This window comes from Conexibacter stalactiti (assembly GCF_033542075.1).
Taxonomy (GTDB): Bacteria; Actinomycetota; Thermoleophilia; order Solirubrobacterales; family Solirubrobacteraceae; genus Conexibacter; species Conexibacter stalactiti.
Window position 1 is genome coordinate 1 of record NZ_JAWSTH010000011.1, and the last position, 56,682, is coordinate 56,682.

49 protein-coding genes (1 of these 49 only partly in view) are annotated in these 56,682 nt (G+C 73.0%); 28 read left to right on the plus strand and 21 right to left on the minus strand.

Annotated features, from left to right (window positions below; all coding sequences use genetic code 11):
• On the minus strand, nucleotides 1-2,142 hold a 2,142-nt coding region (locus tag R7226_RS06505), incomplete at its 3' end, for an ATP-binding protein (protein ID WP_318596232.1).
• A gap of 110 nt (nucleotides 2,143-2,252) precedes the next feature.
• Here R7226_RS06505 and R7226_RS06510 point away from each other — a divergent pair.
• Genes R7226_RS06510 through R7226_RS06520 form a run of 3 tightly spaced genes read left to right on the plus strand, consistent with a single transcriptional unit; the run spans nucleotide 2,253 to nucleotide 4,903 of the window.
• Entirely contained in the window at nucleotides 2,253-3,428 is a 1,176-nt protein-coding gene (locus tag R7226_RS06510) for a class I SAM-dependent methyltransferase (RefSeq protein WP_318596233.1), read from the plus strand.
• Nucleotides 3,425-4,273 (plus strand): hypothetical protein, encoded by an 849-nt coding sequence (locus R7226_RS06515; RefSeq protein ID WP_318596234.1) that lies wholly within the window; start codon nucleotides 3,425-3,427, stop codon nucleotides 4,271-4,273. Before R7226_RS06510 ends, R7226_RS06515 begins: the two co-directional genes overlap by 4 nt.
• A gap of 9 nt (nucleotides 4,274-4,282) precedes the next feature.
• On the plus strand, nucleotides 4,283-4,903 hold the full coding sequence (locus R7226_RS06520) for a DedA family protein (RefSeq protein ID WP_318596235.1): 621 nt from the start codon (nucleotides 4,283-4,285) through the stop codon (nucleotides 4,901-4,903).
• Between the two features lie 4 nt (nucleotides 4,904-4,907).
• Here the strand turns inward: R7226_RS06520 and R7226_RS06525 are convergent, their stop codons facing one another.
• Genes R7226_RS06525 through R7226_RS06535 form a run of 3 tightly spaced genes read right to left on the minus strand, consistent with a single transcriptional unit; the run spans nucleotide 4,908 to nucleotide 7,393 of the window.
• A complete protein-coding gene (locus R7226_RS06525; RefSeq protein WP_318596236.1) occupies nucleotides 4,908-5,579 on the minus strand; it encodes a response regulator transcription factor in 672 nt (223 codons plus the stop codon).
• Between the two features lie 31 nt (nucleotides 5,580-5,610).
• Entirely contained in the window at nucleotides 5,611-6,795 is a 1,185-nt protein-coding gene (locus R7226_RS06530) for an ATP-binding protein (protein WP_318596237.1), read from the minus strand.
• Nucleotides 6,788-7,393, minus strand: a complete 606-nt coding sequence (locus tag R7226_RS06535) for a PspC domain-containing protein (RefSeq protein WP_318596238.1) — start codon at nucleotides 7,391-7,393, stop codon at nucleotides 6,788-6,790. Before R7226_RS06535 ends, R7226_RS06530 begins: the two co-directional genes overlap by 8 nt.
• Nucleotides 7,394-7,511: 118 nt before the next feature.
• On the opposite strand from R7226_RS06535, the gene R7226_RS06540 reads away from it, so the two are divergent.
• From R7226_RS06540 to R7226_RS06555, 4 genes are all read left to right on the plus strand, one after another.
• Complete coding sequence (locus R7226_RS06540) at nucleotides 7,512-7,985, plus strand: DUF6328 family protein (RefSeq protein WP_318596239.1); 474 nt, start codon at nucleotides 7,512-7,514, stop codon at nucleotides 7,983-7,985.
• Nucleotides 7,986-8,039: 54 nt separating this feature from the next.
• Nucleotides 8,040-8,576, plus strand: a complete 537-nt coding sequence (locus R7226_RS06545) for a hypothetical protein (protein WP_318596240.1) — start codon at nucleotides 8,040-8,042, stop codon at nucleotides 8,574-8,576.
• Between the two features lie 154 nt (nucleotides 8,577-8,730).
• Entirely contained in the window at nucleotides 8,731-10,968 is a 2,238-nt protein-coding gene (locus R7226_RS06550; RefSeq protein ID WP_318596241.1) for a metallophosphoesterase, read from the plus strand.
• Between the two features lie 241 nt (nucleotides 10,969-11,209).
• Nucleotides 11,210-15,196 (plus strand): glycosyl hydrolase, encoded by a 3,987-nt coding sequence (locus R7226_RS06555; protein WP_318596242.1) that lies wholly within the window; start codon nucleotides 11,210-11,212, stop codon nucleotides 15,194-15,196.
• A 1-nt stretch (nucleotide 15,197) separates the two neighbouring features.
• Here R7226_RS06555 and R7226_RS06560 read toward each other — a convergent pair whose 3' ends face one another.
• From R7226_RS06560 to R7226_RS06570, 3 genes are read right to left on the minus strand one after another with little or no spacing between them, the layout of a single operon-like run.
• Nucleotides 15,198-16,076, minus strand: coding sequence for a transglutaminase family protein (locus R7226_RS06560; protein WP_318596243.1), 879 nt, complete (start codon nucleotides 16,074-16,076; stop codon nucleotides 15,198-15,200).
• 4 nt (nucleotides 16,077-16,080) lie between these two features.
• Nucleotides 16,081-17,037: an alpha-E domain-containing protein gene (locus R7226_RS06565; protein WP_318596244.1), complete on the minus strand. Its 957-nt coding sequence runs from the start codon at nucleotides 17,035-17,037 to the stop codon at nucleotides 16,081-16,083.
• Nucleotides 17,038-18,621, minus strand: coding sequence for a circularly permuted type 2 ATP-grasp protein (locus R7226_RS06570; protein WP_318596245.1), 1,584 nt, complete (start codon nucleotides 18,619-18,621; stop codon nucleotides 17,038-17,040). It abuts the gene before it with no gap.
• Between the two features lie 215 nt (nucleotides 18,622-18,836).
• On the opposite strand from R7226_RS06570, the gene R7226_RS06575 reads away from it, so the two are divergent.
• Nucleotides 18,837-22,580 (plus strand): alpha-L-rhamnosidase-related protein, encoded by a 3,744-nt coding sequence (locus tag R7226_RS06575; protein ID WP_318596246.1) that lies wholly within the window; start codon nucleotides 18,837-18,839, stop codon nucleotides 22,578-22,580.
• A gap of 36 nt (nucleotides 22,581-22,616) precedes the next feature.
• On the opposite strand, the gene R7226_RS06580 is transcribed toward R7226_RS06575, so the two are convergent.
• Nucleotides 22,617-23,408 carry an ABC transporter permease gene (locus R7226_RS06580; protein ID WP_318596247.1) on the minus strand — a complete coding sequence of 264 codons (792 nt, stop codon included), beginning with the start codon at nucleotides 23,406-23,408 and terminating at the stop codon, nucleotides 22,617-22,619.
• Nucleotides 23,405-24,394, minus strand: coding sequence for an ATP-binding cassette domain-containing protein (locus R7226_RS06585; protein WP_318596248.1), 990 nt, complete (start codon nucleotides 24,392-24,394; stop codon nucleotides 23,405-23,407). Before R7226_RS06585 ends, R7226_RS06580 begins: the two co-directional genes overlap by 4 nt.
• A gap of 77 nt (nucleotides 24,395-24,471) precedes the next feature.
• On the opposite strand from R7226_RS06585, the gene R7226_RS06590 reads away from it, so the two are divergent.
• Nucleotides 24,472-25,221 carry a TetR/AcrR family transcriptional regulator gene (locus R7226_RS06590; RefSeq protein ID WP_318596249.1) on the plus strand — a complete coding sequence of 250 codons (750 nt, stop codon included), beginning with the start codon at nucleotides 24,472-24,474 and terminating at the stop codon, nucleotides 25,219-25,221.
• A gap of 11 nt (nucleotides 25,222-25,232) precedes the next feature.
• Here the strand turns inward: R7226_RS06590 and R7226_RS06595 are convergent, their stop codons facing one another.
• Together R7226_RS06595 and R7226_RS06600 are read right to left on the minus strand one after the other, a co-directional pair.
• On the minus strand, nucleotides 25,233-26,849 hold the full coding sequence (locus R7226_RS06595) for an ABC-F family ATP-binding cassette domain-containing protein (RefSeq protein WP_318596250.1): 1,617 nt from the start codon (nucleotides 26,847-26,849) through the stop codon (nucleotides 25,233-25,235).
• Nucleotides 26,850-26,981: 132 nt separating this feature from the next.
• Nucleotides 26,982-27,824, minus strand: coding sequence for an alpha/beta fold hydrolase (locus tag R7226_RS06600; protein ID WP_318596251.1), 843 nt, complete (start codon nucleotides 27,822-27,824; stop codon nucleotides 26,982-26,984).
• Between the two features lie 60 nt (nucleotides 27,825-27,884).
• Between R7226_RS06600 and R7226_RS06605 the strand changes: the two genes are divergently transcribed.
• Together R7226_RS06605 and R7226_RS06610 are read left to right on the plus strand one after the other, a co-directional pair.
• A complete protein-coding gene (locus R7226_RS06605) occupies nucleotides 27,885-28,484 on the plus strand; it encodes a TetR/AcrR family transcriptional regulator (RefSeq protein ID WP_318596252.1) in 600 nt (199 codons plus the stop codon).
• Nucleotides 28,481-29,341 (plus strand): AraC family transcriptional regulator, encoded by an 861-nt coding sequence (locus R7226_RS06610; protein ID WP_318596253.1) that lies wholly within the window; start codon nucleotides 28,481-28,483, stop codon nucleotides 29,339-29,341. Before R7226_RS06605 ends, R7226_RS06610 begins: the two co-directional genes overlap by 4 nt.
• Nucleotides 29,342-29,373: 32 nt before the next feature.
• Here R7226_RS06610 and R7226_RS06615 read toward each other — a convergent pair whose 3' ends face one another.
• Complete coding sequence (locus tag R7226_RS06615; RefSeq protein ID WP_318596254.1) at nucleotides 29,374-31,020, minus strand: alkaline phosphatase D family protein; 1,647 nt, start codon at nucleotides 31,018-31,020, stop codon at nucleotides 29,374-29,376.
• A gap of 30 nt (nucleotides 31,021-31,050) precedes the next feature.
• Between R7226_RS06615 and R7226_RS06620 the strand changes: the two genes are divergently transcribed.
• Nucleotides 31,051-31,248, plus strand: coding sequence for a hypothetical protein (locus tag R7226_RS06620; protein ID WP_318596255.1), 198 nt, complete (start codon nucleotides 31,051-31,053; stop codon nucleotides 31,246-31,248).
• 17 nt (nucleotides 31,249-31,265) lie between these two features.
• On the opposite strand, the gene R7226_RS06625 is transcribed toward R7226_RS06620, so the two are convergent.
• Nucleotides 31,266-33,533, minus strand: coding sequence for a molybdopterin-dependent oxidoreductase (locus R7226_RS06625; RefSeq protein ID WP_318596256.1), 2,268 nt, complete (start codon nucleotides 33,531-33,533; stop codon nucleotides 31,266-31,268).
• Between the two features lie 132 nt (nucleotides 33,534-33,665).
• On the opposite strand from R7226_RS06625, the gene R7226_RS06630 reads away from it, so the two are divergent.
• From R7226_RS06630 to R7226_RS06660, 8 genes are all read left to right on the plus strand, one after another.
• Nucleotides 33,666-34,214 carry a TetR/AcrR family transcriptional regulator gene (locus R7226_RS06630; RefSeq protein ID WP_318596257.1) on the plus strand — a complete coding sequence of 183 codons (549 nt, stop codon included), beginning with the start codon at nucleotides 33,666-33,668 and terminating at the stop codon, nucleotides 34,212-34,214.
• A 49-nt stretch (nucleotides 34,215-34,263) separates the two neighbouring features.
• Nucleotides 34,264-34,524, plus strand: coding sequence for a DUF4160 domain-containing protein (locus R7226_RS31695; protein WP_404827788.1), 261 nt, complete (start codon nucleotides 34,264-34,266; stop codon nucleotides 34,522-34,524).
• On the plus strand, nucleotides 34,521-34,829 hold the full coding sequence (locus R7226_RS06635; RefSeq protein WP_318596258.1) for a DUF2442 domain-containing protein: 309 nt from the start codon (nucleotides 34,521-34,523) through the stop codon (nucleotides 34,827-34,829). Before R7226_RS31695 ends, R7226_RS06635 begins: the two co-directional genes overlap by 4 nt.
• Before the next feature lie 84 nt (nucleotides 34,830-34,913).
• Complete coding sequence (locus R7226_RS06640) at nucleotides 34,914-35,282, plus strand: nuclear transport factor 2 family protein (protein ID WP_318596259.1); 369 nt, start codon at nucleotides 34,914-34,916, stop codon at nucleotides 35,280-35,282.
• A gap of 66 nt (nucleotides 35,283-35,348) precedes the next feature.
• The gene (locus R7226_RS06645; RefSeq protein WP_318596260.1) at nucleotides 35,349-37,487 is read left to right on the plus strand and encodes a PI-PLC domain-containing protein; all 2,139 of its coding nucleotides are present in this window, start codon (nucleotides 35,349-35,351) and stop codon (nucleotides 37,485-37,487) included.
• A gap of 37 nt (nucleotides 37,488-37,524) precedes the next feature.
• Nucleotides 37,525-38,478 (plus strand): alpha/beta fold hydrolase, encoded by a 954-nt coding sequence (locus tag R7226_RS06650; RefSeq protein ID WP_318596261.1) that lies wholly within the window; start codon nucleotides 37,525-37,527, stop codon nucleotides 38,476-38,478.
• Between the two features lie 87 nt (nucleotides 38,479-38,565).
• Nucleotides 38,566-39,915, plus strand: a complete 1,350-nt coding sequence (locus tag R7226_RS06655; protein WP_318596262.1) for a hemolysin family protein — start codon at nucleotides 38,566-38,568, stop codon at nucleotides 39,913-39,915.
• The gene (locus R7226_RS06660; protein ID WP_318596263.1) at nucleotides 39,915-40,958 is read left to right on the plus strand and encodes a hemolysin family protein; all 1,044 of its coding nucleotides are present in this window, start codon (nucleotides 39,915-39,917) and stop codon (nucleotides 40,956-40,958) included. Before R7226_RS06655 ends, R7226_RS06660 begins: the two co-directional genes overlap by 1 nt.
• Here R7226_RS06660 and nhaA read toward each other — a convergent pair.
• Nucleotides 40,955-42,169: a Na+/H+ antiporter NhaA gene (nhaA, locus tag R7226_RS06665; protein ID WP_318596264.1), complete on the minus strand. Its 1,215-nt coding sequence runs from the start codon at nucleotides 42,167-42,169 to the stop codon at nucleotides 40,955-40,957. The genes R7226_RS06660 and nhaA overlap by 4 nt on opposite strands.
• Nucleotides 42,170-42,179: 10 nt before the next feature.
• Entirely contained in the window at nucleotides 42,180-43,334 is a 1,155-nt protein-coding gene (gene chrA / locus R7226_RS06670; protein ID WP_318596265.1) for a chromate efflux transporter, read from the minus strand.
• A gap of 64 nt (nucleotides 43,335-43,398) precedes the next feature.
• On the opposite strand from chrA, the gene R7226_RS06675 reads away from it, so the two are divergent.
• Nucleotides 43,399-44,235, plus strand: coding sequence for an undecaprenyl-diphosphate phosphatase (locus tag R7226_RS06675; RefSeq protein WP_318596266.1), 837 nt, complete (start codon nucleotides 43,399-43,401; stop codon nucleotides 44,233-44,235).
• A gap of 9 nt (nucleotides 44,236-44,244) precedes the next feature.
• Nucleotides 44,245-44,874 (plus strand): DJ-1/PfpI family protein, encoded by a 630-nt coding sequence (locus R7226_RS06680; protein ID WP_318596267.1) that lies wholly within the window; start codon nucleotides 44,245-44,247, stop codon nucleotides 44,872-44,874.
• Here the strand turns inward: R7226_RS06680 and R7226_RS06685 are convergent.
• On the minus strand, nucleotides 44,858-45,337 hold the full coding sequence (locus R7226_RS06685) for a nuclear transport factor 2 family protein (protein WP_318596268.1): 480 nt from the start codon (nucleotides 45,335-45,337) through the stop codon (nucleotides 44,858-44,860). The two genes, R7226_RS06680 and R7226_RS06685, sit on opposite strands and share 17 nt — an antisense overlap.
• Nucleotides 45,321-46,235 carry an alpha/beta fold hydrolase gene (locus R7226_RS06690; RefSeq protein WP_318596269.1) on the minus strand — a complete coding sequence of 305 codons (915 nt, stop codon included), beginning with the start codon at nucleotides 46,233-46,235 and terminating at the stop codon, nucleotides 45,321-45,323. Before R7226_RS06690 ends, R7226_RS06685 begins: the two co-directional genes overlap by 17 nt.
• 99 nt (nucleotides 46,236-46,334) lie before the next feature.
• Between R7226_RS06690 and R7226_RS06695 the strand changes: the two genes are divergently transcribed.
• The 4 genes from R7226_RS06695 to soxR are packed head-to-tail and all read left to right on the plus strand — an operon-like array spanning nucleotide 46,335 to nucleotide 48,666.
• On the plus strand, nucleotides 46,335-46,919 hold the full coding sequence (locus R7226_RS06695) for a TetR/AcrR family transcriptional regulator (RefSeq protein WP_318596270.1): 585 nt from the start codon (nucleotides 46,335-46,337) through the stop codon (nucleotides 46,917-46,919).
• Between the two features lie 56 nt (nucleotides 46,920-46,975).
• Nucleotides 46,976-47,479, plus strand: coding sequence for a MarR family transcriptional regulator (locus R7226_RS06700; RefSeq protein ID WP_318596271.1), 504 nt, complete (start codon nucleotides 46,976-46,978; stop codon nucleotides 47,477-47,479).
• The gene (locus R7226_RS06705; RefSeq protein WP_318596272.1) at nucleotides 47,476-48,171 is read left to right on the plus strand and encodes a nucleotidyl transferase AbiEii/AbiGii toxin family protein; all 696 of its coding nucleotides are present in this window, start codon (nucleotides 47,476-47,478) and stop codon (nucleotides 48,169-48,171) included. Before R7226_RS06700 ends, R7226_RS06705 begins: the two co-directional genes overlap by 4 nt.
• Nucleotides 48,172-48,219: 48 nt before the next feature.
• The gene (gene soxR / locus R7226_RS06710) at nucleotides 48,220-48,666 is read left to right on the plus strand and encodes a redox-sensitive transcriptional activator SoxR (protein WP_318596273.1); all 447 of its coding nucleotides are present in this window, start codon (nucleotides 48,220-48,222) and stop codon (nucleotides 48,664-48,666) included.
• Between the two features lie 3 nt (nucleotides 48,667-48,669).
• On the opposite strand, the gene R7226_RS06715 is transcribed toward soxR, so the two are convergent.
• Genes R7226_RS06715 through R7226_RS06725 form a run of 3 tightly spaced genes read right to left on the minus strand, consistent with a single transcriptional unit; the run spans nucleotide 48,670 to nucleotide 51,226 of the window.
• Complete coding sequence (locus tag R7226_RS06715) at nucleotides 48,670-49,617, minus strand: cation diffusion facilitator family transporter (RefSeq protein ID WP_318596274.1); 948 nt, start codon at nucleotides 49,615-49,617, stop codon at nucleotides 48,670-48,672.
• Between the two features lie 39 nt (nucleotides 49,618-49,656).
• Nucleotides 49,657-50,505 carry an SDR family NAD(P)-dependent oxidoreductase gene (locus tag R7226_RS06720; RefSeq protein WP_318596275.1) on the minus strand — a complete coding sequence of 283 codons (849 nt, stop codon included), beginning with the start codon at nucleotides 50,503-50,505 and terminating at the stop codon, nucleotides 49,657-49,659.
• A gap of 58 nt (nucleotides 50,506-50,563) precedes the next feature.
• Nucleotides 50,564-51,226, minus strand: a complete 663-nt coding sequence (locus R7226_RS06725) for a TetR family transcriptional regulator (protein WP_318596276.1) — start codon at nucleotides 51,224-51,226, stop codon at nucleotides 50,564-50,566.
• Nucleotides 51,227-51,287: 61 nt separating this feature from the next.
• Between R7226_RS06725 and R7226_RS06730 the strand changes: the two genes are divergently transcribed.
• Both R7226_RS06730 and R7226_RS06735 read left to right on the plus strand, forming a co-directional pair.
• Nucleotides 51,288-52,418 carry a ferredoxin reductase gene (locus R7226_RS06730; protein WP_318596277.1) on the plus strand — a complete coding sequence of 377 codons (1,131 nt, stop codon included), beginning with the start codon at nucleotides 51,288-51,290 and terminating at the stop codon, nucleotides 52,416-52,418.
• 12 nt (nucleotides 52,419-52,430) lie between these two features.
• Entirely contained in the window at nucleotides 52,431-53,567 is a 1,137-nt protein-coding gene (locus R7226_RS06735) for a fatty acid desaturase family protein (protein ID WP_318596278.1), read from the plus strand.
• Here R7226_RS06735 and R7226_RS06740 read toward each other — a convergent pair.
• Nucleotides 53,564-56,682 carry the 3' portion of a molybdopterin-dependent oxidoreductase gene (locus tag R7226_RS06740; protein ID WP_318596279.1) on the minus strand. The gene runs 535 nt beyond the window's last position, so the window shows 3,119 of its 3,654 coding nt (coding positions 536-3,654); the start codon falls outside the window, past its right edge; its stop codon occupies nucleotides 53,564-53,566. The two genes, R7226_RS06735 and R7226_RS06740, sit on opposite strands and share 4 nt — an antisense overlap.

A 56,682-nucleotide genomic window follows, 5' to 3' on the forward strand; every position in this document is an offset into this window, starting at 1 on the left:
CGGGGCGGCGGCCAGCAGCCGCCGCGCGACGGCGCCGGCGGGCGCGCCGCGCTGGGCGAGCGAGTGGCCGAGGGCGAGCTGCAGCCGCGTCCGCCGCGCGGCGCTGATGCCCTGCGCGAGCGCGTCGCAGACGAGCGCGTGGGCGAAGGCGTAGGCTGGGCCGGAGGCGTAGGAGCGCTCGTCCAGCTCGCGCAGCAGCCGCGCGGCGAGCGCGGTCTCCAGCGCAGTCAGCAGGCGGCCCTCGTCGAGGTCGCAGAGCGCCTCGACGTCGGCGAGCGAGAAGCGCTGGCCGGCGACCGCCGCGGCTCGCAGCAGCTCGCCGGCGTCGTCGCCGAGTCGCGCGACGCGCTGGAGGATCACGTCATGGACGGCGAGCGGCACAGCATCGCTCGCGTGGCCCGCACCGTCGCCGTCGCGCTCGGCGAGGTCGCGCAGCAGCTCGATCGCGAAGAGCGCGTTGCCACCGCTGCGGCGGTGCACGGTGCGCGCGATCTCGGCATCCGGCGTGAGCGCGCCGAGCGCCTCGGCGCTGAGCGGTCCCAGCGGCAGCTCCAACGCGTCGTCGCGGCGGCGCAGCTCGGCTCGGAGCGGCGCGAGCGGATGGTCGGCGTCGGTGAGCGCGGTGTCGCGATAGGCGAGCACGATCAGCAACGGCGTCCCTTCCAGCGCGCGGGCGAGGTGGAGCGCCAGCGCGGCGGTCGGTCGATCGGCCCAGTGCAGGTCGTCGAGCACGAGCAGCGCGGGGCTGACGGAGGCCGCGGCGCGCAGCCCGGCGGCGAACGCCTCGAACAGGTGCAGCCGGTCCTCGCCGTCAGCCGGCGCACGCCGCGTCTCGCCGTCGGCGGAGAACGCGCTCGGTCCGCCCGTCGCCGTCGCGCCGGTGCTGCTCGCGACGATGCCGCCTGAGCTGCTGCCGGCTGCGACGAAGCCACTCGAGCTGGCGGCAGCGGCGGCCCCCGCGACAGGCGCGGCGACGATGCTCGGCAGCACCCGCGCCAGCTGCTCGCGTCGCGCCGACGGCAGCAGGTCGGCCGTGAGCGCGCCGGTCGCGAGCGCGCGGTCGAGCGCCTCGACGAGCGGCTGGTAGGCGCCGATCCGCTCCTCATCGCAGCGGCCGTAGAGGACGAGCCCGCCGTCAGCATGGGGCGTGCGCGCCAGCTCGGCCGTCAGCCGCGTCTTGCCGATCCCGGCCTCGCCTGGCAGCAGCACGATCCGCGGCGCGCCGCCGTCGCTCGCGCTCGCCCACGCATGGCGCAGCGCGGCGAGCTGCCCGTCGCGCCCCACCAGCGCCGCCCCGCCGCTGCGTCCCAGCGCCAGCGGCGGCGGCAGCGGCAGCGCCGGCCGCGCGATCGGCGGCGGGTCATCCGCGGGCGCGGCTTGCGCAGAGTGCGGTTCGTCTGACGCAGAGTGCGGCGCGCTTTGCGCACCGTCCGGTCCGGCTTGCGCGGCGTGCGGCGCCTCGTCGGCGAGCACCTGGTCGACGAGCGCGCGGGTGGCGGCTGACGGGGTGACGCCGAGCTGCTCGCTCAGGCGGGCGCGCAGCTCGCCGGCCAGCGCCAGCGCGGCGGCCCGGTCGCCGCCGGCCGCGAGCAGCCGGATCAGCTGCGCCTGCGCGCTCTCCGACAGCGGCTCCAACGCCGCTCGCGTGCGGCACCACGGCAGCGCGCCGGCGCGGTCGCCGGCCGCCTCCGCGGCATCGGCGCGACGGCCGCACAGCTGTGCCAGCTCGTCCGCGGCGCTCGCGCGCAGCGCGACCAGCCATTCGTCGTCGAGCCCGGGCGCCAACGTCGAGGTCGCCAGCCGTGCGGCCGCCTGAGCGTCGCCACCTTCAGCCTGGCCGCGCAGCAGGATCGCGTCGACGGAGGCCCCCTCGAGCCCGACCTCCTCGCGCCGTGCGATCAGCGCCTCCGCCGCCGGGCCGAGCGAGCGGCGCAGCGTCCACAGATCCTGACGCAGCCCCTGGCGCGCCGCCTCCTCGCCCCGCTCGGGTCGCAGCGTCCCGGCCACGCGGGAGCGGCTGTGGACGCCGGGATGCAGCGCCAGCCACACCAGCAGCGCCCGCGCCGGGCGGTTCGCGGGCAATGGCAGCTCATGCCCCCTGGCACGCAGCCGCAGCCCGTCGAGCAGAGCGATCTCGAGCACCGTAAAGCGGATCGTAGAGCGGTCGCAGACGAACGCAAGACGGTTCGCAGACGGAGCTCGCCGACGCTGTGCCGAACCGCAGCGCCCCGACGACCAGGAGGAAGGCCGAGATGACCGCCGTCGCACCACTCGCCAGCGCCGCCGCGCCGAGCCCCGCCGCACCCAGCGCGTCAGCGCCCACCCCCGCCGCGCCCACCCCCGCCGCGCCCCACAGCCTCATCCCCACCGCACCCGCCTTCGCCGAGCGCGTCACCGCGCTCGCGCTCGCCGGCATGGAGGCGACGACGATCCACCTCGGCCGCGCGCTCGGCCTCTACGCCGCGCTGCACGACAACGGCCCGCAGACCGCGGCCGACCTGGCTGGCCGCACCGAGACCGACGCCCGCTACGTGCGCGAGTGGCTGGAGCAGCAGGCGAGCGCGGCGATCGTCACGGTCGTGCAGAACTCCGCTGACCCGCACGAGCGCCGCTTCGCACTGCCGCCGGCCCACGCCGAGGTGCTGCTCGACCCGACCAGCCTCGCGGCCGCGGGCGCGCTGACGCAGATGCTCGTCGCCGTCGTGCAGCCGCTCGACCGCCTGATCGAGGCGTTCCGCACCGGCGCCGGCATCCCCTACGACGTCTATCCGCTCTTCCGTGAGGCGCAGGCGGAGGCCAACCGCCCGCTGTTCGAGCATCAGCTCGCCGCCTGGATCGCGGCGCTCCCCGACCTGCACAAGGCGCTCTCCGAGCGCGGCGGCCGGATCGCCGACGTCGCCTGCGGCGGCGGCTGGTCGACGATCGCGCTCGCGCGCGCCTACCCGCGTGCGACCGTTGACGGCTATGACGCCGACGCGCCCTCGATCGCGCTCGCGCGCGCGAACCTGCGCGGCAGCGGCGTCGAGCCGCAGGTCCGCTTCCGCGCCCGCGCCGGCGAGCAGCTCGACGCGCCCGAGCCGTATGACCTCGTGACGATCTTCGAAGCCGTCCACGACATGGCCGACCCGGTCGACGTGCTCGCCGCGGCGCGGCGGCTGCTCGCGCCCGGCGGCGTGCTGCTGGTCGCCGACGAGAAGACCGCGCACGAGTTCGCCGCGCCGGGCGACGAGCTGGAGCGGCTCTTCTACGCCTACAGCGTGCTGTTCTGCCTCCCGACCGGCCGCGAGCACGAGCACGCGGCCGCGACCGGGACGGTGATGCGGCCGGCGACGATGGCGCGCTACGCGACCGACGCCGGCTTCACCAGCGTGCAGGTGCTCGATGGGATCGAGCACGACCTGTGGCGCTTCTACCTGCTCGTCCCATGAGCGCGCTCGCGGATGCGATCGTCGCCGGCGGCCTCTCGCCGGCGCTGCCGATGCGCGAGCTGGAGGCGGTCGAGATCGCCGGCTACCGCGACCAGTGGTCGGCGGTTCCGCCGGTCGTCGCCGAGCGCTACGGCGTCGCCGACGCGACGCTGCCCGGCGGGATCCACTGCCTGACCGTCGCCGACCAGCCGGGCCGCCGCGTCGTCAACCACGCGCTCGGGATCGACCCGGTCAGGCCGCTCGCACCGCGGACGCTCGACGCGATCGAGCGCTTCTTCGCCGTGCGCGGCCTGCCGGCGCTGGCGGCGGTCGCGGAGGGCGCGCCGGCCGAGCGGCAGCTGCACGCGCGCGGCTGGCGGCGCGACGTCGCGTGGATGAAGTTCGCGCGCGCCGTCGACGCGCCGCTGCCGCTGCGCGGCGACTGCCCGTTCGAGATCCAGCGCGTGCCGCTGCACGACCGGCTGCGGCTCGGCGAGCTGCTCGCCCGCGCCTTCGAGCTGCCGGCCGGGCTGGCGCCATGGCTGGGCGCGATCGCCTGCCGTCCGGGCTGGGAGTGCCTCGGCGCCTACGCCGGCGAGCGGCTCGTCGCGACCGGCTCGCTGTACGTCGCCGGCGGCGCCGGCTGGGTCACGTGGGGCGCGACCGATCCGGCCGCGCGCGGCCAGGGCGCGCAGGCGGCGCTGCTGGCGGCGCGGATCGAGATGGCGCGCCGGCGCCGGCTGCGGCTGCTCGTCGCGGAGACCGGCGAGCGCGGCAGCGGCCAGCGCGACGTCTCCTACCGCAACCTGCTCGGCGCCGGCTTCCACGAGGTCTGCGTGCGACCTTTCTGGTGCAGGGATCGATAGCCTCGGGGAGTGCTCGACAAAGTCACCGAGGTCGCACGGGATGCCGTCACGACCGCCGGATATCCCGGCATCTTCGCCGCGATGGTCGCGGAGAACGTCTTCCCGCCGATCCCCTCCGAGGTCGTCCTCCCGCTCGCCGGATTCGAGGTCGACGCCGGGGAGCTGAACTTCCTGCTGGTCGTGTTGGCGGCGACCCTCGGCTCGCTCGCGGGTGCGCTGATCCTGTACGCGATCGGCCTCTACGGCGGCCGGCCGCTGACGCTGCGGTGGGGGAAGGTGCTGCGCGTCAGCGCCGCCGACCTCGACAGAGCCGAGGACTGGTTCGACCGCTGGGGCGACTGGGTCGTGCTGGTCGCGCGCGTGATCCCGATCGCTCGCTCGCTCGTCTCGATCCCGGCTGGCATGATGCGGATGGGCCTCGTCCGCTTCATCGTGCTGACGACGATCGGCTCGCTGATCTGGAACTGCATCCTCGTCTTCGCCGGCAAGCAGCTCGGCGCCAACTGGGAGGACGTCACCAGAGTCGTCGAGGACTACGGGCTGCCGCTGAGAATCGCCGTCGTGCTGCTGATCGTCGGCGGCGCCGCGTGGCTGCTGCTGCGCCGCCGCAAGCGCGCCGCCTCGGCGTAGCCGCTCAGATCATCCGCCGCTGAGCTGCCCAACGGGTCAGCTCGGCGCGGTTGGACAGCTGCAGCTTGCGCAGCACGTTGGAGACGTGCGACTCGACCGTCTTGACGGAGATGTGGAGTCTGACCCCGATCTCCTTGTAGAGATAGCCGCGGGCGATCAGCAGCAGCACGTCCTGCTCGCGCGCCGTCAGCTGGTCGAGCTCCGGGTCGGCGGCGGGACCGGTCGTCGCGACGCCGTCGCCGGCCGCGCCACCGCCGCCGAACGCGTCGAGCACGAAGCCGGCGAGCCACGGCGAGAAGACGGCGTCGCCGTCCGCGATGCGGTGGATCGCGTCGAGCAGCTCCTCCGGCGAGATCGACTTCGTCACATAGCCGCGCGCGCCGGCACGGATCACCGCGACGACGTCCTCGGCCGCGTCGGAGACCGACAGCGCCAGGAAGCGCACGCCGGGCCGCTCGGCGTGGACGGCCGGGATCACGGCTTGGCCGCCGCCGTCGGGCAGGTGCACGTCGAGCAGCACGACGTCGGGGTCGAGCGCGCGGATCAGGCCGACCGCCTGCTCGACCGTCCCGGCCTCGCCGGCGACCTCGACGGTCGCATCGAGTCCCGCCTTCAGACCGGCGCGGAAGATCGCGTGGTCGTCGACGAGCACGACGCGGCGCAGCGGGCGGTTCACCGGCGACCGCTCGGTCGTGTGCGCGGCGCGTTCACGAGCGACCGCCCTCGCGTGTGCGCGGCAGCGTCAGCTCGACCTCGGTGCCCTCGCCGATCACGCTGTGGATCGTCGCATGCCCGCGATGGCGGGCCATGCGCGCCTCGACCGACTCGCGCAGGCCGCGCCGGTCGGGCGCCACGAGCGTCCGCTCGAAGCCGCTGCCACGGTCGCGCACGAAGACCGACGCCTCCTGCTCGGAGACGCGCGCGAGCACCGAGATCTCGCTCACGCCGGCATGCTTGGCGGCGTTGGTGATCGCCTCGCGCGCGGCCGCGACGAGCGCCGCGAGATCCTCGTCGAGCGGCGCGTCGCGTGGCTGCACGAGCGCGACGCCGACGCCGTAGTTGACCTCGACCTCGTCGGCCGCGTGACGGAGGGCGGCGGCGAAGGTCTCCGGCGCGTCGGCGTCCTCGCCGCCGTACAGCCAGGCGCGCAGCTCGCGCTCCTGCTGACGCGCGAGCAGCTGGGCGCGGCGCGCGTCCGGCTCGCGCTGGATCAGCGCCAGCGTCTGCAGGACCGAGTCGTGCAGCCGCTCGGCGACGCGCTCGCGCTCCTCGGTGCGGACACGCTCGCGCCGCTCGGCCTCCGCGAGCACACGCGCGCGGCGCAGCCGCGGGCCGACCAGCAGCCCGATCCCGGCGGCCGCGGCGGAGGCGGCGAGGCCGGCGGCGAGCACGGTCGCGTCGGCGCCGACGCGCAGCAGCAGCAGCGCGCCGCCGCCGAGCAGCATCAGCCCCAGCAGCGTGCGCGCCGCGTCGGCTCCCTGCGGCGCGGTCGGCAGCGTGTCGGGCGAGGCCTGGCGCCAGATCAGCGCGAGGCCGCCGAGCAGCAGCACGCCGGGGCCGAGCAGGTCGAGCGGCAGCAGGAAGCCGGTCCCCGACAGCACCGCGGCACCGACCAGGATCAGCATCAGCAGCCCGGCCGCCTCCTGCGCGCGGGCACGGTACGGGCGCCGCGGGCTGTCGGCGGGCGGGCCGGGCAGCAGCAGCGCGGCGGCGAGGTAGACGGCGATGCCGATGCCGCCGGCGGCGGTCGCGAGCGCGAAGGCGAGCCGCACGACGATCGGGTCGACGCCGAGCGCCTGCCCGAGGCCGCCGCAGACGCCGAGCAGCACCCGCTGCTCGCCCGCGCGGGCGAGCGTGCGCGGCGCGGCCGGCGGCGCGACCGCGTCAGTCACCGCGTCTGAGGCGGGCGATGAGTCGCGCGGGGCCACGTCTCGACGGTACCGGGACCTCGTGCACGACGGTCGTCGCGGTGCTCTCGACGTCGGCATGGGTGGAGGCGGTGGGGGTGGGCGCGGGCGGCGCCGGCGCGGCGGGCGGCGCCCCCGGGGCGCTCGCCCCGGGGACGGCCGGCGCCGCCGCTGCAGCACGCCCTTCGCGGATCACCAGCGCGGCGATCCCGAACGCCGCCAGCACGAGCCCGCCGCGGTCGAGCGCGGGCCACACGAGCTGCTCGGGCTCCAGGCCCGACGCCATCAGCAGGACGCCGGCGAACAGCACCGTGCTCCAGCCGAGCAGCTGCTCGCGGCCGTCGTGCGGCTCGCCGCCGAGCAGGACCCGCCCGTCGTCGCGCGGCACGATCAGCGCGACCGCTGCATAGGCGATCACCAGCAGCGGGAAGGCGAGCGCGCCGAACAGGATGGCGCCGATCCGCACCAGCAGAGGCCGCAGCTCGAGCGTCTGCGCCAGGCCGGCGCAGACGCCGAGCAGGACGCGGTCCTGGGAGCTGCGGCGCAGCGCGGTCGGGGTGGCGGTGGGGGCGTCGGAGTTCATCGGCGGGTCCTCGTTCGGAAGCTGTCAGCACTTTCGCCCGATCGGCCGCCGTCGGCAATCCGGCATGACCCGGAGCTGACCCTGAGAGGGGTCGCGGGGATCGGGGTAGGGTGGGGCGGTGGACGAAGAACGCCGCGAGACGGAGAAGGAGCGGCTCGACCGCAACCTGCTGGAACTGCTCAACGAGCTGCGCGTCGCGCTGCCGGGCGTGCAGGTCCTGTTCGCCTTCCTGCTGGCGGTCCCGTTCCAGTCGCGCTGGGAGCAGGTGACGGCGTTTCAGCGCGACGTCTACTTCGCGACGCTCTGCTGCGCGCTGATCGCGATCGCGCTGATGATCGCGCCGACCGCCTACCACCGCCTCAACTTCCGCGCCAGACGCAAGCGCGAGCTCGTGATGATCTCCAACAGGCTGGCGATCGGCGGGATCGTCTTCCTCGCGATCGCGCTCGTCGGCGTGATGGTGCTGATCGCCGACATCCTCTTCGGCACCGTCGCGACGGCGATCTTCGGCGGGCTCGCGGCGCTGCTGTTCGTGCTGCTGTGGTTCGTGCTGCCCAAGCACAAGGACCTCGGCGTCGAAGACGACGACTGAGGTTCACAACTCCGTCAAATCTGCGCGCGGCGGCGTGCATAGGGTGCGGCGCTGATGGCCACCGCACTCTCACCCCGCCGCCGCTTCGCGCTCCTGCTCGCCGCCGTGATCGTCACCGTGACGGTCGTGTTGGCGGCGACGTTGATCGCAACCGGCGAAGACACCACCCCGGCAGCCGCAGCGAACGTCGTCAAGGACGCCCACTTCATCGACGCCGACGAGCCCGGCGTGCTGACGTTCGAGAACGGCGACTGCTTCCACGATCCGGCGATCAACGAGGCGATGGGCGAGCCGCAGCTCAACACCGTCGGCTGCGTCGGCGCCGAGAACGAGGTCTTCACCTTCATGACGCTGGAGGAGCAGCGCTGGGACAGAGCGACGATCGCCGACGAGGCGGCTGCCGGCTGCGAGCGCGCTTTCCGCGACCTGTGGGGTGAGCCAGGCGCTGGGACGCACAGGCTCGACGTCTACCCGGTGCTCCCGACTGAGCGCTCGTGGACCCAGGACGGTGACCGTAGCGCGATGTGCGTCGTCTATTCGCGATTGGGTGAATTCAAGATCGACCCGATCGCGTACGGCAGAGACAGCTAGGACTTCACCGACTCGTAACGAGATCGGTCCGGCGGTCGGCGACCATCCTGCCCGGCGCCGGTGTGGGACCGGTGCCACATCCCTCACCTCACTGAATGAATAAGGAGAGCGAGTGACGTCTTCACGTCCCGCTTCATCGCTTGCCGCGAGCAGGATGCTCCGGCGGGCGCTCTCGGCATGCGCGCTTGCCACCGCGCTGCCGGCCGCAGCACTCGTGCCCGGTGGCATCGCCTCGGCCGTCGCCGCTGACGTCCCGCGTCCCGCGATCGAGCGCTACGCGCCGTCGGCGAACCCCGATCGCGTCGCGCTGATCCCGACCGACGACGCGGCGCACAGCCAGCGCGTCAGCTGGCGCTCCAACGCGGAGACGCCGAAGGCGCAGATCATCGAGGCGCCGGCCGCCTTCGGCGACACGATGATGGACAGACTGACGCCGATCGACGACACCGACTACTCCAGAATCGTCACCGTCGACGCGACGACGAGCACGGTCGACCCGAGAACGGGTTACCTCAACCGCTACCACGTGGTCGAGTTCAGAGACCTCAAGCCGGGCACGCGCTACGCCTACCGCGTCGGCGACGGCACCGATCCCAACGGCTGGCCGGTCACCAACTGGACCGCGTGGGAAGACTTCACGACCGCCGAGGCGGGGCTGAAGCCCTACTCGTTCGTCTACTTCGGCGACGCGCAGAACTACATCGACTCGGCCGTGCCGCGCGTCTTCCACCAGGCGATCCTCGATCGCCCGAAGGCGAAGCTGATGATCCACGCCGGCGACCTCGTCAACCAGACCGGCGTCAGCGACGCCAATCTCCAGATCCAGGAGAAGGAATGGGGCGAGTGGTACGGCGCGGCCGGCTACAACAACCAGACGCGCAACGTGCTGGCGACGCCGGGCAACCACGAGTACAACAGCTCGACGGCGATCACTTCCTTCTGGAAGCCGCAGTTCCCGTTCCCCGCCAACGGCCCGAGAGCTGCTGACGGGAATGTGCTGGAAGCGGTCAAGCAGAGCGCGTACTACGTCGACTACCAGGGCGTCCGCTACATCTCGCTCGACTCCAACCCGCTCCAGAACGGCCCCGTCCAGAACGACGTGCTGGCCGCGCAGACGCAGTGGTTCGAGGCGATCCTGAGCGATCCCAACCGCCCGAAGTGGACGGTCGTCACCTTCCACCACCCGGTCTACGCCGGCACCAGCTCGCGCAACAACCAGGTCGTGCGCGACAACTGGAACCCGCTGATCGACAGATACAAGGTCGACCTCGTCCTGCAGGGCCATGACCACGTCTACAACCGTGGCAACCAGATCAAGGATGACGACACGACCGACCCGACCAAGTCGCACGGCGCGGTCTACTCGATCTCCGTCTCCGGCGGCAAGATGTACGACCTCAACGCCGGGCTGAACTGGAGCGACAACGGCGCGAGACGGCGCATCGCGGCGCAGTACATCCAGCTCTACCAGCTGATCGACGTCAAGCAGAACTCGCTGACCTACCAGGCGCGCCTGGCCAACGGCAAGTTCTTCGACGGCTACCGCGTCGACAAGCCCGGCGACGGCTGGGACGTCTCCAAGACGGTCACCGACCTCGACAGAGATCCCGAGACGGACCCGCTCGACCAGGCCGAGGCCCGCGGCACGAGAACGTCGCTCGGCGCCAACAAGACGTCGATCGGCAGCGGCGAGCAGGTCGTGCTCGAGGCGCGCGTCTCGCACAGAGCGGTCGGCAGCGTGCAGTTCCTCGATGGCGGCAGCGCGCTCGGCGAGCCGGTCGAGCTGGAGGACGGCATCGCCAGCTTCCGCACCTCGGTCCTCGGCGTCGGCGGCCACGCGCTGACGGCGGCCTTCCAGCCGCTCGACCCGACGAGATTCGCCGCGTCCAGTTCGGCCGGCATCCTCGTCAACGTCGCTGACGGCGGCACGGGCACGCCCGGCCAGGGTCCCAAGGGCGACAAGGGCGACCCGGGTGAGAAGGGCGACAAGGGTGATGCCGGCGCCGCCGGTCCCGCCGGCACGAACGGCACGAACGGCACCAACGGCGTCGACGGCAGAGACGGCGCCATCGGGCCGGTCGGTCCGGTCGGCGCCGCCGGCGCGACCGGCGCCAAGGGCGACAAGGGCGAGAGAGGCCTCAACGGCCGCGACGCCCTCGTCACGTGCAAGATCACGGGCTCCAGCTCGTCGCAGAGAATCACCTGCTCGGTGACCTACGGCGCCCGCGCCACCTCGGCGAAGGCGAGAGCGCGGCTGGTCAGAAGCGGTCGCACCTACGCGAAGGGCCGCCTCGGCGGCCTCAGAGCGACCCGCAAGGTCGCACGCGGCAGCTACCAGCTGCGCTTCGCGCAGGGCGGCAAGACGGTCGCCGCGAAGGTCGCGGTCCGCTGATCCGCAGCTGATCGCGCACGATCCGGCGCGCGCGGCTCACACAGCGCGCGCGCCGGCGTGCGTGAGCTGGATCTGAGGCGTCGTCGAGACGCGACGGCACCACATTGTCCACCAGGCGCGTGGGCGTTCATGTAGGTTCATGGTTGCTTTCGTTGTTCTTTGGAGGGAGACAACCATGAAACAGCGCTTCTTGGCGCTCTGTTTCGCCGTGCTCGGGCTTGGGCTCATCAGCGCGGCGAGCGTGCACGCATTCGACCGCGCGCAGTTCGCGCAGCCGCGGAGCGACAGCCGACCGGCGGTCCTGTGGTTCTGGAACGGGACCGTGACCCCGGCGCTGATCGACAGCCAGCTCGCGGAGCTGCGCGCGCAGGGCGTCGACGAGGTGCTGGTCTTCCCCTACGACACGCCGAACCTGCGGCCGGGCTTCTTCACCGAGGAGTGGTTCGCGCTGATCGAGCACACGCTCAGAGAGGCCCAGCGCACGGGCATGCACGTGTGGCTGTTCAACGACGACATCTTCCCCAGCGGACGCGGCGCCGGCATCGTCGTCAATGGCGGCAGACTCGGTGGCAGAACGTACGAGCCACGTCCCGACCTGCGGATGCAGGGGGCCGCGGCCGCCGGCACGACGGTCGTCGAGGGCGGCCGCCAGGTCGACGTCAGACAGCTGCTCGCGACCGGACTGTCGGTCTCCGGCGGCCGGCTCGTCGTCGACGCCGCGTCCCGCGCCGGCGTCACGCTGCTGCGCGACGGCGCCGACTGGCAGGACTACACCGTCACGACGACGGTGCGGATGCAGAGCGGCGCCACCGGCACGGTGGTGCGCTCGCCCGACGCCAGAAACGGCTACCTCGTCGACCTCGGCGAGGACGGCGGCGTCGACGTCTGGCGCCAGCGCGACGGCAGCTTCTCACTGCTGCACGACGGCGGCACGCTCCCCGGCTTCGACACCGGCGCCGAGCACAGAGTGCGCATCCAGGTCGACGGTGACGAACTGACCGCGAGCCTCGACGGCACCGTCGTCGCGACGGTCCGCGACGCGACCTTCCCGCGCGGCCGGGTCGGCGTGCGCGCCGTCGCGACGCAGCGCTCGCTGCGCGACGACCTGCACATCGTCGCCGCCGACGGCAGCACGCTGCTCGACGAGACCTTCGACGACGAGGTCGCGCTCGGCCGCTTCGAGCTCGACGCGCCGATCGACAGACTCGCCGCGCTCGCCGCGCGCCCGGCCGACGGCCCGCGCGCGAACGACGCGAACGCCGTCGTCGACCTCACCAGCCTCGCCCGCGAGGGCCGCAGCTGGGAGGCACCCGCCGGCAGATGGCGGATCGACACGTTCCTCGTGCAGCGACTGATCGACGACTCCAACTTCCGCCGCTACTACCTCGACACGCTCGACGAGGAGGCCGTCGGCCGCTTCCTCGACGTCGTCGTCGGCGAGTACCACCGCCGCTTCCCGTGGGCCTTCGGAACCGTTCTGCGCGGCTTCGCCGACGACGAGCCGTTCCTCCCCTCCGCGGACGCGCACTTCAACGCGACGCCGTGGTCCCCGACGCTGGAACGCGCGCTGCGCAGGCACGGCACCAACCCGGCGCAGGCGCTCAGCGCGCTGCAGCAGGGCAGCGGCTTCGGCCGCAACGGCCAGCGCGTGCAGGGCCGCTTCTGGCGCACGGTCTCCGACCGCTTCACGGAGGCGTACTACAAGCAGCAGCACAGATATATGGAGGACCTCGGCGTCCAGTACATCTCCAACCCGCTGTGGGACGAGTACGGGCCGGCGGAGCAGATCAGAAGCAGCGGCAACCTCAACGCGCTCAACCAGTGGGCGCAGATCCCGGGCACCGACGTCATCTACGACCACTTCCAGCGGGGCGATCAGCGGTTGCTGCCGCGCTGGCCGGCGAGCGCCGCGCACCAGCTCGGCCTGCCGCAGGTCTACAACGAGGCGATGGGCGCCTTCGGCTGGCACGTCACGCCCGGAGACACCCGCGACGTGACGGGCGCGTTCGCGGCGCGCGGCGTCAACTTCACGCTCCTGCACGCGGCCTTCTCCGAGCAGACGACCGTCCCGTACCCGCCGCCGTACAACGGCGCCAACCCGTGGTGGAGGCTGGCGCGGCCGTTGAACGACTGGATCGGCCGAGTGATGGAGCTGGGCCGCAACGAGGCGATCGCGCAGACCGCGCTGCTGCAGCCCCAGCGGGCCGCCGAGGCCGGCCAGGGCACACCCGACGCGGACGCGATCGACGGCGCGTTCAAGCTCGCCGTGCACGCGCTCGAGGACGAGCAGGTCGATTTCGACCTGCTCGACGAGGGCGCGCTCACCCGCGACCCGGTCCTGCGCGCCCATGCCGTCGTGCGGCGCGGCGCGCTGGAGGTCGGTCGCATGCGCTACGAGGCGGTCGTGCTGCCCGAGACGCCGCAGCTGTCGCTCGCCGCGGCGCTGACGCTCGAGCGGTTCGCCCGCGGTGGCGGCACGCTGATCGCGGCCGGCCCGCTGCCGCTGCAGGAGGTCGACGGCCGCGACGCCGAGCTGCGCCAGGTGTGGGCCCGCCTGGCCGGCCGCCTCGTGACCGTGGCCGACGGGTCGCGCGCCGGTCGCGCGGCCGCCGACCGCGGCTACGCCGCCGCGACGCTGACGCCCGCGTCCGACAGCGTGCGCGTGCTGCGGCTGCGCGACGGCCGCCGCAGCGGCTTCATGGTCGTCAACGAGGGCAGCACGACGATCGCGACGAGCGCTCGCTTCCCGCTGCGGGGCGCGCCCACGCTGTGGGACCCCGCGACGGGAGCGGTTGCGCCCGCGACGACCTACCGCGACGACGCCGACGGCACGGAGATCCCGCTGTCGCTGGAGCCGCACGAGGTCGTCGGCGTGACGTTCGGCGGGCACGCCGGTCGCGACGAGGATCCGCACGCCGTCGCCGTCTCCCCGGGCGCGACCGTCGAGCGGCTCGACGCCGACCGGCGCGGGCTGCGCGCGACCGTGCTCGCGACGCGCCCCGGACCGCTCGCCGTCGTCGCACGCGATCGCGCCCGCGCGTACCGCGGCGGCACGACGCTCACCGATCCGCTGACGCCGGTCGCGCTCGACGGCGACTGGCGGCTCCGGATCGAGACGAGCGCCGGCATCGACGCCGAGCGCCCGCTCGGCAGCTGGACCGACCTCGCGCCGCGGCATTCCGGCAGCGCCGTCTACACGCGCACGCTGGAGCTGACGAGAGCCCAGCTCGCCGGGCGCGAGTGGACGCTCGACCTCGGCGACGTGCGTGCGGCGGCGGAGGTGACGATCAACGGCAGGCCGCTCCCGCAGCCGCTGCTGTGGGCGCCGTACGTCGCCGACGTCGGCGACCTGCTGCGCGCCGGCTCCAATGAGATCGCGGTGCGGGTCACGAACACCGGCGCCAACAGCCACGGCGACGTGCGCGACTCCGGCCTGCTCGGCCCGGTGCGGCTGCTGCCGCAGCGGCGCCTGACGGTCGCGCTCGAGCGCGCGGACCGCAGCGCCCTGCTGGAGCTGCGACCGGCCGTCGACGCGCTCGGCGTCGCACCCGGCCAGCAGCGGACGCTGCGTGTCGCGGTGCGAGACCTGACGGGCGACTCCGGCCGTGTGCGGCTGACCGCCGAGGCGTCCGGCCCGGTGCAGCTGCGCGATCGCTCGGTCGACGTGCGGCTCGGGCGCGACGGCACCGGCACCGCCGAGCTGACGGTGTCGGCGGCGCTCGGCGCAGGCATCCCCGGCACGGGCGAGCTGCGCCTGCGCGCGGGCGCGGCGAGTGCGACCGTGCCGGTGCGGATCGACCTCGCGTCGCGCTTCGGGCGAGCCCGCGCCTCCTCGACGCTGTCGCCCTGGCACGCCAGGTTCCTGATCGACGGCGTCACGAGCGTCGACCACGCCGCGTGGAGCCGCGGCGAGGCGTGGAACGACGGCACGGCCGCCGCCTTCCCGGACACCGTCACCGTCGCGTTCGACGCCCCCGCCCCGGTCTCGCGCGTGCGTGTCTGGACGCTCGACACGCCGCAGGATCCCGCCGCGGTCTTCGGCGTGCGCGACTTCGACGTCCAGCTCGAGGTCGACGGCCGCTGGAGAACGGTCGGGCAGGTGCGCGGCAACAGAGCGGCGCTCGCGGAGCTGACCGTCCCGCGCGTGAGCGCCGAGGGCCTGCGCGTGGTCGTCAGCTCCGCGCCGGAGAGCTATTCGCGCCTCGTCGAGTTGGAGGCGCTGCCGTGAGCTACGCCCGCGCGCCGGCCTGTGGGTCCAGGCGCGACATCTGCACGTTGGCGTCGAGCGTCGAGCTGCCGCCGCCGCGGTAGACGCCCTTGACCGGCGGGATGTCGGCGTAGAAGCGGCCGTGGCCGATCTTCACGTGCGTCTCGCCCGCGAAGCGGCGGTTGGTCGGGTCGACGCCGACCCAGACCGGCTCGCCGCGGCCGTCGACGCCGGGCAGCAGCGCCTCCAGCCAGGCGTGCGTGTCGACCTCGAGCGAGTCGGAGCCCTCGTCCTCGGGCGCCGCCCACAGGTAGCCGGAGACGTAGCGCGCGGCGATCCCGTGACGCCGCAGCAGCACGAGCGAGAGGTGGACGAAGTCCTGGCAGACGCCGGCGCCGGCCTCCAGCAGGTCGGTCACGGTCGAGCCGACGTAGGTCGCGCCGCGGCGGTACTCGAACGTGTCCGGGACCAGCTCGATCAGCAGCCGCAGCGCCGCGAGCGGGTCGCTGGCGGCGCCGAGCGATCCCTCCAGCGAATCGACGCCGGGGATCGCCGGCTGGTCCTGCCACGGCAGCAGGAACTCGCCCGCCGCCTCGACGTAGGCGTCACTGCGCAACGCCGCCCACGGACCGTGCGGCGGCTCCGGCGGCGCGCTCGTGACGACGCGCGCGCGCACGTCGATCGTGAGGTGGTCGTGGCCGGTCGGGATGCCGAACTCCAGCACCTCGGTGCCGAAGTAGTCGAGGTGGCGGGTGACGCGCGCCTCGGGGTCGATGCGGGTGTGGAACTCGTCGCAGCGCTGCGTCGAGGTCGTCGCCGGGCGCACACGCAGCGCGTTGAGGTTGTCGCTGACGTTGGCGCCGTATCTGTACGCGGTCAGGTAGCGGATCGAGAAGTGCATGCGGTCACACCACCATCGCGATTCCGCGCTCGCCGGCGGCCATGCCGGCGAAGTAGCGGTCGGCGACGTCCTGGTCGACGGCGGCCAGCTCCTGCTGCGCCCGCTCGCAGATGCCGATCAGCTCGGCGCCGGCCGGCAGCACGCGGCGCTGGAAGTCGAGGTCGGCGGCGAGGCGGCTGACGCGCAGCACCGGCTGCGAGTCGCGCGGGCTGGCGTCGGCGGCGGTGAAGGCGTCGTGGAGCGAGTCGACGCAGGCGGCGACGCTGTCGGGGTAGGCCCGCTCGAAGATCAGGAAGCGCGCGACCGGCTGCGCGTTCGGCGGCGCGGTGACCGCGCGCAGGTAGGCGTGAAAGCCGCCGACCGCCTGCAGCAGCGCGAGCGCGTTGCCGTCGCGGCGGGGATCCTCCTCGCCGCTCGGCAGCGCGATCCGCAGCAGCCGCAGCATCATGTCGGCGACCTCGATGAAGGAGCCGGCGTCGAGGAACGACTTCGCCTCGTCGCGCAGCATCGCGCGGTCGGCGATCCCCCAGATCAGCGCCATCCGCTGCTTGACGTACTGCGAGGCGAGGTAGGGGCCGGCCGGCGCCGACCATCTCGCGCTGCCGTCGCCGCGCAGCGTCAGCGTCGTCGTGTTGATCGCCTCCCACATCTCCGCGGAGATCACGTCGCGCACGGTGCGCGCGCCCTCGCGCGCCCGCTCGACGGAGGCGAGCATCGAGTCGGGCCGATCGGCGTCGAGCGTCAGCCGCGCGAGCGCCGCGCCGCGGCCGAGCCGCTCGTCGGCGGAGCTGCCGCCGAGCATCGCGACGAGGCCGGTCCAGCCGAGCGTGACGCCGGGGCCGGAGTCCGACGGCCCCTGCAGCTCGGTGCGGAAGACGCCGTCGACCGAGCGCGCGGTGAACTCCGCGCGGGCGAGGTTGCGGCCGAGCCAGTACAGCTCGTGGGCGATGCGGGCCAGCATCTACTGCGGCTCCTGCTGCTGCTGTTGCTGCTGGTTGGTCCAGGCGTCGCCGTAGCGCATCTCCGGCAGCGCGGGCGGGCTGGCGACGTCGGCCATCTGCGGGCCGGCGCGGTCGGCGTCGTCGCCGTCCTCCAGCACCCAGGTGTCCTTCGAGCCGCCACCGCGGGAGGAGTTGACGATCATCGAGCCCTCCGTCAGCGCGACGCGCGTGAGGCCGCCGGGGACGATGTCGATCCGTTCGCCGAAGACGGCGAACGGGCGCAGGTCGACGTGGCGCGGGGCGAGCATGCCGTCGGCGCCGACGGTCGGCACGGTCGACAGCCGCACGACCTCCTGCGCGATCCACGCCTCGGGCTTGGCGCGGACCGCGGCGGCGACGCCGGCCAGCTCCTCCTCGCTGGCGTGCGGGCCGATCGTGACGCCCTTGCCGCCGGACTCGTCGGTCGGCTTGACGACGAGCTGGTCGATCCGCGACAGGACGTGCTCGCGCACCTCCTCGTCGGCGAGCAGGTAGGTCTTGACGTTCTCGAGGATCGGCTCCTCGCCGAGGTAGAACCTGATCATCTCGGGCACGAAGTGGTAGACGGCCTTGTTGTCGGCGACGCCGGTGCCGAAGGCGTTGGCGATCGCGACCGAGCCGGCGCGATAGGCGCGCACGAGGCCGGGCACGCCGAGCAGCGAGTCGGGGCGGAACTCGAGCGGGTCGACGAAGTCGTCGTCGAGCCGCCGGTAGACGGCGTGGACGCGCACGAGGCCGCGCGTCGTGCGCATGTAGAGGACGTCGTCGCGCACGACGAGGTCGGAGGCCTCGACCAGCTCGACTCCCATCTGGCGCGCGAGGAAGGCGTGCTCGAAGTAGGCCGAGTTGAGCGAGCCGGGCGTCCACACGACGACGGTCGCCTCGCTGTCGGCCGACGGCGCGACCGAGCGCAGCGCCTTCAGCAGCAGCTGCGGGTAGTGGTCGACCGGGCGCACGCGGTAGTTCTGGAACAGCTGCGGCAGCAGCTGCGTCATCGCGGCGCGGTTCTCCAGCACGTAGGAGATCCCGGAGGGCGTGCGGACGTTGTCCTCGATCACCTTCCAGGAGCCGTTGGAGTGGCGCACGAGATCGCAGCCGGCGACGTGCGTGTAGACGCCGCCCGGCGGGCGGATCCCGTGCACGGCGCGGGCGAAGTTGGGCGAGCTGACGACGAGCCGCCACGGCACGATCCCCTCGCGGACGATCTCGCGCGCGTGGTAGATGTCGTCGACGAAGGCGTTGAGCGCGCGGATCCGCTGCGCCAGTCCGCGCTTGATCGAGCGCCACTCCTCGCCGCCGATCACGCGCGGGACGAGGTCGAGCGGGAACGGCCGCTCGCGGCTCGGCCCGTCGTCGCCGGAGGTCTCGAACGTGATCCCCTGGCGCAGGAAGGTCGCGTCGCGGCGGCGGCCGGCCTCGACGAGCCCGTCGGCGCCGAGTCGCTCCAGCTCCGCGATCAGCGCGGCGGCGTGGTGGCGCGGCCGCCCGTCCGGCTCGAACAGCTCGTCGAGGAAGGGGGCGCGCGGGTGGTAGCCGTCGAGCTGAGGGGCGGTCGCTTCGGACATCGTGGCAGCGATTCTCTACCCCGGCGCGGGGTATCGGCATTCGCCGCATGGAGTGTGATCGGACAGGCGGGGTGGCCCGAATGGCATTGTCGTGCGCCGAGCTGGCATGTGCGAACTCGTTTGAATCTGATTGATCTTGGACAGAACTGCTCTGTTTCGCGCAGGAAAGAGCGAGGAGAGCAATGCGAAGTCTTGGGAGAACCACCCTGGCACGGGTGGCGGTGTCGGCTGGCTGCGTGCTGGCCGCGGGCGGGGCGAGTGCCGCGACGGCCGCGGCCGACGTGCCGGCGCCGAGTCAGCTGACCGTCCGCGACCAGGAGCGGCCGCTGAACGTCGAGGGTCCGCCGCAGTTCGGCTGGATGCCGGGCAGCGAGCGCGGCGACGACGTTCAGAGCGCCTACCAGCTGCGTGTGCAGCGGCCGGGCGACGACGATCCCGTCTGGGACAGCGGCAAGGTCGACTCCGACGCGCAGGCGTACGTCGGCTACGAAGGGCCGAGACTGGCGGTCGGCGCCAGCTACGAGTGGACCGTCCGCACCTGGGACGGCGACGGCGACGCCTCGCCGTGGGCGCCGGCGGCGCGCTTCGACACAGGCCTGCGCGACGGCGACTGGTCGGGGGCCAAGTGGATCCGCCGGATCACGACCGGCAACGACTCCGCGATCGACTTCACGCTCGCGCGCAAGCAGGTCCAGGTCGGCGGCAGCCCCGTCGTGCGCGCCCGCGCCTACGTCTCGGCGATGGGGCAGTACGAGCTGCACGTGAACGGCACGCGCGTCGTGCGCGACTCGAGCTTCTACTACCCCAACGAGGCGCAGTACACGGCGACCGACGTGACCGCGCAGGTCACCGCCGGCCAGCCGCTCGCGCTCGCCGCCAGATACCACTACTGGACGTGCACCTGCCAGGGGCGCGCGAACGGCCCCGCGTCGAACACGACGCTCGCCGCCGCGGCCGCGCCCGGCGACACCGCGCTGAAGGTCAACTCGGTCGGCGTCTTCGACGTCGGCGACCAGGTCGACGTCGGCAGCGGCGCCGACAGAGAGCGCGTCACCGTGACGGCGATCGGCACCGCCGGAGCCGCCGGCAGCGGCGTCACCGTGACGCCCGCGCTCACCAGAGCGCAGGTCGAGAGAGCGGCCGTCGTCGACCTCGCCGGCCCCTCGGGCCTGATCGCGAAGGTCGTCGTCGACCACGCCGACGGCTCGCGCCAGACCTTCGTCACCGACGAGAGCTGGAGCGTCTCGAAGGACAGAGCGCTCACGAACGAGACGCTCACCTACCGCAACGGCGACGCCGGCGACCGCGTCGAGCGTTACGACGCGCGCCTGGAGCAGCCCGGCTGGGACACCGCCGGCTTCGACGACTCCGGCTGGGAGCAGGCGTACGCGATCGGCGCCCATCCGCGCCCGGTCAACCCGCTGCGCACGACCTTCACGCACCTGGAGCCGTCGATCGCCGGCGTCACGCGCAAGCTGCACAGACCGGTCTCCGTCAGAGAGCTGGCCGACGGCACCGTGATCGCCGACATGGGCCGCGTCGTCGCCGGCGTTCCGCGCGTGCGCTTCCGCGAGGGCGTCGCCGGACGGCAGATCACGCTGCTGACGAGCTTCCGCCTCAACAACACGCTGCTCGCCGCGCCGGCCGCCGCGGGCGACGCGACGGTGAAGGTGAGAGCGGTCGGCAACTTCGTCGCGGGCGACCGCATCACGGTCGACGCGCCCGGCATCAACAAGGGCGAGGGCGATCCCGAGGTCCGCCGCATCGTCGCGGTCGGCACGGCCGGCGCCGACGGCACGGGCATCGTGCTCGACCGGCCGCTGGAGCGCGCGCACGCGAACCTCGCCTATGTCGAGGGCTCGCGCGCCGGCACCGACAACCAGGACACGCAGTCGAGCAACCTCGCCAACTACTACACGCAGAAGGACGGCGCGCAGACGGCCGAGCCGTACCAGTACTGGGGCTGGCGCTATCTGCAGGTCAGCGCCCCCGGCGCCGGCGAGCCGCTGAACGCGAGCGACCTCGTCGCCGTCGAGCAGCACACCGACGACCGCGACGAGCGGCTGGCGCGGTTCGAGTCCGACGACGCGACGCTGAACGCCGTCTTCGAGCTGATGCGGCGCTCCGGCCGCGACTCGGTCCAGGACACCTACCTCGACACGCCGACGCGTGAGAAGGCCGGCTTCCTCGGCGACGGCGTCGACATCTCGTGGGCGAACATGCTCGCGCTCGGCGAGCGCAACGCGACCGTGCGCGGCATCCGCGACGCGATCCACTCGCAGACGCACAGCTGGACGGCGGCGAGCAACGGCTACTGCACGGCACTGGAGGTGCCGTGCTCGTATCCGAGCCTCGGGACGCCCGGCCGCATGAACTCGGTCTATCCCAACGGCGACAACATGCGCGACATCCCCGACTACACGGAGATGTTCCCCGACTGGGTCTGGCGCTACTACCTGACGACCGGCGACAGAGCGCTGCTGGAAGAGGCCTACCCGGCGATGCAGGCGGTCTCCGCCTACGTCAACGGCGCGGTCGCCGGCAGCGGCGACGCGGCCGGGCTCGTCTTCGACCTGCCGGGCGGCACCAGCTCCTACAGAAACGGCATCATCGACTGGCCGGCGCCGATGCGCTACGGCTACACCTTCGACGACAACGCCGCCCGCACCGTCCACAACGCCTCCGGCGTCGGGGCGATCCGCGCGACCGCGGAGGCGGCGAGAGTGCTCGGTCGCGGTGGCGAGGCGGCGCAGTACGGCCAGTGGGCCGACGCGCTCACCGGCGCGATCAACGGCAAGCTGGTGCGGCCGAGCGGCCTCTACACCGACGGCCTCTCGCGCCAGCCCGGCAACGCGCAGATCGACAACAGCGCGCAGCACGCGCAGAGCTACCCGATCTACTACGGCGTCGCGCCGAGAGCGCAGTGGCCGGTCCTCGCCGACGAGATCGAGCGGCTCGGCATGAACCAGGGGCCGATGACGCTCCACATCCTGCTCGACGCGCTCGCCAGAGCCGGCCGCGACGACGCGGTGCTGCGCCTGCTCACCGATCGCGCGGGCGATGGGCCTGCCCGCACGATCGCCGAGGGCGGCACCTTCATGTGGGAGCAGTGGAGCCCCGGCTGCACGACCCCGCGCTGCGCCGAGCCGAACGTCAGAAGCAGCGACAGCCACTCGCACGGCTGGGGCTCGTGGGCGATCGTCGACGTCGTCGAGACGCTGCTCGGCGTGAAGGTGACCAGCCCGGGCGCGGCGACCGTCGCGATCGAGCCGCCGACGCTGCGCGGCGACCGCCTGCGGACCGCGAGCGGGTCGGTCTGGACCCAGCGCGGCACGGTCGCGGTCAGATGGGCGCGCGGTGAGCGCGGCATCACGCTCGACGTGAGCGTGCCGACCAACCAGCGTGCCGAGGTGCGGATCCCGGGCGTGACCGACGCCGCGGGCGTCACCGCCAGCGGCGCGGGCGCACCGCGCTTCGAGCGGATCGAGGATGGCGCCGCCGTCTTCACCGTCGGCTCGGGCGACGCGCGCTTCGAGCCGGCCGCGGCGACGCCGCCTCCGGGCCCGCCGACGCCGGGCGGCGGTGGCGGCACCCCGCCGACGCCGCCCGCGCCGCCGGCCAGAAGAGCGCCGGCGAGAAGAGATCGCGTGGAGCCGAAGCTGACGGCGGTCAAGCTCGTCGGCGATCAGCGGATCCGCGTGCGAGGAACGCTCGCGCTGCGGCTGCGGCTGTCGGAGCGCGCGACCGTGAAGGTCACGCTCCAGCGCGCCGTCAGAGGCCGCTGGCGCGCCGCCGGCAACGTCTCCAAGACGCTCGCCGCCGGCAACCGCACGCTGAAGGTGAAGCTCGGCAAGCGCCCGGCGGGGAGGTACCGCCTGACGCTCGTCGCACGCGACAGAGCGGGCAATCGCTCGGTCGCGAGAACGGTGCGGTTCAGCGTGGTGAGAGCAAGAAGATGAGCTGATCGGGAGGGCGGCTGTGCCGCCCTCCCGCTTTCAGCGCGACATCTGTTGGTACCGCCGGATTGCCAACGGCGCGAAGATCGCGATCAGCACCAGCGGCCAGACGACCGCCATCAGGATCGCGTGCTGCTCGATCCAGCTCGTCCCCGCCGGATCGCCGTTGCCGAACAGCTCGCGCGCGGCGCCGACGGTCGAGGAGAGCGGGTTCCAGGCCGCGATCGTCCCGAGCCAGTCGGGCATCTGCGACGGTGAGACGAAGATCGCCGAGATCATCGTGAACGGGAACAGCAGCCCGGAGATGTTGCCGGCCGACTCGATCGAGGTGATCGCGAGGCCGATCCAGATCCCGATCCACAGCACCGAGAAGCGCAGCAGCAGGAGCAGCCCGACGGCGAGCAGCGCGTTGCCGACCCCGTCGTGCCAGCTCCAGCCGACCGCCAGCCCCATCGCGATCATCACGACGAAGTTGATGACGGCGTTGATCATCGCCGCCAGGCAGCCGCCGCCGAGGATCGCCGCGCGTGACATCGGCATCGCGCGGAAGCGATTGGTGATCCCGCGCTCGGCGTCCATCGCGATCCCGAACAGCGATTCGCTGATGCCGAAGGCGGCCGCCATCACGAACAGGCCCGGCATCAGGTACTCGCGGTAGTCGGCGCCGCCGGGGACGACGATCGCGCTGCCGAAGACGTAGCCGAACAGCAGGATCGACATCACCGGGAAGGCGAGGCTCCAGGCGATCCGCGCTGGCTCGTAGCGCCAGTGCAGCAGGTCGCGCACGGCCAGTGTCCAGGTGTCCTTCGCCGTCCAGCGCAGCGAGTTCATGCCGCCACCTCCGTCGTGTCCGCGGCCGGGTCGTCGCTCTCCGCGCGCGTGCCCGTCAACTGCATGAAGACGTCGTCGAGCGTCGGCTGGCGCAGCGCCACGTCCTCGACCGCGACCGCCGCCGCCTGCAGGCCGGCGAGCACGTCGGTGAGGCTCGCGACGCGGTCGTGCACCGGCGCGCTGACGCGGCGCCGCTCGCGGTCGACGTCGGGCGTCGCGCCGCTGACGCGCGCGACGATCTCGGTCGCCTCGTCGAGCTGCCGCTCGTCGCGCAGCACGAGGTCGACCTGGCTTGCGCCGAGGCGCGACTTCAGCTCGTTCGGCGTGCCGTCGGCGATCACGCGGCCGCGGTCGACGACCGAGATGCGGTCGGCGAGCTGGTCGGCCTCGTCGAGGTAGTGGGTCGTCAGCAGCACGGTCGTGCCACCCGCGACCAGCGTGCGCACGACCGACCACACCTCCATGCGGTTGCGCGGGTCCTGCCCGGTCGTCGGCTCGTCGAGGAACAGCACCTTCGGCGCCGTCACGAAGCTGACGGCGAGGTCGAGCCGTCGCTTCATCCCGCCCGAGTAGCCCTTCGCCTGGCGGTCGGCCGCCTCGGTCAGGCCGAACTGCTCCAGCAGTTCGTCGGCGCGCTTGCGCGCGGCGCGCGGGGAGAGGTGGTGCAGTCTCCCGAACATGACGAGGTTCTGGCGGCCGGTGAGGATCTCGTCGATCGCGTCCGTCTGGCCGGTCAGGCCGATGCGGGTGCGCACCTGCGCGGCCTGCGTCGCGACGTCGAAGCCGGCGACCTCGGCGCGGCCGCCGTCGGGGCGCAGCAGCGTCGTGAGGATGCTGACCGCCGTCGTCTTGCCGGCGCCATTGGGACCGAGCAGGCCGAGCACGCTGCCCTCGGCGACCTCGAGGTCGAGGCCGTCCAGCGCCAGCTTGTCGCCGTAGCGCTTGCGCAGCCCGGAGGCGACGATCGCGGGTCTGGTGGTCGTCACTGATTCACTCCCTTCTCTATCTGAGTACAGCGTACGGTGTTGCGCGTACACCATACGCAGTTATAGTTCCGCATGCAATGGCGACCCCCGATGACAGAAGAGCCGCGTCCGACGAAGCGCTGCGGATGCTGTGGCAGCCGAGCGCGCGGCCGGCGCGCGGGCCGAAGCCGAAGCTGACGCTGGAGCAGGTCGTCGACACCGCGATCGAGCTGGCCGACGACGTCGGGCTCGACGCGATGTCGATGCGGGCGGTCGCGAGAGTGCTCGGCGTCGGCGCGATGTCGCTGTACCGCTACGTGCCGAGCAAGGAGACGCTCGTCGAGCTGATGTTCGACGCCGTCCTGCGGCGGCAGCCGCGGGCCCACGAGCTGCCCGGCCACTGGCGCGAGCAGCTGGAGGCGGTCGCGCGGCTCGATCTCGCCTTCTACCTGCGCCATCCGTGGGTGCTGGAGATCTCCGGCTCGCGCCCGCCGCTGGGCCCCGGCACCTTCGACGTCTATGAGTCGGTGCTGCGCGTCGTCGCCGACACCGGCCTGACGAAGGCCGAGCTGTCGCCGGCCGTCTCGTCGCTCGCCGCGTATGTGCGCGGCGCCGCGCACGGTGAGCTGATGAAGGCGCGCGCCGTGCGTGAGAGCGGCATCTCCGACGAGGAGTGGTGGGGGGCGCGCGACGAGTTCTGGCAGCACCACTTCGACCCCGAGCGCTATCCGACGATCACCGCGATCTACACCGCGGGCGGCTACGAGAACGCGCCCGACGAGTTCGAGTTCGGCCTGCAGCGACTGCTCGACGGGCTCGGCGTGCTGATCGACAGACGCCGCGGCTGAGCGGCGGCGGCTCACAGCGCCACCTCCCGCGTCAGCGCGAGCGCCGCGCGCAGGCGCCGGTCGTGCGTGGCGACGACGAGCGCTCCCGGCCAGTCGGCGAGCGCCGCCTCCAGCGTCTCCAGCGAGGCGACGTCGAGGTGGTTGGTCGGCTCGTCGAGCAGCAGGCAGGTCGCGCGGCGATGGGCGAGCACGGCCAGCTCCGCGCGCGTCCGCTCGCCCGGCGACAGCGTCTGCGCCGGGCGCTCGGCGGCGTCGGCCTCCAGGCCGTAGGAGGCGAGCGCGGTGCGCGCGTCCGACTCGCTCAGACCCGTCAGCTCGCGCACCGCCGCGGCCAGCGAGCGCGGATCGCGCGCGAGTTGGTCGCGCGCCTGGCCGAGCTGCGCGACGACCGCGCCCGGCGCCAGCCGCCGCGTCCCGCCGGCGAGCGGCAGCGTTCCCGCGAGCGCGCCGAGCAGCGTCGACTTGCCGCTGCCGTTCGCTCCGCTCAGCAGCACGCGGTCGCCGTGCTCGAGCGCGAGGTCGAGCGGCCCGACCGCGAAGCCGCCGCGCTCGACCCGCGCGTCGTCCAGCGCGACGACCGCGCCGCCGCGCCGCTCGGCGGCGGTCAGCCGCAGTCGCAGCGGCCGCTCCTGCCACGGCTTGTCCGGGACATCGATCCGCTCGGCGCGCCTGGCGACGACCGAGGCGCGATGCTGGACGCCGTCGGCGCGCGCCGCGTACCACTGCTTGACGTGCTTGTCGCCGTCACGCGGGCGGCGGTCGAGCTTGCTGGCGGTGGTTGCCGCGCGACGGCGCGACTCGGTCGCCGCGGCACGCAGCTGGGCGCGCTTGGCGAGCGCGTCGTCGTGCGCGGCGACGGCCCGCTCACGCGCGGTCGCCCGCTCCTGCTCGTAGGCGTCCCAGCCGCCGGCGTACGCGGTCGCCGCGCCGGTGCGCGGATCGAGCACGACGACGCGATCGGCGACCTCGGCGAGCAGCGCGCGGTCGTGCGAGACGAGCACGATCCCGCCTTCGCGTTCGGCGAGCAGCCCGGCGAGCCGCTCCAGCCCGTCGGCGTCGAGGTGGTTGGTCGGCTCGTCGAGCAGCACCACGTCGTAGCGCGAGGTGCGCAGCGCGGCGAGGCCGGCGCGCGCGGCCTGCCCGCCGGAGAGCGTCCGCAGCGGGCGGTCGAGCAGCTCGGCGTCGAGCCCCAGCTCGCTCGCCGCGGCGGCCAGCCGCGCCTCCGCGTCGGCGCCGCCGAGCGTGACCCAGCGCACGAGCGCCGCGGCGTGCTCGTCGATCGCGTCGAGGTCGCCGCCGTCGAGCGCGGCGGTCAGCCGGTCGAGCTCGCGCGTCGCGCCGGCGACGCCGATCCGTTCGAGGATCGTCTCGCGCACGGTCGCGCGCTCCTCCCCCGGCTCGCTCGCCAGCTGCGGCAGATAGCCGACGGTGCCGGTTGCGCGCACGCGGCCGCTGTCGGGCTGTTCCAGCCCGGCGAGGATCCGCAGCAACGTCGACTTGCCGGCGCCGTTGGGGCCGACCAGCGCGATCCGGCTGTGCGCATCGACGCGCAGGTCGATGCTGTCGAGCACGGTGCGGGCACCGTGCCGACGGGTGATCTGATGGGCGTCGAGCAACGCCGATGACATGCAGTGCTCCTTCGATGCGCGAGGTTCTCGGACGGGGACAGCCGCGACGACCGGTGATCACCGGTCGTGGCTCGTGGGCGGCTGTCAGTCAGAGATGCGCATAGGTCGGCCCGGAGGCCGACGGTCAAGGTATCACGCCGGCACGCGAGCGGTGAAGGCGGTGATCTCGTCGGCGACGCGCGCCGGCTGGTCGATCGGGACGAAGGTGCGGGCATCGTCGACTTCGACGACGCGGGCGTCGGCGAAGCAGGCCTGCAGGCGGTGGGCGAGCGCGGGCTTGAAGAAGCGGTCGTCCTTGCCCCAGCAGAGCAGCACGGGGCCGTCGAAGCGGCGCAGGCGGCTCGCGACCGCCGTCAGCTCGCGCGGGTCGACGCCGCGGCAGAACTTCGCCGCGTCGCGGCGGACGCCGGCGTCGGTCAGGTACGGCAGCACCCAGTCGCGCGTCTGCGCGGGATCGAGGCGGTGCGCGAGCAGGCCGAACGCGAGCGGGCTGTGGCGCACGGCGGTCGCGCGCGTCGGCTCCATCGCCGCGCGGAACAGCCACGGCCGGCGCGCCGCCTGCAGGATCAGGTTGAACGGCTTCGGCGGGAAGGCCTCGAAGGCATCGCAGTTGGTCAGCACGAGGCGGCCGATCCGCGACGGGTCGGTGTCGAGCAGGAACTGGCAGACCGCGCCGCCGGAGTCGTTGCCGACGAGCGTCACGTCCTCCAGCTCCAGCGCCGCGGCGAAGGCGGCGATCAGGCGCGCGACGCCGCGCGGCGAGAGGTCGGCGGCCGGGTCGAGCGCGATCGGGTGGGCGCCGAGCGGCAGGTCGGGCTGGAAGGTCCGCATGCCGCGCTGCGCGAGCCGCTCGGCGACGCCGTCCCACAGCGTGCCGTTGCCGAGGAAGCCGTGCACGAACAGGACGGCCGGGCCGTCGGCGGGGCCGCGCTCGCGGTAGCGGACCGTTCCCTGTGGCAGCGTGATCTCGGACATGGGGACCCCTTTCGTCCTACTCTTCTCGCGGATGCTGCAAGTAACATACGTACAGTCTGTATGAGAGTCAACCGGCGAACGCAGAGGGAACGCTCCGACACCACGCGCTCCGCGCTGCTGGCCGCTGCGCGGCCGCTGTTCGCCGAGCACGGCTTCGCCGCCGTCGGGACCGAGGCGATCGTCAGAGCGGCCGGCGTCACGCGCGGCGCGCTCTACCACCAGTTCGCGGACAAGACGGAGCTGTTCGCCGCCGTCCACGAGCAGGTCGAGCAGGAGCTGATCGGCCGCATCGGCCTGCTGCTCGCCGACGTCGCCGATCCGTGGGAGGGGATGCTCGCCGGCGTCGACGCGTGGCTGGAGGCCGCCAGCGATCACGAGGTCCAGCGGATCGCGCTGATCGAGGCGCCGGCGGTGCTCGGCTGGGAGCGCTGGCGCGCCTCGGGCCAGGCGAACGGGATCGGCATCGTCGAGGCGGCGCTGCACGGCGCGATCGCGGCCGGGCGAATAGCCGAGCAGCCGGTCCGCCCGCTCGCGCACGTGCTGATCGGCGCGCTCGACGAGGCCGCGCTCTACGTCGCCCGCGCCGAGGACCAGGACACCGCGCGGGCGGAGATGCGCAGCGCGCTGCACGCGCTCGTCGCGCCGCTGGAGCTGAGATGACTCCGGCGAGCGGCGCGGCGCGGGGACGCGACGGCGCCGGCCGCAGCATGCGCGGGATCCTCGAGCCCGACAACGAGGGCGCGATCTTCCGCCTCGGCCGCCACAACCCGGCGCTCGACCTGCGCCATGCGCTCGACCGTCACTGGACCGTCGAGTGGGACCTGCGCGGCCGCGCCCCGTTCGCGCAGGAGATCGTCAACCACCCCAACGTGAACCTCTCCTTCGAGCCCGACGGCGCCTTCGTCTGGGGCGTCGGCACGACGCGCACCAGCCACGAGCTGCGCGAGCGCGGCTGGGTGCTCGGCACCAGATTCCGTCCCGGCGGCTTCCGCCCGTTCGTCGCGCTGCCGGTCGCGGCGCTGACCGACCGCACCGTCCCGCTGGCGGATGTCTTCGGGCGCGCCGACGCCGACGCGCTGGAGGCGCGCGTGCGCGGGGAGGAGGCGACCGCCGAGCGGATCGCCCACGTCGAGCAGTTCCTGCGCGAGCGCAGCGACGGCCCCGACGCGCGCGTGGCGGAGGTCGCCGGGATCGTGCAGCTGCTGCTCGACGAGCCCGCGATCACCCGCGTCGACCAGCTCGCCGCGCGCTGCCACGTCTCGCCGCGCACGCTGCAGCGGCTCTTCCACGACTACGTCGGCGTCAGCCCCAAGTGGGTCGTGCGGCGCCAGCGACTGCACACGGCGGCGGAGCGGATCGCCGAGCAGCCGGCGGTCGACCTCGCCGGCCTCGCCGTCGAGGTCGGCTACTTCGACCAGGCTCACTTCATCAACGAGTTCAAGGCCGTCGTCGGGCGCACCCCGGCCGACTACGCCGCCGCCTGCGCGGTCGCGGCAGCCGCGACCGTCGCGGCGTAGAGCGCCGCGCCGCCCGTCGCCGCCTGACCCGCTCAGATCTCCGCGATCGTGCGCGAGAAGCTCTCGTGCAGTCGCGGCTCGCGCCACTCGTCGGGTCGCGTGCACTCGATCTTCATGGTGGCGCCGCGGCCGTCCAGCTCCAGCGTGCCGACGTGGTTGTCGAAGGTCGCCGGCGCCATCAGCCGCCAGCGCATCCGCGGCTCCTCGACGCCGGCCGCGCGCGCCAGCCAGCGCGCCAGCTTCGCCGCCGGCCGTCTGTGCATCACTCTCATGAAGCGGCGCTCTCTCGCGTCGAGCGGGTTGCGCATCGGCGAGCAGACCGCCTGCACGACGGCGCTGCTGACGCCGCTGCCGCGGGGGAAGCCGGCCTCGGCGACGTAGGCGTGGTGGACGTCGCCGGACAGCACGATGATCGAACCGGGCGCCTCGCCGCGCTCGCCCGCGCCGACCGCCCGCAGCTCGTCGACGAGGTCGTGGAAGCTCGTCTGGAAGGCGGCCCAGTGCTCGAGGTCGAGCCCCTGCCGCAGCTTCTCGCCGACCCATGCGGCGGCGCGGCCCCACGCCCCGGCGCAGACGGCCTCGTTCCACGCTTCGACGTCGTGCAGCGCCGGCGCCAGCAGGAACGGCAGCGAGGTCGCGATCAGCAGGTGGTCGACGTCGCCGCCGAGCTGCCCTCTGACCCACTCCCACTGTTCGTCGGAGAGCATCCGGCGGTGGCGGTCGTCCTCGACGATGCGGCCCGCGCGCGAGTCGAGCACGATCAGCCGCGTGCGGCCGAAGTCACGCCGGAACGACCAGCGCGAGCCGGCGACCTCGTCAGCCGCCTGCTCGGCGAAGGCGCGCAGCAGCGGCTCGCCGTCGCCGTCGCCCGCGCGCAGCGCCGCCAGCAGCTCGTTCTCGCTCAGCTCCTCCGGCGTCATGTTGCCGAGGTGCTGGTAGAGCCAGTACGACATGTAGGCGCCGATCAGCCGCTCGCGCCACCACGGCAGCCCGCGCACGTATCTGACCCACGCGCCGGACGTGTTCCAGTCGTCACGCACGTCGTGGTCGTCGAAGATCATCGCGCTCGGGACCGAGGCCAGCAGCCAGCGGATCTGCTCGTCGCCCCACGCCTCGTGGTAGAGCCACGTGTACTCCTCGAAGTCGGCGACCTCCAGCGGCGCGTCGCGCTCGCCGTGCCTCGCGCGCATCCGCTCTCTGATCGCCGGCGAGACCTCGTCGGCGTAGACCTGGTCGCCGACCAGCAGCAGCGCGTCGGGCCAGTCGCGCGGCGCCTCGTCGCGCATCCGCCGCGCCAGCGCGGCGAGCGCGTCGACGCCGCGGCCGCGATCGTCGTCGGTCTTCGAGAGCGTGTACGGCGGCTCGTGCGGGGCGGCGACGCGGCAGGAGGCGAAGGCGAGCCGCAGCGCGTCCTCGCGCCGCGGCGTGCGCACGCAGCCCTTCGGCTCGCCGGCATGCGGCCAGACGGCGACGCCGTCGAGCGTCACCTCGTACTCCAGCTCGGCGCCGGTCGGGAGGCTGTCGGCCTCGACGAGCGCGTAGTGGTGGCCGGCGACCTCGAACGTGCGCGAGCTCGCTCCGAGCGCCGCGACCTCGCAGGCGCCGTCGGTCTCGACCCAGACGGTCGCCTGTGTCGGCCCGACGTAACGGAGGATCGGACCGAGAATCAGATTGGGCACCGCCCTGTTGTACCCGGTAGCGTTCGGGGCATGAGCGGCGACGGCATGTTTCATCAGGGTCAGAGAGTCTGGGTCCACGGACCGGACGGCGCGGCGCGCGAGGCGATCTTCGTCGGAGGCGGCGACAACGCCACCTTCTTCGGCGGTCCTCCGCTCGCCTACGTCGTCTTCCCCGACACGCGCGAAGGCGTCGAGATCGAGCTCGACCGCGTCACCGCGCGGGACTGACGGCGGCGCGCCGGCGCTCAGCCGGCGACCGCCTCCACCCGCGCCGGCACGTGCTTGTGCCACGGCGTCAGCGCGCGCGGGTCGCGCCACGTCAGTGACGTCAGCTCGTTGAGCGCGACGCCGGTCGTGACCGGCCGGCCGTCGTCGCCGGGATAGTCGAGCCCGAGCCCGTTCGGCAGCGAGACGTGGCCGGGCTGCATCGCCGCGTTGACCTCGACCGGCGTCTCGACGGCGCCGGTTGCGGTCGTGATCCGGGCGCGTGCGCCGTCGCCGAGCAGGCCGAGCCGCTCCGCGTCGGCGGGCGCGATCCGCAGCGCGCCCTGCGCGTCGCGCTTGCGCCACGCCGGGTCGCGGATGATCGTGTTCGCCGTCGAGGCGCGCCGCTCGCCGGCTGAGAGCACGAACGGGAACTCGTCGCTGGTCCAGCCCGGCGCGCTCGCGTCGAGCGCGCGCAGCTCGTCGAGCAGCTCCGGGATCTCCAGCGCGATGCGGCCGTCGGCCGTTCTGACGTAGCGCCAGGCGTCCTCGTAGTCGTCGAGCGTGAAGGTGATGCCGGAGCGGCCCGTCAGCAGCGCGTCGAACAGCGCCTCGCCGAGCGCGGGCCCCTCGCCCTCGTGGCCGGCGCCGCGCACCGCGTCGGGGTAGGTCATCGCGCAGCGGTGCGCGAGGCCCCACAGCGCGGCGGCCGCCTGGGCGCCGTCGGGCAGCGTCGGGCCGAGCGTCTCGTACAGCACGAACGGCGCCGCCGCCGCGAGCCGCGGGTCGCCGCCGGCGGCGGTCAGGAAGGCGGTCGCGAACTCCAGCCGGCCGGCCTGCGCGGCCGCCCGCAGCGGCGCGAGCGTCGTCTCCGGGATCACGTCCAGCGCGCGCATGATCCGCGCCCAGATCTCCGGCTCGGGCAACGTCCCCGGCAGCGGGTCGAGCAGCGGCGCGCGCAGCTGGAAGGTGTTGCGCGGGAACTCGAGGTTGAAGAAGGTCGCCTCCCACTTCTCGAACTGGCTCGCTGCCGGCAGCACGTAGTCGGCCTGGCGGGCGGTCTCGCTCAGCGCGACGTCGATCACGACGACGAGGTCGAGCGCTCGCAGCGCCTCGCGCCAGCGGCCCGAGTCGGCGAGCGAGTGGGCGGGGTTGGCGCTCTCGACGATCATCGCCCGCAGCCGCTGCGGGTGGTCGGTCAGGATCTCGTCCGGGATCGCGTTGCACGGCACCAGCCCGCCGACGATCGGGGCGCCGGAGACCGGCGTCGTCGCGCTGTCGATCTTGTAGCGCGCCAGCGGCGCCATCCACGAGTGCAGGTGCATCGCGCCCGGCTTCCCGAAGCTGCCGCGCAGCAGCCAGACGAGCTTGTTGAGGTAGGAGCAGAGGACGCTGTTGGGCCCCTGCTGGATGCCGAGGTCCTCGAACGTCGCGACCGACTCGGCGCGGCCGATCCGCCGCGCGGCCGTCTCGACCTGCTCCAGCGGCACGCCGGCGCGGCGCGCGAAGTCGGCGACCGGAATCGCGCGCAGTGCTTGCAGCACCGCCTCGGCGCCGGTCGTGCGCTCGTCGAGGAAGGCGCTGTCGGTCAGCCCCTCCTGCACGAGCACGCCGAGCAGCGCGGCGAGGCACCAGGCGTCGCCGCCGGGGCGGACCTGCAGGTGGACGTCGGCGATTCTGGCCGTCTCGGTGACGACCGGGTCGAGCACGATCAGCGCGCGCTCGGGGTCGCTGCTCAGCTCCTTCAGCACGATGCGGGCGCGCGGGAACGACTGCGACTGCCACGGGTTCTTGCCGACGAACAGCGCGACCTCAGCGTGCTCGAAGTCGCCGCGCGTGTGGCCGCCGTAGAGGTGCGCGTCGACGAAGCCCTCGCCCATCTTCTCCTGCGCCAGCGCGCTCGAGCGATAGCGGTTGCCGAGCGTCGCCAGCACGGCGCGGCTGTAGGCGCCGCCGAGGTGGTTGCCCTGGCCGCCGCCGCCGTAGTAGAAGATCGACTCGCCGCCGTGCTCGTCGCGGACGGCCGAGAGCCCGGCGGCGATCTCGGTGATCGCGGTCTCCCAGTCGATCGGCTCGTAGCTGCCGTCGGCGGTGCGTCGCAGCGGGCTCGTGAGACGGTCGCGGCCGTTCTGGTAGTGGTCGAGCCGCAGCGCCTTGTTGCAGGTGTAGCCCTGCGAGGCGGGATGGGCTCTGTCGCCGCGGATGCGGGCCAGCCTGCGGCCGTCGAGCTGGACCTCGATCCCGCAGTTGCACTCGCAGAGGATGCACGCGCTCTGCTGCCAGACCGTCTGCTCGTCGCCGCCGCCCATCGCCGCTCTCCCTCGCTAGGACACCCGTCTTAGTGCTTGGCGAGCCTACTAGGATGGGCGTCTTATTCAAAGTCGGAACGACCCTCGATTTCGGAGATCGCGTCACAGATGGCATCGGACAGTCGTGAGCGAATGGTGCGCAGCGCGGCCGTGCTGCTGCGCGAGCACGGCTACGCCGGCACCGGCTTCCGCGACGTGATCGCGCACAGCGAGGCGCCGTGGGGCTCGATCTACCACCACTTCCCGGGCGGCAAGGCACAGCTCGCCGAGGAGGCGGTCCGCTATGCCGGCGACTTCGTCGCGCAGCTGATCGAGCACAGCCCGCCCGACGACCCGGTCGCCACCCTGCGCAGCTTCATCGCGGTCTGGAGACAGGGCCTGGAGGCGAGCGAGTTCCGCGCCGGCTGCCCCGTCGTGGCCGTCGCGACGGAGGCCCCCGCCGACCAGCCCGCGCTCGGCGAGGCCTGTGCGCACGCCTTCGCCTCGTGGGAGAGAGCGCTCGCCGCCACGCTCCGCCGCGCCGGCGTCACCCAGGCCCGCTCCCGCCGCCTCGCGACGATCACCGTCGCCGCGATCGAGGGCGGCATAGTCCTCGCCCGCGCCCGCCGCTCGACCAAGCCGCTCGACGACGTCGGCAGGGAGCTGGAGCTGGCGATCAGAGAGGCGCTGCCGAGGCGCTGATCAGCGTCGTGGAGGGGGCGAAGACCGTGGGCGGGCGCCTCTGGTCCGCGTGCCGCGGATCAGCGCTTTCTACGGGATCACCATCTTCATGTACATCGACGAGCATCCGCCTCCGCATTTCCATGCGTGGTACTCGGGCGCAAGAGCTTCGATTGACATTGCCACACGTGACTTGGTTTCCGGTTCTTTGCCGCCACGCGCGCTCCGGATCGTGCGAGAATGGGCGCGTCAACACGAGCGCGAGCTGACGGCGAACTGGCGTCGCGCTCGGCGAGACGAGCCGCTTACGAAGATCGAGCCGCTGCGATGAGCTACTACCTCGACATCACCGATGTGAAGATCCTGGCTGGCAATTGGCTGCGCCTGTGGTTCTCCGACGGCGCGATCATCGACGTCGACGCGGGGCCGATCATCGCGACCGGGGAGGTCTTCGAGCCGATCCGCTCCGACCGGGCGGTCTTCGAGGCGGTCGCAGTCAACCCCGAGTCGGGCACGATCGAGTGGCCCGGCGAGGTCGACCTCTGCCCCGACGTGCTCTACGGCCGCGGTGAGCCGGCGTCGGGCAAGCGCTTCGAGCGGCGCGTCGTGCGTCCTGCCGCCGGCGCGCCCGCCTAGCGTTACCCCGCAGGTAATCGACGGTCCCACCTGCCGCTGGGAGATTGCGTGGCGTCAAGGCAACGCAACGCAGGAGGGAACGCCATGAGCACCACCGAGATCGCCACCGTCGTCGACGACTACATCGCCGTCTGGAACGAGGCCGACCCGGCGCGCCGGCGCGAGCTGATCGCGCGCACGTGGACCGAGCAGGGCACCTACGTCGACCCGCTGATGGCCGGCGAGGGGGTCGAGGGGATCGACGCGATGATCGCCGCCGCGCAGGCGCAGTTCCCCGGCCACCGCTTCGAGCTGACGTTCGGGCCCGACGCGCACAACGACGTCGTCCGCTTCACCTGGACGCTGATCGCGGTCGAGAGCGGCGAGACCGCCGCGGTCGGCGTCGACTTCGCGACGGTCGCGCCGGACGGGCGGCTGGCCGCGGTGACCGGCTTTCTCGAGCCGGCGGCGTGACCGCGACGTGGCGCGTCACCATGCCGTCGGGCATGCGGCGCGCTCCGGCGTGATGAACTACCGAATGTGCGCCGATACTCGGTTCCGCTGCTGGTCATCCTCACCGGGCTGTTCGCCTTCGTCGCGCTGCCGTCGATCTACCTGCGCACGCAGGTGCTCGACGAGCGTCAGCTGACCGAGCGCGTCGGCGCGGCGGTCACCTCCGAGTCGGTCCGCACGATCGCCGCGCAGCGGATCGTCGACGCCGCCGTCGACGCCGGCGCCGACGAGCTGCTGACGGCGCGGCCGCTGGCGATCGCGGGCGTCGAGGCGCTGCTCGGCACGCCGGTCGTGCGGTCGCTCGTGCGCGGCGCCGCCTCCGACGCGCACGCGCTGCTCGTCGGCGACGAGGGCACGTTCGTGCTCGACCTCGGGCGCGGCACCGCGTTCGTGCTCGAGGCGCTCAACAGCATCTCGCCGAGAATCGCCGCCGCCGTCCCCGACGGCTTCGACCCGGAGGTCCTGCGGATCCCGTCCGACGACCCGGCGCTCGTCTCGGTTCGCCGCCTCAACGACCTCGGCGGCTGGGTCGCGCTCGTGACGCCGCTGCTGGCGCTCGTCTGCGCGGCCGGCGCGCTCGTGCTCGGCCGCGACGACCGCCGTCGGGTGCTGCTGCTGCTCGGCGGCGCGCTCGCGCTCGCCGGGCTGGCCGTCCTCTTCGGGTTGACGTGGGCGCGCGGCCTCGCCGTCCCGGGCGCGGAGGCCGACCCCGACGTCGAGGCCGCCGCCGGGGCGCTGTGGGAGGCGATGATCGGGGACCTCGGCGTGTGGGCGCAGACGCTGCTGCTGACCGGGCTCGTGCTGGCCGCCGTCGCCGCCGCCAGGCGCGACGAGCAGGGCGCCGTCGGCCGCCTGCTGACAACGCTCTCGCGCGTGCGCCAGGCGCGCACGCCGCGCTTCCGCATCATCCGCGCCGGGCTGCTGCTCGCGGCCGCCGCGCTGATCGCGTGGGAGCCGGCGCTGGCGCTGCGGCTGACCGCGATCGCGCTCGCCGTCTACGCGATCTCCGAGCTGGCCGCCGTGCTCGACGCGACCAGCTCGCGTCGCGCCGCCAGACGCGCGGCCGCCGGTGCCAACGGCGCTGCCGCCGGGAGCGGCCGCGCCCGCCTCGCGCCGCGGATCGCGGTCCCGCTCGTCGCCGTGATCGGCGCGATCGCCGTCGCCGCCTTCGTCACCAGCGACGGTCCGCAGCCGCCGGTCGTCGCCGCGACGCCGGTGAGCGGCTGCAACGGCGCGCGCGCCTACTGCGACCTGCGGCTCGACGAGTACACCTTCGCCGGCACGCACAACTCCTTCTCCGCCGCGCAGGACAAGGGCTGGGTGATCCCCAACCAGCGCTTCGGGATCACGCGCCAGCTCGCCGACGGCGTCCGCGGCTTCCTGATCGACATCCACGTCGGCGTGCGCACGTCGCAGCTCGTGCGCACCGACCTGCAGGCCGAGGGCAGCGACCGCAACAAGGTCGGCAAGGCGCTCGGCGCTGAGAACCTCGAGACCGCAGAGCGGCTCGCCGGCCGGATCGGCGCCGGCGACCTGCGCGGCAGACGCGAGCTGTTCCTCTGCCACACGCTCTGCGAGCTGGGCGCCGTCCCCGCGAGCGAGGAGCTGAGACGGTTCGCCAGCTTCCTCGCGCGCAACCGCGGCGACGTCGTGACGCTGATCCTGGAGCCGTACGTGCCGCCGGCGCAGCTCGAACGGCTCTTCCGCGACGCCGGCCTGCTCGGCCAGGTCGTGACGCTCGACCGTCAGGCGCCGCTGCCGACGCTCGGCGACCTCGTGCGCGCAGACCGTCGTCTGATCGTCTTCACCGAGAGCACCGGCGGCGCGCCGCCGTGGCTGATGCCGGCCTGGACCTACTACCAGGACACGCCGCTGGGAGCGACGGAGCCGGAGCAGTTCTCGTGCAGACGCAAGCGCGGCGACGCGGACAGCCCGCTGCTGCTCGTCAACCACTGGATCGACTCGTTCCCGCCCAGCCCGCGCGGCAACCGCGAGATCGGCGGCGCCTTCCTGACGAGCCGCCTGGAGAGATGCGCGCGCGAGCGCGACATGACGCCGAACCTCGTCGCCGTCGACTTCTACGACCGCTCCGGCGTCGTCGAGGCGGCGAGAACGCTCAACGAGCAGTCGGTGCGCGCCTCGGAGAGACTCGATCTGATCGAATAGTCCGGATCGCAGTGCAGTTGGCGTCGTCAGGGGCAGGGTGCGCAAACGGCAGCTCTTCATCCGGATCGTGCTGGTGCTGGTCGCGACGCTCGTCGTCGTCAACTGGACGTGGGGGCGGCTGCCGGACGAGCCGGCGCCCCGCGGCATGACCGCTCAGCTCGGCGATCTGCGCGTCCACTACGTCGAGCGGCCGGCCGCGCCCGGCGCCGGCGCCGCCCCGGCGGTGCTGCTGCTGCACGGTCTGCCCGGCACCGCCGCCGACTTCGAGCGCGTGACGCCGCTGCTGCCGCGAATGCGGACGATCGCGCTCGACCGGCCCGGCTACGGCGCCTCCGACGGCGGCGCGCACGGCACGGAGGCGCAGCTCGCGGCGATCGAGGGGCTGCTCGACCGGCTCGGGATCCGGCGTGCGATCGTCGTCGGCCACTCCTACGGCGGTACGCTCGCGCTCGCCTTCGCCGCGCGCCGGCCTGAGCGCGTGCGCGCGCTCGTGCTGGTCGCCGCCGCCGCGGGCGGCGAGCGCACCGAGGGGCTCGACCGCGCGCAGGCCCGCTACGTGCAGGCGCTGTCGCTGCCGCTTGTGCAGCCGGCCGCCGACCTCGTCTTCTCCGGCGCGATGCGGCGGCTGTCGGCGCAGAGCGGCGCGGCGAAGGCGTTCGACCCCGACCCCGTCGACCCCGCCTACGAGCAGCGGCTGCTGAGCACGACGATGCGCCACGAGGACCTCGACGCCTATGCCGCCGAGCTGCGCGGGGCCGACGAACTGCTCGAGCAGGTCGATGCGCAGGCGCCGCGGATCGCTGTGCCGGCGGTCGTGATCCAGGGCGCCGGCGACCGCCTCGTCGCGGCGGAGAACGCGCGCCGGCTGGCGGCCGCGCTGCCGCGCGCGCGACTCGTCGAGCTGCCCGGCGGGCACATGGTCCCGCTCGTCCGGCCGGCGGTCGTGGCGGAGGCCGTCCGCATCTGCGCCGCCGGTTGTGGTACCCATTAAGCGCTCGATGAGCGAACCTGCCCTAGACGAACCTCCCGGTAGCAGTCCCAAGCGCATCCGTCCTCGACGGCTTTCGACGGGTGCGCGATGATCGAACTGCTGCTGCTCCTGATCGCGATCGGGCTGGTCGCGCTGTGCGGCGTCTTCGTCGCCGCCGAGTTCGCGTTCGTGACGATCGACCGCGCGACGGTCGACCGCGCCGCGGAGACCGGTGACGCCAGAGCAAAGGGCGTCCAGAGGGCGCTGAGATCGCTCTCGACCCAGCTGTCGGGCGCGCAGCTCGGGATCACCGTCACGAACCTGCTGATCGGCTTCCTCTCGGAGCCGGCGATCGCGAACCTGATCGACGGACCGCTGGAGAGCGCGGGCGTGCCGAGCGGCGCCGTCCACGGCGTCGCGCTGACGATCGCGCTCGTGCTCTCGACCGTCTTCACGATGGTGCTCGGCGAGCTGGTGCCGAAGAACCTCGCGATCGCGATGCCGCTCGCGACCGCCCGCGCCGTGCAGGGCCCGATGCGCGCCTTCACGCGCATGAACCGAGTTCTGATCCGCTGGTTCAACGGGATCGCCAACGCGATCCTGCACAGACTCGGGATCGAGCCGCAGGAGGAGCTGGCGTCGGCCCGCTCCGCCGAGGAGCTGACCTCGCTCGTGCGCCGCTCGGCCGAGCAGGGGACGCTGGAGCTGGAGACCGCGACGCTGCTGCAGCGCTCGCTCGCCTTCGGCGACCGCCGCGCCGAGGACGTGATGACGCCGCGCGTGCGGATGCGCACGCTCGAGGACGACGAGCCGGTCATCAAGGTGATCGAGGCAGCGCGCGAGAGCGGCTTCTCGCGCTTCCCCGTGGTCGGCGAGTCCTCTGACGAGGTCGTCGGCATCGTCCACGTCAAGCACGCCGTCTCGGTCCCGCACGACAGACGCGACGCCGTCCCGATCAGCACGGTGATGGCGAGACCGGTGATGGTCCCGTCGTCGATCGAGCTCGACCCGCTGCTGGCGATCCTGCGCGAGGGCGGCCTCCAGATCGCCGTCGTCGTCGACGAGTTCGGCGGCGTCGACGGGCTCGTGACGCTCGAGGACGTCGTCGAGGAGATCGTCGGCGAGGTCGTCGACGAGCACGACCGCCGCGACATGAGCGCGCGCAGACGGCCCGACGGCAGCTGGATCCTCTCCGGCCTGCTGCGCCCCGACGAGGCAGCGCGCGCGACCGGCGTGCTGTTCCCGGAGGACGAGGAGTACGAGACGATCGGCGGCCTGATCCAGGACGAGCTGAACCGCCTGCCGAGAGCCAACGACGAAGTGCTGCTGGAGACCAGAGACCTCGAAGGCCGCCGCTGCGAGGTCACGCTGACGGTCGTGCGGCTCGACGGCATGCGCGTCGACCGGATCCTCTTCGAGGCCGAGTGCGTCGACGAGGACGAAGAGGACGACGACTGATGGGCGACCTCTTCGCGATCGGCCTGACGATCCTGCTGCTGGCGCTCAACGGCTTCTTCGTCGGCGCCGAGTTCGCGCTGATCTCCGCTCGCCGCAGCTCGATCGAGCCGCGCGCCGAGGAGGGCTCGCGGCTGGCGAGGATCGCGCTCTATGGGATGGAGCACGTCTCGCTGATGATGGCCGGCGCCCAGCTCGGCATCACGATCTGCACGCTCGGCCTCGGTGTCCTCGGCGAGCCGGCGATCGCGCACCTGCTCGAAGGCCCCTTCCACGACGTCGGGATCCCGGACGCGCTGATCCACCCGATCGCGTTCGCGATCGCGCTCGGCCTGATCGGCTTCCTGCACGTCGTGCTCGGCGAGATGGTGCCGAAGAACATCGCGCTCGCCGGTCCCGACCGCGCCGTGATGGTGCTGGCCCCGCCGATGGTCGCGATCGTGCGCGTGCTGCACCCGGCGATCGCCTTCCTCAACTGGATCGCGAACGTGACGCTGCGGATCGTCGGCGTCAGACCGAAGGACGAGGTCACGAGCGCCTTCACGCGCGACGAGGTCGCCGGCCTCGTCGAGGAGTCGCGCCGCGAGGGGCTGCTCGACCCGTCTGAGGGCCACGTGCTCGTCGAGGCGCTGAAGTTCTCCGAGCGCGACGCCAGATCGGTGCTGCTGCCGAACGACAGACTCGTGACGCTGCTGAACACCGTCACCCCGGCCGAGGTCGAGCAGGTCGCGGCGAAGACCGGCTTCTCGCGCTTCCCGGTGCGCGACGCCGACGGCGACTTCGTCGGCTACCTGCACCTGAAGGACGCGCTGGAGCTGAGAGAGCGCCACCGCACCCGGCCGATCGCGCAGCGCTGGATCCGCCCGCTGCCGCCGGTCCAGCTGACCGACCGGCTGCGCGCCGTGCTCGCGACGATGCAGCGCTCGGGCGCCCACCTCGCGCAGGTGCTCGGCCCCGACGGCAGACCGCTCGGCGTCGCGGCGCTCGAAGACGTGCTCGAAGAGCTGGTCGGCGAGATCCGCGACGAGAGCGCGCGGGCGGCTTAGCTCTCCGCCGAACCCGCCGCGGGCGTGGGCGCGGCCGCAGCAGCAGGGCTCACGCGTCGCAGCAGCAGGGCGCCGAGCACGCCGCTGATCAGCGAGCCGGCGAAGATGCCGACCTTCGCCGAGTCGGTCAGGAACGGGTCGGTGAAGGCCAGCTCGGCGATGAACAGCGAGACGGTGAAGCCGATCCCGCCGAGCGCGGCGACGCCGACGACCTGCACGGGCGCCATCCCCTCGGGCAGTCTGCCGACGCGCAGCTTCAGCGCCAGCAGCGTCGCGCCGGTGATCCCGAGCAGCTTGCCGAGCACGAGGCCGAGCACGACCGCCCACGTGACACGGCTGGAGAGCGCGTCGCCCAGGACGCCGCCGCCGAAGTGGACGCCGGCGTTGGCGAGCGCGAACAGCGGCACGACGACGTAGGCGCTGAGCGGGTGGAGACGATGCTCGATCACGGTGTGCACGTCGCGGCCGCGGAAGGGGCGCGCCGGCACCAGCAGGCCGAGCGCGACGCCGGCGATCGTCGCGTGCACGCCCGACTCGAAGATGGCGACCCAGACGAGCAGCGCCAGCGGCGCGTACGCCCACAGCCGCGTGACGCCGAGCCGCTGCAGCAGCACGACCCCGAGCAGTCCGGCGACGGCGACCGCCGCCCACGTGCCCGACAGGCCGTCGCCGTAGAAGAGCGCGATGATCGCGATCGCGATCAGGTCGTCGACGATCGCGATCGTCAGCAGGAACAGCCGCACCCCCGAGCCGATCCGCGGGCCGAGCAGCGCCAGCACGCCGACCGCGAAGGCGATGTCGGTCGCGGCCGGGATCGCCCACCCGTCGCCCGCCGCGCCGCCGCCCGCGACGAGCGCGAAGATCAGCGCCGGCAGCGCGACGCCGCCGGCCGCCGCGAGCGCCGGCAGCGCCGCGGCGCGGCGGTCGTTCAGCTCCCCGGTCACCAGCTCGCGCTTGATCTCCATCCCGACGACGAAGAAGAAGAGCGCCATCAGCAGGTCGTTGACCCAGCCGTGCAGGTCGAGGTCGATCGACGCGTCGCCGATCCCGATCTCCAGGTGCGTGTGCCAGAGGTCGAAGTAGGCGTCGCTCCACGGGCTGTTCGCCCACACGAGCGCGACGATCGCGGCGCCGAGCAGCAGCAGCGCGCCGAGCACCTCGTCGTCGAGGAAGTCGGTCAGCGGGTCGACGACTCTGGCGCGGATCCCCATCGCAGGGAGCCTACGCGGGCAGCGGGCCGCCGGCAGCCGCGATCACCGCGCCGGCCGCGCCGGCCGTCAGCAGCGTCGTCACGGTGCCGCGCCGCAGCGCGAACAGCAGCAGCGCGCCGGCTGCCAGCAGCGCCAGCTGCCAGGTCTCCGACAGCGCCAGCGTCAGCGGGATCGCCGAACCGCCGATCGCGCCGATCGCGGCGGGGCCGGCGCCGTCGAGGAAGGCGCGCGCGTCCGGCTGCGTGCGCAGGCGGTCGAAGCGGTCGGCGCCGAGCAGGATGAACCAGAACGATGGCGCGAACGCGACGAACGCCGCCAGCAGCGCGCCGCCGAGTCCGTGCGCGGCGTAGCCGACGACGGCGATCGTCTGCGTCACCGGCCCGGGCGTCGCCTGCCCGAGCGCGACCGCGTTGAGGAACTCGCCATCGGTCATCCACCCATAGCGCTCGACCGCGTCGCCCTGCATCAGCGGGATGATCACGAAGCCGCCGCCGTACGAGAGCGCGCCGACCTTGAACGCCGTCCAGCAGAGCGCGGCGAGGCCTCCCGCGGAGGCGCCCGCGGCGGCGAGCACGACCCACGCGTGCACGTGCACGCCGCGCGGCGTGCGGCGCCACAGCAGCTCGATCGCGCCGCAGGCGAGCAGGACCGCGACCAGCCACGGGCCGAGCAGCGCGGTCGCGGCACCGCCCGCGACGAGGTAGGCGATCCAGCGCGCGCGCTGGCCGCGGCCCTCCAGCCGGCGCCAGCTGCCCGGCAGCAGCGCCAGCGCCGCCTGCACCGCGACCGCCGCGACGACCGCGCCGGCGCCCGCGCCGAGGCCGCGCACCCACGCCGGCGGATCGCCGAGGAAGACGGCCGCCAGCGCGATGATCAGGACGAGCCCGGGGAGGATGAAGGCGGCGCCGCCGACGAGCGCGCCGACGATGCCGCGCACGCGCCAGGCGCAGTAGATCGCCAGCTGCGTCGAGGCCGGGCCGGGCAGCACGTTGGTCGCCGCGATCCCGTGCTCGAAGTCGTCCTCGGCCAGCCAGCGGCGGCGCGCCACGACCAGCTCGCGCAGCATCGAGACGTGTGCCGGCGGCCCGCCGAAGCCGAGGCAGCCGATGCGCCCGAACTCGCGTGCGACGGTGCCCAGGGAGGGTGGAGGGTCGGTCGCGCGCACGGTGTGCGCCGGACCTTACGCCGGAGGTTGGTCGGACGCGATGCTGCGGTAGCCTGGGGCGCGCATGGATCTGTGGCACGCGATCGTCCTCGGCGCCGTCGAGGGCGTCACCGAGTTCCTGCCGATCTCGAGCACGGGCCACCTCACGATCCTCGAGTCGGCGTTCGGCTACAGACTCGACGATCCGGACATCACCGCCTTCACGGCGATCATCCAGGTCGGCGCCGTGCTCGCCACGATCCTCTACCTGCGCAACGACATCAAGCGGATCCTGGCCGCCTTCTTCCGCGGTCTCGCGAAGCCCGAGCAGCGTGCGACGCTCGACTTCCGCTTCGCGATCGCGGTGCTGCTCGGCTCGATCCCGATCGGGATCGTCGGACTGCTGTTCAAGGACGAGATCGAGACGACGCTGCGCAGCCTCTGGTTCGTCGGCTCGGCGTTGATCCTGTGGAGCTTCGTGATGTTCTGGGCCGACCTCAACGCGACGCAGGAACGCGGCGAGCGCGACGTGACCTGGAGAGACACGCTGATCATCGGCATCACGCAGTGCCTGGCGCTGATCCCCGGCGTCTCGCGCTCGGGCGCGACGATGTCGGCCGGCCTGCTGCGCGGGCTCGACCGCGTCACCGTCACCCGCCTGTCGTTCTTCCTCTCGATCCCCGCGCTCAGCGCCGCCGGCCTGCTGCAGGCGGTGACCGAGTTCGACAACATCTCCAACGGCGTCGGCTGGGGCCCGACGATCGTCGCGACCGTCGTCAGCTTCGTCGTCGCCTGGTTCGCCGTCTCGTGGCTGCTGAAGTTCATCGCCGGCCACACGTACGCGATATTCATCGTCTACCGCGTCGTGCTCGGCACGCTGATCCTGCTGCTCGTCGCCACCGGGGTGCTGTCGGCGACGTAGGATCGGGCGATGCAGATCGCCATCGTCGTCTACGACCGCCTCACCGCGCTCGACGCGATCGGGCCCTACGAAGTGCTCAGCCGCCTGCCCGATGTCGAGCTGATCTTCGTCGGAGCTGCCAAGGGGGAGCAGCGGACTGACACCGGCCGCCTCGGCTTGATCGCGGATCGCACGCTCGCGGAGGTGCCCGCGCCCGACGTGGTGGTGGTGCCCGGCGGGCCGGGTCAGACGGCGCTGATGGAGGACGCCGAGCTGCTGGCGTGGCTGCGCGCCGCCGACGCGACCAGCGCGTGGACGACCTCGGTCTGCACGGGCTCGCTGCTGCTCGCCGCCGCCGGCCTGCTCGACGGCCGCCGCGCCACCACGCACTGGCTCGCGGTCGACGAGCTGGCGCGGTTCGGCGCGACGCCGGTGCGTGAGCGGGTCGTCGAGGACGGCAAGTACGTCACCGCCGCCGGCGTCTCAGCCGGGATCGACATGGCGCTGACGCTCGCCGGCCGGATCGCCGGCGACGAGGTCGCGCAGCTGATCCAGCTGGGGATCGAGTACGACCCGCGGCCGCCGTACGGCGCCGGCTCGCCCGCGACCGCGTCGGCGCAGGCGGTCGAGACGCTGCGCTCGCTCAGCCGCTTCTCGTAGCCAGCCAGGCGTCGAGCGCGAGGCTTCTCTCGGTGTCCTCGTAGACCTCGTACTCGCGCAGCAGCCCCCACGCGATCCGGCCCCAGATCACCGCGCGGTTCTCGTAGACGCGCGTGCCGTCGGGCGTGGTCAGGTGGTCGCTGCAGCGGATGCAGACGGTCGTGTTCCACGGCGGTCCCTTGACCACGACCTCGTCGGCATGCAGCTGCAGGCCGATGTCGACGAACTGCCGCAGCCAGCCGCGCAGCTCCTCCTTGGAGGTCAGCTCGCATGCCCACGAGCTGGTGCCGGGGAAGCGGAAGCGGACGTCCTGCGCGTCGAAGCGCAGCAGCGGCTCGGGGTCGCCGGCGCGCAGGCGGCGGAGGTTGTACTGCAATGCCAGCTCCAGCACGCGCGGATAGGCGAGCGCGGCGGCACCGCTGGCGGCGGCGGCCCACGCCGCGGCCCTAGGCAGCCGCGACATCGGCGTGCGCCGTCGTGGTGGCGAGGAAGTCGCGCAGGTGGCGCAGCAGCAGCTCCGGCTGGTCCTCGGAGACGAGCGTGTAGCTGCCCGGGATCTCGACGAGGCGGCCCTGCGGCAGCAGCTCGGCGAGGCGGCGGCCGTGGTCGCGCGGCATCAGCCGGTCCTCGGGCGCCCACGCGACGAGCGCAGGGCGGTCGAACTCACGCAGCCGCTCGGTCGCGGCGGTCGTCCACGCTCTGTCGAGCGGGCCGCCGGCGTACTTGGCGAGGTCGCGGCGGATCTCGCGGCTGCCGAGCACCGGCGCGAACCAGCGGTCGCTGACGGCGTGCGGGACAGGGTGCTTGCTCATCCAGCCGAACAGCAGCGGGAAGCGCCGCAGCGCGCGGAATCTGAGCGGCTGCAGCGCCAGCTTGACGCCGGTCGGCCCGGCGCGGCCGGCGAGCGCGGCGAGGCGGCCGGGGATGCCCGGCGGGAAGTTGTCGAACGCCTCGCTCGGCGTGATCACGAGCCGGCCGACGCGTTCGGCGCAGCCGAGGTCGACGAGCAGCAGCGCGCCGCCCCAGTCGTTGGAGACGAGCACCACGTCGCGCAGGTCGAGCGCTTCGAGGAACTCGGCGACGAGCCGCGCCATCGCCGGCAGCGACAGGTCGGCGCCGGGTTCCATCGGGATGCGGTGGCCGCCGAGCGGCAGCGTCGGGCAGATCACACGGGCGCGCTCGGCCAGCCCGGGCGCGACCTTGCGCCAGACGGTGGAGTCCATCAGCAGGCCGTGCAGGAGGACGACCGTGGGGCGGTCGGCCGTCGCGCCGTCCGCGCCCGCGGCTGCTCCGCCCGCGGCCCCGGGCTCCCCGCTGTCCTCGTACTCGATCGTCCCTGCGGTCAGCCGGATCTCGGGCATCGCCTCTCCGCTCGCTGGATCACACTAGATAGATCGCTCTAGCGGCAGGCTAGCTATGCTGCTCGCCGGACGCAACCGCCGACGTACGAGGGCCGATCGATGTCGAGCACGCCGACCACCAAGGAGCGCATCGTCATCGCGAGCGCCGAGCTGTTCCGCCGCCAGGGCTACACCGGCACCGGCGTCAAGCAGATCGTCGCCGCCGCGCAGGCGCCGTTCGGCTCGCTGTACCACCACTTCCCGGGCGGCAAGGAGCAGCTCGGCGAGCAGGTGATCCGCATCGCGGGCGGCATGTACGGCGAGCTGGTCTCCGCCGTCTTCGACCCCGCGCCGGACGTCGTCACCGGCACCGAGCAGGTCTTCACGCTCGCCGCCCAGCATCTCGCCGAGAGCGACTACGCCGACGCCTGCCCGATCGCCACGATCGCGCTCGAGATCGCCTCCAGCTCGGAGCCGATGCGGATCGCGACCGCCGAGGTGTTCGAGGGTTGGCTGGAGAAGCTCGCCAGCCGTTTCACCGCCGCCGGCATCGACCCCGCGACCGCCCGGACGCTCGCGCTGACGACGCTCTCACTGCTGGAAGGCGCCTTCGTCCTCTGCCGCGCCGCCCGCACCACCGAGGCCCTGCTCGCCGCCGGTACACAGGCAGCCGCGGCGGTCAGAGCAGCGCTGCCGGAGGCATAGTCACAGGTCCTTGTTTCATGTTGTGAAACATGAAACAAACAGACTAGAGTCTCTGCATGCTCAAAGGGCAGGACATCGTCGTGCTGCTCGCACTCGCTGGGCGCCCTCCGGTGACGATGCGCGAGACCGCTGCGCGGATAGCGTTCGATCCGGCTGGTGTCACGCGGTCACTTCGCCGTCTGACCGAGGCGGGGCTGTACTCGCGTGAGCGCGACGCAGTCCTGCTGCCGCAGGCGGAGGAGTTCCTGGTGCACGGCCTGCGCTACGTCTTCCCGGCGCGGATGGCTGGCGAGTCGCGCGGCTTGGCGACAGCCTGGGCGGCGCCGCCGTTGGATGGTGAGTTCGGTGAGACCGCGTCCCTGCCGCCCGTCTGGATGCACCCGGAAGGCACGGTTCGCGGGATCGCGCTCGAACCGCTGCACGAGATCGTTCCGGCCGCTGCGCTCGCCGACGCGAGGACATGGCGGTTGCTTGCTCTGGTCGATGCCTTTCGAGTTGGAGATGCGCGCGTTCGCGGCGTCGCCAGGGGCCACCTGCACGACGAGTTGCGCAGAGGATGAGCGTCGAGCTGGTGGAGCGCGGCGCGCGGGCGCTTGGGCCGCTGGTCTCCGAGGTGGTGTTCCTCGGCGGCGCGACGCTCGCACTCTGGATCGACGACCCGGCCGCGCCTCCCCCGCGAGCGACGAAGGACGTCGACGTCGTGGTGGAGGTCGTGTCCCGCCCAGCGCTGCACGCGTTTGAACGGCGGATGCGGGACGTGGGATTTCGCGAGGATCGAGACGATGGCATCATCTGCCGCTGGCGGCATCGCGCTGACCATGAGCTGATCCTCGACGCGATGCCGGCGGATCCCTCACTGCTCGGGTTCGGCGGCCGTTGGCAGCAGGCAGCGCTGCCGTTCGCGGTGCGACGGGAGCTGCCAAGCGGCATCGAGATCCGTGCGGTCTCCTCGCCGTTCCTCGTCGCCACGAAGCTCGAGGCATTCGAGGATCGCGGCGCCGCTGACATGCTTGGGAGCCGCGATCTCGACGATGTCGTCTCGCTGTTCGACGGGCGGCCGCGTCTCGTGGAGGAGATCGAGCGCGCGCCCGCGGATGTCCGCTCCTATCTCGGCGCGCGCTGTCGGAGCCTCGTCGAGGACGGCGACTTTCGTGACGCCGTGTTCGGGCTCGTACGACCCGATCGCGCGAGCCAGGCGCGCGTCGAGACTGTGATCATCCCGCGTCTCAAGCGGGTCGCCGGCCGCGCTTGACTTCAACCGCACTTGAAGTCAAGGCCGGTTTCTGCTGAGCTGGTCGGCATGTCGGAGACGCTCACGATCGGCGAGGTCGCCGAGCGCAGCGGGGTCGCGACCTCGGCGCTGCGCTACTACGAGGAGCGCGGGCTGATCCGCGCCGAACGCAACTCCTCCGGGCACCGTCGCTATGGGCGGCCGGTGATCCGCCGCGTCGCCTTCATCGTCTTCGCCCAGCGGGTCGGACTGACGCTGGAGGAGATCGGCGAAGAGCTGCAGAAGCTGCCGGAGGACCGCGTGCCCAGACGGACCGACTGGGCCAAGCTGTCGTCGCGCTGGAGCGAGCGGATCGACGAGCGGATCGCCGAGCTGGAGCGGCTCAAGGAGGGCCTGACCGACTGCATCGGCTGCGGCTGCCTGTCGCTCGCCCGCTGCAAGCTCGCCAACCCCGACGACCGCGTCGCGCGCTACGGGCCGGGACCGGTCGTCTGGACCGGCGGCACGGGAATGTGACGCTCAGCCGCCGGGGTGCGGCTCGGTCCAGCGGTCCAGCTCCGTGTCGGCGAACGAGGCGGGGTCCTCGAGCGGCTCCAGGTGCGTGAAGACGGTCGCGTGGCCGAGCTGCTCGCGCAGTGCCAGGTCGACCGCCTCGGCGAGATCGTGGCCGCGCTGGACCGACCAATCGCCCGGCACGAGCACGTGCGTCGAGACGAAGGCGCGGCTGCCGGCGCGGCGTGTGCGCAGCGCGTGGAACTGGACCTCGTCGGAGGCGAAGGTCCCCAGCACGTCGTTGATCTGTCTCAGCTCCGCGTCGGTCAGCGCGCGGTCGAGCAGCCCGTCGGCCGACCTGCGCACCAGCCGCGTCCCCGTCAGCACGATGTTGATCGCCACGGCGATCGCGATCAGCGGGTCGAGCGGCTCCCAGCCGGTGACCGCGACCGCGATCACGGCGATCACGACGCCGACCGACGTCCACACGTCCGTCATCAGGTGGCGGCCGTCGGCCTCCAGCGTCATCGAGCTGTACTCCCTGCCGGCATGGATCAGCCGCTGCCCGACGCCGAGGTTGACGAGCGAGGCGACGACCGAGATCGCGATGCCGATGCCGACGCTCTCGATCGCGGCCGGGTGCAGCAGCCGCTCGATCGCCGTGTAGGTGATCGTGACGGCGGCGAGCAGGATCAGCGCGCCCTCGACGCCGGCCGAGATGTAGTCGGCCTTCTCGTGGCCGTAGGTGTGCTCCTCGTCGGGTGGCCGCGTCGACCACTGCACGACGACGAGCGCGAACAGCGCCGCGACGAGGTTGACGACCGACTCGGCCGCGTCGGACAGCAGGCCGACCGAGCCGGTGACCGCCCATGCGCCGAACTTCAGTGCGATCGTGACGATCGCCGCGGCGATCGACAGGTAGACGAGCCGCAGCAGTCGGGCGCGTCGTTCAGCGTGTGTTGCCGGACCGACCACGGACGGGGCAGTGTAGCCCCGTCCGGCGCAACGGCTCGGTCAGCGGCGGACGGCGCCCATCAGCCGCTCGACGACGTCGAAGTAGTGCACGGGCACCGAGCGCGTCAGCAGCGAGATCGCGGTCGCGTCGGGGCCGATCAGGATCCGGTCCTTGCCCTTCTCGATCCCGACGTGGATCGTCTTCGCCGCTTTCTCCGGCGACGTGCGCGCGATCTTGGCGAACTCGGCCGCCATCGCGGCGTGGTCGGTGCCGCCTCTGTCGTCGACGTGGAAGCGGGCGTTTCTGACGATGTTGGTGCGGATGCCGCCGGGGTGGATCGTCGTCGCGCGCACGCCGCTGCCCTTCAGCTCGTGGCGCAGCGACTCGGTGTAGCCGCGCACGGCGAACTTCGACGCGCAATAGGCGCTCTGCGTCGGGAAGCCCATCAGGCCGAAGACGCTGGAGACGTTCGCGACGACGCCGCTTCTCTGCTTCAGGAAGATCGGCAGGAAGGCGCGCGTGCCGTGCACGACGCCCCAGAAGTTGACGTTCATGACCCATTCGTCGTCCTCGACGGCCGCCTCGGAGGCGGTCTGCGAGACGGTCACGCCGGCGTTGTTGACGACGAGGCCGATCGGTCTCGGCGCCCACTCCTGCACCGCCGCGGCGAACTGCAGCTGCGCCTGGCGGTCGCTGACGTCGAGCTTGCGCGCGAAGACAGGCCCGGAGATCGCCGCCGCGGTCTCCTCCAACCCCTCCTCGTTCCAGTCGCAGATCGCGACCGGGCTGCCGTGGGCGGCGAGCCGCTGGGCGAGCGCGCGCCCTATCCCGGATGCGGCTCCCGTGACGACCGCGGTGCGCCCGTCGAGCCCCGCCGCGGCGCCGTTGCCATTCGTTCGCTGTGCCATGGTACGCCAAGGTACCAGCGGGCGGCCGGCGAGGCGCCGGGTGCCGAGCGTGGCGCGCTCAGTCGCGGCGCCAGGCGGAGACGCCGAGCGCTATCAGCAGCAGCTGCTTCTCCGTGTGGCGGATGATCTCGTCCTCGGCGACGCGCGAGTCGGTCGGCGCGTCGACGATCGCCTCGGCGGTCGAGACCATCGTGTTGACGATCAGCGTCGCGACGACCCCGAGGTCCTGGGTCGGCCATCTGTCCAAGAAGGGGAAGCGCGCGAGGTCGGTCGCCAGCTCGCTCGTGAAGAGGCGGATCTCGCCGCGGATCGCCTGGCGCATGACGGGCACGCCGCTGGAGCGCTCGCGCGCGATGAAGCGGAAGTGCATGCGGTGCGCGTGGACATGGCGGACGAGGATCTCGACCGAGTCTCTGATCACGTGCTCCGGCCGCTGCGGCTCAGCGCGCGCGGCGCGGATCATCTGCCGCAGCGTGCGAAAGGAGTCGTCGATCAGGACGAGCCCCAGCTCGTCCATCGAGTCGAAGTGGCGGTAGAAGGCGGTCGGCACGACGCCGGCCTCGCGCGCCACCTCGCGCAGCCCGAGGCTGCTGAAGCTCTTCTGCTCCAGCAGCCGCAGCGCGGCGTCCAGCAGCGCGACGCGCGTGCGCTCCTTCTGCTCCGCGCGGGTCAGTCTCGGAGGGTTCGGTGTCGCGATGTTCACTGAGTCTCGCGTGGCCATCTGTACAAGATTCTACTCACAGGCTTGACAATTGGAAATGTGGGTATCACTCTGTGCACAAGTGTTCACTGAAACAGCGACATCCGACCGCCGCACCGGCCTGCGCCGCCGGCTGCTCGCCTCGCCGCTGGCGCAGGCACTCACGACCCCGCACGGGGTCGACCGCTACGTCGAGCTCGTCAAGCCGGCGTTCTCGCTGCGCGACGTGCGCGCCGAGGTCGTCGCGGTCCGCCGCCAGACGCCCGGCAGCGTCACGCTCGAGCTGCGCCCGAACGAGAACTGGCAGGGCTTCCGCGCCGGCCAGCACGTCCGTCTTAGCATCGAGATCGACGGCGTTCGCCACACGCGGCCGTACTCGCCGGCCGGCTCCGAGCACGACCCGCGGCTGATCGAGCTGACCGCGCACGCCCAGCCCGACGGCCGCGTCTCGCCGCACCTCCGCACCCGCCTGGTGCCCGGTGACGTCGTCGGCCTGTCGCGGGCCGAGGGCGACTTCGCGCTCCCGGCCGTCCGCCCGCGCGAGCTGCTGCTGATCAGCGGCGGCAGCGGCATCACGCCCGTCATGGCGATGCTGCGCACGCTCTGCGACGAGGGTCATGACGGCCCGATCGCGTTCCTCCACTACGCCCCCTCCGAGCGTCACGTCGCCTACGCGAGCGAGCTGCGCGCGCTCGCCGACGCCCACCCCAACGTCCGTCTGCTGCGTGGCTACACGCGCGTCGGCGGCCTCGGCGGCGGCGAGCTGACGGGGCGCTTCGGGCGCGAGCACGTCGACGCGGCGCGGGTCGATCTCTCCGCTGCCGAGACGTTCGTCTGCGGCCCGACGACGCTCGTCGAATCGGTCCACGAGCTGTGGGCGCGCGACGGGCTGGAGGAGCGGCTGCACGTCGAGCGGTTCGTCGCGCCCGCGCCGCTGCTGGCGCCCGACGACGAGACCGCGACCGGCACGCTGCGCTTCGCGCGCAGCGGCGTCGAGGTCAAGGGCGGCGGCGGCACGCTGCTCGACGAGGCCGAGGCAGCCGGTTTGACGCCGCAGCACGGCTGCCGGATGGGCATCTGCCACACGTGCAGCTGCCGCAAGCTGGAGGGAGCGGTCCGCGACCTGCGCACCGGCGCGATCTCGACCGCACCCGACGAGCAGATCCAGATCTGCGTCACCGCGCCGGTCGGCGACGTGACGCTCGACATCTAGGAGGGCCCGAGCATGACGCAGACAGCACCACGCCTGACGCCGCAGCAGCTCGACGCCTTCGGCCGCGAGCTGGACGCGATCCGCGAGCGCGTGATCGCCGATCTCGGCGAGCGCGACGCGAGCTACATCCGCCGCGTGATCAAGGCGCAGCGCGGCCTCGAGGTCGCCGGCCGCGGGCTGCTGTTCTTCAGCCTGCTGCCGCCGGCGTGGATCGCCGGCACGACCGCGCTGGCGCTCTCGAAGATCCTCGACAACATGGAGATCGGCCACAACGTGATGCACGGCCAGTACGACTGGATGAACGATCCAGCCGTCAACGGCCAGAGATTCGAGTGGGACAGCGCCTGCCCGTCGGAGCAGTGGCGCCACTCGCACAACTACATGCACCACACGCACACGAACATCCTCGGCAAGGACCGTGACATCGGCTACGGCGTGCTGCGGATGTCCGAGGACCAGAGATGGCATCCCTACTACCTCGGCAATCCGATCTACGCGATGGTGCTGGCGTCGTTCTTCCAGTGGGGCGTCGCCTTCCACGACCTCGAGATGGACCGCGTCGCGGCCGGCAAGGGATCGCTGAAGGACAAGGCCGAGATGGTGCGCGCGATCTGGAGAAAGGGGCGGCGCCAGGCGCTGAAGGACTACGCGCTCTTCCCGCTGCTCGCCGGCCCCGGCGCGCCGACGACGCTCGCGGCCAACGTGACCGCCAACTACGTCCGCAACGTGTGGGCGTTCATGATCATCTTCTGCGGTCACTTCCCCGACGGCGTCGAGGAGTTCACGCTGGAGGAGACCGAGGGCGAGACGCGCGGCGAGTGGTACCGCCGCCAGCTGCTCGGCTCCGCCAACCTCACCGGCGGCCCGCTCTTCCACATCATGAGCGGCAACCTCAGCCACCAGATCGAGCACCACCTCTTCCCCGACCTGCCCGGCCACCGCTACGCCGAGCTGGCCGTCGAGGTGCGCGAGATCTGCGAGCGCTACGGGCTGCCGTACAACTCCGGCCCGCTGCACAAGCAGTTCGGCAGCGTCGTGCGCAAGATCGTGCGGCTGGCGCTGCCCGACAGCGGCTCCGGCGAGGGCGAGGCCGCGCCGGCGAGCGGGCCGGTTGCCACCGGCCGGCCGCAGCTCGCGGCCGTCGCCTAGGACGCCGCCGCCTCTTCGCGCAGCTCGTCGATCGTCTCCGCCTCGGCCTCGTCGAGCAGCGCCTGCACGCGCAGGCGGCAGCCGCCGCAGCCGGTGCCAGCCTGGGTGCGGCGGCTGACCTGCTCGACGGTGCGCAGCGCGTTGTTGCGGATCGCCGCCTCGATCGTGGTGCGCGCGACCGCCTGGCAGGAGCAGACCAGCTCGTCGCCGGCCGCCGTCTGCGCGGCGTCGGCGTCGGAGCCGAAGACGTCGTCGGGGACCGGGGCGCCGCTGACGGCCAGCTCGCGCAGCCGCGGCGCGTCGCCCATGTCGCCCAGCAGCGTCGCGCCGGCGAGGCGGCCGTCGCGCACGATCAGGCGCTTGTAGCGGCCGCGGCGAGTGTCCATCTCCAGCAGCTCCTCGTCGCCCGGCTGCAGCGCCGGGTCGCCGGCGCAGAAGAGGTCGACGCCGGAGACCTTCAGCGTCGTCGCGGTCAGCGCGCCGTGGAAGGCGCCCGGCCGGCCCGCGATCGTCGCGCCGGCCGCTCTCGCCATCGCGCGCAGCGGCGGCCACAGGCCGTGGACGACGCCGCGGTGCTCGGCGCACTCGCCGACCGCCCACACGTTCGGCGCGCTCGCGCGCAGCGAGTCGTCGACGACGATCCCGCGCCGCACCTCCAGCCCGGCGCCTCTCGCCAGCGCCGTCTCCGGCCGGATGCCGGTCGCGACGACGACGAGGTCGGTCGGCAGTTCCGTGCCGTCGCCAAGGTGGACGGCGCCGTCGCCGACCTTCGTCGTCGTCGCGTCGACGACGACGTCGAGGTCGGCGAGCGAGCGCGCCAGCAGGCGCGCGCCGACCTCGTCGAGCTGCGTCTCCATCAGCCGATCGGCGCGGTGCACGAGCGTCACGTGCAGGCCGCGGCCGCGCAGCGCGCGCGCCGCCTCGATCCCGAGCAGGCCGCCGCCGATCACGACGGCGCGCCTCGCGGTCTCCGCCTCGCGCAGGATCGCGCGCACGTCGTGAAGCGTGCGGAAGGGATGGACGCCGGGACCGTCGAGGCCCGGTATCGGCGGCAGCGCCGGCAGCGAGCCGGTCGCCAGCACGACTCTGCCGAAGCCGAGCCGCTGCGGCAGGTCGTCGTCGCCGGAGCCGGCCGCGCTGCCGTCGCCCGTGCGCGCCAGCATCGCGATCCCGGCCTCCAGGTCGAGGGCGGTCACCTCGACGCCGGCCAGCAGCCGCACGCCGCGCTCGGCGAACCACTGCGACGGCTTCAGCGCCAGCCGTCCCTCGGCGACCTTGCCGGCGAGCAGGTGCGACAGCGCGACGCGGTCGTACGGCGGGTCGGGCTCGCGGCCGACCATCGTCACGCGCAGCGACGGGTCGTGCGCGAGCGCCGCCTCGACCGTTGCCGTCGCCGCCATCCCGGTGCCGATCACGAGCAGGTCGGACCGAACCTGAGCGCTCTGCGCGAGCGGTTCGGCGTGCTCGATCCGCGCCGAGCGCGCCGCGCGGGCGGCGCGGGCGGCGTTCGCCTCGGCGGCCTGGTCGGCCGCTTCGACGATCACCGCCGTCGCCTTCAGCTCGGGCTGCTTCGAGGTCGGGTCGAGCGCGGGGGAGGTGACGCCGTTGAGCGGCAGGTGACCGGCTTCGAGGTGCAGGCCGCCCCAGTGGAACGGTGCGAAGGCGACGCCGGGCGCGACGCGGTCGCTGACGCGCACGCGCAGGTGGGTGGTGCCGCGGCGCGAGCGCACGCGCGCGAGCTGACCGTCGGCGAGGCCGGCCGCGTGGGCGTCGTCGGCGTGCAGCTCGACGAACGGCTCGGGCTCCTCCGCCAGCAGCGCCGGCGACTTGCCGGTGCGCGTCATCGTGTGCCACTGGCCGGCGACGCGGCCGGTCGTCAGCACGAGCGGAAACTCCTCCGACGGTGCGTCGACGGGCTCGGCGTGCGGCGTCGCGACGAGGCGCGCGCGGCCGTCCGGGGTCGAGAAGCGGCGGCTGGAATACAACCGCGGGGTGCCGGGATGGTCGTCGCCGCTGCGCCGCCGCGGCACCGGCCACTGCAGCGGCCCCTCGCGCAGCAGCCGCTCGTGCGAGAGCGCGCTGACGTCGCAGAGGCGGCCGGCCGTCAGCGCCGCGTACTCGTCGTAGACGGCGGCGGCGTCCTCCCACGCGAACGCCTCCGCGTGGCCGAGCGCGCGGCCGACGCGGGCGAAGATCTCCCAGTCGGGCAGCGCCTCGCCGGGCGGGTCGAGCGCGCGCTGCACGAGCGAGACGCGCCGCTCCGAGTTCGTCATCGTGCCGTCCTTCTCCGGCCAGCCGGCGGCCGGCAGCAGCACGTGCGCGAGCGCGCCGGTCTCGGTCGGGTGGAAGGCGTCCTGCACGATCACCAGCTCGCACATCTTCAGCGCGGCGGCGAAGCGCTCGGCGTCGGGCTGCGAGACGACGGGGTTGGTCGCGACGATCCAGACCGCCTTCACCCTGCCGCTCTCGATCGCCTCGCACAGCTCGGTCGCGGCGACGCCCGGCTGCGGCGAGATCCCCGGCGCGCGCGCCGGCAGGTTCCAGGCGCGACGCATCTCCAGGCGGTGCTCGGAGGAGGCGACCGAGCGGTAGCCGGGGAGGAGATGCGCGAGCCCGCCGGTCTCGCGGCCGCCCATCGCGTTCGGCTGGCCGGTCAGTGACAGCGGCCCGGTGCCGGCGCGGCCGATGTTGCCGGTCGCGAGGCAGAGGTTGATCAAGGCTTGGTTCTTCAGCGTCCCGACCGCGGACTGATTGGCGCCCATCGACCACAGCGCCATCGCGCGCTGGGCGGCGCCGAAGCGGTGCGCGACCTCCTCGATCTGCTCCGCCGTGATCCCGCACGCCTCCGCGGCGCGCTCCGGCGTCCACTCGCGCGCGACCGCCAGCGCCTGCTCGATCCCGCTCGTGTGGCGCTCGACGAAGGTCGCGTCGAGCAGGCCGTCGCGCTCGATCACGTGCAGCAGGGCGTTGAGCAGCGGCAGGTCGCTGCCGGGGCGGACCTGGAGGTGGACGTCGGCGGCCTCGGCGGTCGGCGTGCGGCGCGGGTCGACGACGATCACCGCGGCGCCCTCGCGCTGGCGCGCGCGCACCTTGCCCCAGACGATCGGGTGGCAGG

Bases quoted from the DNA above. Each gene is read 5' to 3' on its own strand.
- R7226_RS06510 (WP_318596233.1), top strand. From the start codon at position 2,253: ATGACCGCCGTCGCACCACTCGCCAGCGCCGCCGCGCCGAGCCCCGCC.
- R7226_RS06515 (WP_318596234.1), top strand. From the start codon at position 3,425: ATGAGCGCGCTCGCGGATGCGATCGTCGCCGGCGGCCTCTCGCCGGCG.
- R7226_RS06535 (WP_318596238.1), bottom strand. From the start codon at position 7,393: ATGAACTCCGACGCCCCCACCGCCACCCCGACCGCGCTGCGCCGCAGC.
- R7226_RS06545 (WP_318596240.1), top strand. From the start codon at position 8,040: ATGGCCACCGCACTCTCACCCCGCCGCCGCTTCGCGCTCCTGCTCGCC.
- R7226_RS06550 (WP_318596241.1), top strand. From the start codon at position 8,731: ATGCTCCGGCGGGCGCTCTCGGCATGCGCGCTTGCCACCGCGCTGCCG.
- R7226_RS06560 (WP_318596243.1), bottom strand. From the start codon at position 16,076: ATGCACTTCTCGATCCGCTACCTGACCGCGTACAGATACGGCGCCAAC.
- R7226_RS06565 (WP_318596244.1), bottom strand. From the start codon at position 17,037: ATGCTGGCCCGCATCGCCCACGAGCTGTACTGGCTCGGCCGCAACCTC.
- R7226_RS06570 (WP_318596245.1), bottom strand. From the start codon at position 18,621: ATGTCCGAAGCGACCGCCCCTCAGCTCGACGGCTACCACCCGCGCGCC.
- R7226_RS06580 (WP_318596247.1), bottom strand. From the start codon at position 23,408: ATGAACTCGCTGCGCTGGACGGCGAAGGACACCTGGACACTGGCCGTG.
- R7226_RS06590 (WP_318596249.1), top strand. From the start codon at position 24,472: ATGGCGACCCCCGATGACAGAAGAGCCGCGTCCGACGAAGCGCTGCGG.
- R7226_RS06595 (WP_318596250.1), bottom strand. From the start codon at position 26,849: ATGTCATCGGCGTTGCTCGACGCCCATCAGATCACCCGTCGGCACGGT.
- R7226_RS06600 (WP_318596251.1), bottom strand. From the start codon at position 27,824: ATGTCCGAGATCACGCTGCCACAGGGAACGGTCCGCTACCGCGAGCGC.
- R7226_RS06605 (WP_318596252.1), top strand. From the start codon at position 27,885: ATGAGAGTCAACCGGCGAACGCAGAGGGAACGCTCCGACACCACGCGC.
- R7226_RS06610 (WP_318596253.1), top strand. From the start codon at position 28,481: ATGACTCCGGCGAGCGGCGCGGCGCGGGGACGCGACGGCGCCGGCCGC.
- R7226_RS06620 (WP_318596255.1), top strand. From the start codon at position 31,051: ATGAGCGGCGACGGCATGTTTCATCAGGGTCAGAGAGTCTGGGTCCAC.
- R7226_RS06625 (WP_318596256.1), bottom strand. From the start codon at position 33,533: ATGGGCGGCGGCGACGAGCAGACGGTCTGGCAGCAGAGCGCGTGCATC.
- R7226_RS06630 (WP_318596257.1), top strand. From the start codon at position 33,666: ATGGTGCGCAGCGCGGCCGTGCTGCTGCGCGAGCACGGCTACGCCGGC.
- R7226_RS06635 (WP_318596258.1), top strand. From the start codon at position 34,521: ATGAGCTACTACCTCGACATCACCGATGTGAAGATCCTGGCTGGCAAT.
- R7226_RS06640 (WP_318596259.1), top strand. From the start codon at position 34,914: ATGAGCACCACCGAGATCGCCACCGTCGTCGACGACTACATCGCCGTC.
- R7226_RS06655 (WP_318596262.1), top strand. From the start codon at position 38,566: ATGATCGAACTGCTGCTGCTCCTGATCGCGATCGGGCTGGTCGCGCTG.
- R7226_RS06660 (WP_318596263.1), top strand. From the start codon at position 39,915: ATGGGCGACCTCTTCGCGATCGGCCTGACGATCCTGCTGCTGGCGCTC.
- nhaA (WP_318596264.1), bottom strand. From the start codon at position 42,169: ATGGGGATCCGCGCCAGAGTCGTCGACCCGCTGACCGACTTCCTCGAC.
- R7226_RS06675 (WP_318596266.1), top strand. From the start codon at position 43,399: ATGGATCTGTGGCACGCGATCGTCCTCGGCGCCGTCGAGGGCGTCACC.
- R7226_RS06680 (WP_318596267.1), top strand. From the start codon at position 44,245: ATGCAGATCGCCATCGTCGTCTACGACCGCCTCACCGCGCTCGACGCG.
- R7226_RS06685 (WP_318596268.1), bottom strand. From the start codon at position 45,337: ATGTCGCGGCTGCCTAGGGCCGCGGCGTGGGCCGCCGCCGCCAGCGGT.
- R7226_RS06690 (WP_318596269.1), bottom strand. From the start codon at position 46,235: ATGCCCGAGATCCGGCTGACCGCAGGGACGATCGAGTACGAGGACAGC.
- R7226_RS06695 (WP_318596270.1), top strand. From the start codon at position 46,335: ATGTCGAGCACGCCGACCACCAAGGAGCGCATCGTCATCGCGAGCGCC.
- R7226_RS06700 (WP_318596271.1), top strand. From the start codon at position 46,976: ATGCTCAAAGGGCAGGACATCGTCGTGCTGCTCGCACTCGCTGGGCGC.
- R7226_RS06705 (WP_318596272.1), top strand. From the start codon at position 47,476: ATGAGCGTCGAGCTGGTGGAGCGCGGCGCGCGGGCGCTTGGGCCGCTG.
- soxR (WP_318596273.1), top strand. From the start codon at position 48,220: ATGTCGGAGACGCTCACGATCGGCGAGGTCGCCGAGCGCAGCGGGGTC.
- R7226_RS06720 (WP_318596275.1), bottom strand. From the start codon at position 50,505: ATGGCACAGCGAACGAATGGCAACGGCGCCGCGGCGGGGCTCGACGGG.
- R7226_RS06725 (WP_318596276.1), bottom strand. From the start codon at position 51,226: ATGGCCACGCGAGACTCAGTGAACATCGCGACACCGAACCCTCCGAGA.
- R7226_RS06735 (WP_318596278.1), top strand. From the start codon at position 52,431: ATGACGCAGACAGCACCACGCCTGACGCCGCAGCAGCTCGACGCCTTC.